The following is a 56895-nucleotide window of genomic DNA, read 5'->3' as shown; positions in this document are numbered from 1 at the left end:
AAATAAATCGCATGCTCCATGCTTGACTTATCCAACACTGTACGCACGGTCCAGGGGGCGGCGATTGTAGGATTGAAATGAACTCCAAAGTATATCTCAAAGAATGACGGGTAGTATAATGATTGGATTTAAAATTAACAGCAGGGAGTTCACAAACGATGAAAGCCATTTTGATCCTATCTTTATTCGCATTAATGGTGTGTTCCAACTGCACTCAATATAAAACGAATCAAGTACCGCCTAAAGGGATAACGAACAATACCCTGAAGACTTCTCGCACGACGGACCTGCACGATGGCCCAGAAGGGGCTGTGCGCAATCCCCATCCGCTGTCGTTAGCGGATTTGCGGGCTAAATACAAAAGCACGTTTTTACTGAGCGGTCCTTCTTCGAAGCGTGAAGTTGCCTTAACCTTCGACGACGCCCCTGACGACCGCTTTACACCTCAAATACTTGATGTCTTAAAACAGGAGGGTGTACGAGCAACGTTTTTCGTAGTCGGCAACCGGGTCGAAGCGCATCCCGAAATTGTACAAAGAATGATTAATGAAGGTCATGTCTTAGGAAACCATTCCTACAGCCACGCGAATTTGCCCAAATTAAGCGATGCGGATTTTCAGAATGAGGTCGTGAAAACAGATCAATTGATTCAATCTATTTCGGGGTATAAGCCAACTTTTATCAGACCTCCGTATGGAAATATTAGCGAACGCCAAATTCAATGGCTGGCTAGCCATCACAAGGTCATCGTCAATTGGAATGTCGACTCCTTGGATTGGAAAGGCCTAAGCGCGGAACAGATCAGAACGAATGTTCTGGCGCAAGTACGTCCCGGGTCTATTATCCTTCAGCATGCTGCGGGGGGAGTTGGGGAGGATTTGACCGGGACGGTTCAAGCATTACCGGAAATCATTAATCAGCTGCGAAACGACAATGTCAAGCTGGTTACGGTTCCCGAGTTGCTAAGCCTTCCGAAGTAGTGAAACAATTGGTTATTGTAAAAGTCCAAGATATGGAATTCGCAGTTACGAAGGTCATGAAATTCCGCTTCAATTTCTACCAATGGCTTAATTAGATTATCCTGATGGCGCATAAGAATTCGAGCTATTTGACCATCGACAAAATGATTGACTCACCAATCATTTTGTTCATGATTCCTAGAATAAATGTATGGACAACTTTGGGATGAAGAGACCCGTATGCACAACGATCCAGTTCTTTAAGTACTTGATATAACGGTGTCGGTTTCTTATACACACGCTCAGAAATCATAGTATGAAAGACGTCTGCAACAGCTACGATTTTACTATAAGAGGTGATATCGTTTCCGGTAATCCCAAAAGGATATCCACTCCCATCCTCTCTTTCATGATGCTGCAACGCAACTAAAGCATGCTCTTCTGTCATACCTGAAATTGAATGAATAATCTCATACCCAAAGTGGGTATGAAGTTTCATTTCTGCATACTCTTCTGAGGTTAGAGAGCTAGTCTTATTTAAGATATCATCAGAAATCTTTATTTTTCCAATATCATGAAGTAAGAGAGCAAACGAGATAAGTCTACCCTTTTGAGTCAAGTACAGCAATGGATAGCCACTTTACCCAACCACATCAAGGGCTTGTTGGTTAATTTAAGCTGCGAAAGTTGAGATATTTATTTTTAATTTGCTCCCAATGAAGCAGCTGTTATCAATCGGAATCACCCTCTTTTAACGCAACTTGACTGATTCCATTACGATCAAAAATCCTATTTTCAACGGGTTCAAAAATATCGACACTATATCCATCAACAATCACTCTACCTTCAAACATCTTTTTCACGATAACTTTTTTTGTTGCTTTCAAACTTGTACCAACCCCAGTGATTCCTCCTACATTCATGGCAGATATCGTATCACCTGCCTCTAATTTAGAACCTCTACATACTGAATCATCTAAAAAGAAAATAATATTTCCTGCCGAATAAAGATCACACTGAATTACCCCTTCTTTTCGTATTAAAATATCCCCATTTGATTTAAGCGTGGAATTCTGAGCTTGATTGATATTAATTTGAACATTGGATTCCTGACTTAAAGCAACTCTCATATAGGCTTCTTTCAATGCACGCATAAAATCCTCCATTTTAGGAGCCGTCATTCCTTCAACAATCTTAGTGGGTTGCAGAAATAACTCTAAATAATCTTTTAGTTGCTGCAAATCATTTTTATTGTAATTTTGGACAGAACCGATAACGCCGAGTAATTCCTTAATGATATCCCAAACTTGTCGATACTTATTTTCTATTACGAGTAACAAGATCTGCCCATAGCGAATTTGAATTTTCTTCTTATTGATTTCACTTAATAATAATTTTGTACTTTCCATCATTTTTTCAAAGTACTCCAATAATTGCTTGGCACTGTTATACAGTCTGTTATATAACATCCCGAAATACCCTGAATACAGATTGCTCCCAATGATATTTCCTATTATTGCGATACTGCCGGTTGCAGTCAAAGTGGAGTTAAAAACACTGCCGGTTACATAAATATTACCAAGAGACTCAATTATCATATTATCCAATACATCACCGTAAACGATTACGTCTCCAGAAAAAACAATGTTACCAGTATGTATATCCACATTCCCTGGTACGATAAAGGCTGTATTAATTTCAAAGTACTTAATTTGATTACCAGTTATTCGAGGTCGTCCCTCTTTTTGAGCAACAACTGAAAAGTCAGAAGTAATTTCAACATTATCTTTCCCTATAATGCGAATATCTCTTACTGGATCGGGAGGCACAACATTGCCGAATACATCATATCCGGCTTGCCCTTCTTGGGGTGGCGTTTTCTTGGCAATGATATCTCCTCTTCTAGCAGATGGAATGTTAAGATGATTTTTAAAGTCGACTTTCCCCCGTACCTCTAAAAAGAAATGTTCAATATGTTGAGAAAAATACAAGTCCAATTTGGCATCTTGTCCCTGTTCAGGTGCCTTACCTCTTGCAATGACAACAGGTTTATATGTTGGTTGAAGGATTTCACGTTGAATAGCAACAACATCAAGATTCATCTTTATATTCATACTATCGATCGTCGATAGAATATCCTGTAGATTTAAGGTTTCGATTATAATCGATTTATCCTCCTTAGCAGTAATAATCTGGTTTACAGAAGGAGGTTTATCGTTTAATTGCCACGGATGTCTCACTTTTGCGTAGATTGTAAGATAGGATTCCAGTTTATCTTCCGAAACAGTTATTTCATACAACGGTTTTTCATCAATCGACCAATCTATTATACTCTCAGTAGTTACTTGTATCGGCTTCTCAATTTCTTTACCATCAACATGTATTTTTACTGGATACTCGGCTATGATTGTGGGGAAAGCTCCACCGTTTGTGGGGTTTACAACGAAGATTTTCCCCTGCTCAACTTTTATAAAACCATCCTCAGTCTTTTCATTAATCTCGGTTTCTAGAAAAAGGCTATTATTTTCTCGTTTCTGTAGTCCTTGATCAAGTTTTTTCAATAGTTTTATTATTTCTTGTTCACTGATATGATCTGACACAGGAACCACCCCACAATGAAATGTAACATTTGTAAGAATACAATTAGCATATATAGAATCGAATTTGTTACTTCAATTGATCGGACCTCCAATATCTTAAGAATTGACCAACTCTCCTTAATCTTCTCGATTAACCCATTAATGCAAACAACATCGATGTAACAAATTTATCGTTATCAAAGGGCTTTGTAACAACAGGGATGTTTTTGTTAATCCTCGATCGAATTTCTTTCTGATCAATAGCAGCTGAACACACCATAACCTTGACACCAGAATCGATTTTCAAAACTTCTTCTATTAAAGAAATCCCATCCATACAGGGCATTTGATAATCAACAATCATCAAATCAGGCTTCGTGACAAAATAGGAATGTAACGCCTCTAATCCATTGCCCACTTCGGATACAACCTCGTGTCCGGAATTTGTCACAAGTTCTGAAATCAACATACGAACAGTAGGATGGTCTTCAGCAATTAATACTCTTGCCATCGAATTCCTCCCGTGGTTTGATTCGGGACTTAGCGCCAAAAGCACTACATCATTAAAGATTTACATCCCTACTTTTTCAATAGGTTTTCCTGTGAAATGGGAATATCGAGAATACATTTGCAGATCTTTCCTAACTATAAAAGATAAATTTCTTATCGTCAATGATAAAAAAATTATCTTTTAAATTTAAGATGTACTATCGTATAATGTAAAAGTGTGGAAGGAGTGTTACGAGTGTTAGGTGAACGTTTAGTTAAATTAAGAGGAAATAGAACTCAAAAGCAAATTGCGGAGCAACTTGGTATTTCCCGTGCTCGATACTCTCATTATGAAAACAATCATGTTCAGCCAAGCAATGAACTTTTAAAAAAAATGTCTGATTTATATGGTGTTTCAATTGACTATTTACTTGGTCGTAGCGATTCAGAATTAAATTTTCTGGAAAAAGAGTTTTTGAAAGACGTGGCTTCGATTCCTTTAGATGAAGTAATTCAAAAATACCCTTTAAAATTCATGGGCGAACAACTCAATTTAACATCTGACGATAAAAAAGCCATTTTGGCGTTTATCAAGACATTACACGAATTGAAAAAGAAGTAGTTAACAGATATTAATAACACCTATTCGAAAAATTAATCATCGCTGCTACTTCACCATCAATAATGTACGGTGTGCAAATACTTTTCATGGTTAGCCAATGTCCCAATTTATGGTTGATACGATAGATCACTACTTTTGGTTGTTTAGAATTTAGCATTTCAATTAAAAATTCATTCATTCTGTTCACATCCTCTGGATGAATGATTTCAAAGCCATTCATCCCACATAATTCCTCTGGGTAAAATCCCATTACATTAATATGATTTGGACAAATGTAAATAAAACGTCCATTAGTATCCAAACAACATAGAAGTTCATACTTATCGGAAAATCTTTCTTTGAAGAGTATATCCACGTAATTTGTTAACATCTTTCTTACAATCTTGTTTAAATCAATTGCCGAATCACTTGTTTCTATATTCATTCGTTTCAAAAATTCATTCGTAACTTTTGACCCTTTCAATATTTCCCCTCTCTCTATCTTAAAAAAGTCCTCGAAGAGCGATGTGATACAGCATGTCTATTGTTTTCACCACTTATTTCCGTTGCCCTTCATTTTTGAGACATGAAATGTATTATGTATAATTCGACAGACTTATGTAAAAAATTGTAGATCCCTGTTGTTTCAATAATATCACAGAAAGTACTTGGAAATAAATAAAAATGTAGAGTATACTCCGTTGAATATCCCCCTACTCTGGTAGGATACTAGAATTTCAAGGGGGGAAATCATGTCAATAGAACTGTCTTTTGCCAAAGTTCTGAAAGCCGTAAGAGTTGAAAAGAAAATTAGTCAATTAGAACTTGCAACAGAAAGTGAACTAGATCGAACATATATCTCCATGTTAGAACGAGGAATTCACCATCCAACCCTGCCCACCTTATTTGCCTTGTCTAAAGCGCTGCAAATCAAACCATCAGAACTAGTTAGAAGAGTGGAAGTAGAAATTGAAAAGGAAGAGAAAGAATACACAAACCCCCATAAAGATTAAATATACCTTCCCGAAATACCCGTAAGGAGCGTTTGGTTCAGCCTTCCGCTAAAACTATCCATGTGCTCTTTTTTAGGGTCTGCCAAAGATTTTTGTGTGTTTTTCGCAAGTTAAAAATACAGAGAATCGCTGCGGATTTGTACATAGACACGGCCAATGCTGAAGATTATGATGCTTTCTACTCCGGATAGCGCATTTCGTAGCATGTAGCACTCGCCAGTGAAAGCCAGGACGTATGCGTGGTGGACGAGCCGGTCCACGAGTGCTGCTGTCAGACTGGCATCTCCAAACACCGTGTTCCACTGGCCAAACTCAAGAATCACGTTCTCTTTCCGCTCGAGAAATGCCAGGTCCGTTAGAAGCTCACGGCTGCAATGTGCTGGGAATGTAACCGTTCCGAAATCATAATCCTCTAATGTCTTCATTTGTGGAACCCGGGCTTTTTTCAGGAGCCTGCGAATCCTGGATATTTCTCGGCCCCTAGTTCCGCTTGGAGGACTCCAAGCAGGTATTGCGAGCGGTCATGGAACGCAATCGTCTCGTAGGCTTCCATCACATGCTCCAGGTGTCGGTACTCTCTGTCGCCCGACAAAACCTCGATCTCGTCCCATTTCACCTTGAGCAGCACGGTATCTGGCGCAGCTGTACCAAAATCAACCTGTGCCTCGCCGCCGGGGTGTTCGAGTCGGCTTTCCGCACGTTCCAGCTTGCGTTCTTTTCGGCGTTTGACTACATATTCTTCAGGAGAAGGGAAAGGTCGAGAACGGCATATCGCATAAATAAGAAAAAATTTCTGGCCACGTATCAGAACATTCACCGGCCTAAATGAGCTAAATCAGCAGGTTCGTCACTGGCTTGATAACGGTTGCAAATGTTCGAATTCATGGTACAACACATGAAGTGCCTATACTTCGTCTTCAAAAAGAAGCCTTGAAAAGGGGGAATTCTACTCCCTATGAATATCTCGAAAAGCATATTCGAAAGGTTTCGAATGATCACTGGTTTCATCGCCAAAAATGATCGATATATACGGACTCGAATAATTTGGGAAAACTTATTTAGCTGTCGCCTTGGCAATGGAAGCTATTTCGAAACGATACTCTGTTTACTTTATTACAGCTCATGACCTGGTACAAGTTTACAAGAAGCACGCCGAACGATACGCCGTGAACTAGGTCTCTTTACAAAGCCAGATCTCTTGATTATTGATGAAATTGGGTACCGTAAAATGGATGAAACCGCTACAGCATTTCTTTTTTCAAATTGTCGTAGAAAGATACGAGAAAGCGCAATTATTCTAACGTCAAACAAATCCTTCGGCATGTGGGGCGAAATATTTGGAGATTCTGTATCGGCTACAGCAATTTTTAGACCGACTTTTGCACAACGCAAGTACAGTAAATATAAAGGGAGAAAGTTACCGAATCAAAGAAAAGAAAAAAGATGGATTCTTCAGAGCAGAAATTCCTGACGAAAAAGGGCAGCCTCCAAATTAGGGACTTGTTGGTCCCTGGAAATGGGGAAATTCCAATTGATGATTTTGAAGATTTTTAGATTGATGTTGACATTAAATCACGCAATAACTGAATCCCATCTTTGCAACCTGCAAAATATAACCACTCTTTTTCTATAGTAGTTCGAGTATTATTAAGTTCTTCCCATTCTAGAACGAGCTTATACTGCTCTTCAGATAATTCCGCTTTCAACCTCTGATCAAGTTCCCTAAGCCTAGCTTGAAGCGGCTCAACTTCAAGAAGATCACTTGACTGTCTCGCCATGTCAATAAAACGTTGATCAAACGCCGGTTTCATCCATTTGGGTCCAATCTTAAACACCTTTAAGCCACCCCTTAGTTGAAATTGTTGTAGATATTATAATTAATACCATAACGTTGACAAGTCCTTTGTATTCTAAGAATTTCCTATCCAAATAACTGCTATTCGTTACCCCTCTGTGTTTGCAAAATAAAAGTACACACATTGGAAAACGAAAAGTGCAGACCTTTTCCGAAAATGAAAAAAGCCTTGCCAGCTAACTAAATAACCCTCTAACTCTTCTATTTGGCCAAACAGATAGGAGAGGATAAAAGGAATGCTGGCAATGGCCCAACAACACTATATCAAATACTTACGAGATGTGAAAGATTAATCCATTCCCGATTGCAGAGCAAATTGGTATTAACTGAAGAACCGCAAAGAAGTATGCGAATCGCTCGGATTGGAACAAAGCAGTGCGTCTCTTTCTAGAAAATACCCGAATCATAAAAACAGTCAACGCCGACTTTATTTTGAACCACCGACGCCGGTTTAGAATTGACCCACCCGGAAATTTTTAATTTTATGGCAGAAAACGAGCCGTAGGCCCCAGTCCTCATCTTTTCACAAGATGGTAACTATTCCCTCTAATGTTGACAATGTGAGAATGGTGCAAGAGTCTATCCAAATCCAAAATAGCTGTCGCAAGGATCTGAACGCCCATCAGTTCTCCACATTCTCCTCTGGTTACTTTAACAAGATGATCCCCCTCTAATATTTTGCACCATTTGTTCGTCTATGCTGGATTGGAAAGAAAAGTCGAATTCCTTCAGCGTTTTTCGATAAGGGAAGTGGGCGAGTTTGGTGTGGACCCCATATTCGTTTTTGACGGTCAGCTATCACTGCATCCAGCAGCATATTCCTGGCTCAAACAAGTGGCCCGCAATGCCCCCTTCGATATCATCAGGAAAAACAAAAAGTATCGTCAGGTTTCCGATCTTGACTCCGTTATGATTTATGAAGAAAACGAACAGCCACGCGACTTTCCTGATTCAACAGATGAAATCGTAGAAAACATGCTGCGAAACGAATCACGGGTCGAAACGCTATACGAGCTAAAAGTCGAATACCGGATCGTTTTGGTCCTCCGCTACTTGGAAGAAATGTCCTACAAAGAGATCAGGAAACGGTTGCGGGGTCAAACTCCGTTGATCCGGGTGGGATACATTCCCGAAGGATTTTCTGAATTTCAGGTGAAACTCTACCGGGATGCGGATGGGAAGATCGCAAACTGAGAATTGAATATAAGAATAACGAGGAAGACCTATTTGTTGTGACCAACGAAGTCTAGCTGAAAATAGTACTGGTTGGCGAACCACGATCAACGAGGCATCGGGAATCATCAAGGATGTCGATATTAACGGGGCAAACGGAGTCTCGGTTCTATATACGGAAGGCGGAGCCCGGCTCGAATGGCTGTCTGACAACGTTATGCTCGACATCTATGGAAAATTAACTGAAGAGCAGATTCCAGCTATCGCCAGATTACTTCAGTAGAGAAGGGAATCGCTTCACGATCCCTCCTCTATTCTTATTTTTACTTAATCAAGCTGCTTGATGTGAAACGTTCCCCTTGTTCGCGAATCCCATTTTGAACTGCCCAATGAACAGAATGAACATTCCTTCCCTCCCCTATTGAATCGGCAGCCAGCACACTTTCCAAACGCCGTTTGGTGTCTTTTTCAACTGAAAGCCAAGCGGTTTTCGCTTATTATCAAACCGGATCCACACTACCGCCCTGTTCTCATCGTGCCGATTGATCGAGTACTGCTTCCCGTGCTCCCGCAGCTCTTTGATAAACGCACGGCTGTTTTCTGCCCCAACCGTATCTGTCTTCAGATCCTGCAAAAATTCCTGCCGAGACGGGATTTCAGTTTCGTGATCCTGGTAGTAGAGCGCGTACTGCGTCTCGTAATCGGCCATCTCCTTGGCGTAATAGTACATTTTGATGATATCGAGCGGCGCAAGGCCGTCAAGCGCCTTATCCTGTTTCGTTTTGGCGAACTCTTCGTATCTTTGTTTCTGCCCATCCTGCAAATCCAGGGTGAAGGGGCCGCGCTCTACTGTCTCCTCCGGGCTGGCGTGTGTGAGATTCTCCTCTTTTACAGTGCCGTCCGGATTGACCGAATAAAGCATCACATCTTTTCCTTTGGCATAGGAGAGAGAAAACTGGTGAAGCTTCTGTTCTTTCCAGGTCCAGGAAAGGAACAGGTTGGCGCCCACCTTTCTCGTGCGAAGACCCTCCTCGTCTACTGTGAAACCTGACTGGGCCGGTTCATATCCCGTTTGTTTAAAATAGCTGTAGTTCCAGAATTCGTTTGCTTTTTCGATATCGCCGCTTTCACGCTGGACCACATAGTCAGGAGGGCCGAGCAGTTCTTTTACCTGTTCCTGTGTCATCCCGATCTGCATCTGCTGCTTTAACTCGTCTACCTTTTCCGCGATTTCCTGATCGCTTGGAGGGGCCCATCCGCCGCCATGGATTGCTCCGGGAACAGCCGGGCGGCCAGGATCAGTCGGGCTCTCCACGATAGACCCCGGCAGCCAGAGGAAACAGATCAGAGCTGCGGCTGCCGCTATGCCGGCAGGCCAGGCCTTCCCCAATCTGCTTTTTTTCTGCTCCCGCAGCTTGCTGCGAATTCGCTTCTCCAGTGCCGTCGTGTCACGGATGTCTCGAAAAATCGTTTCATCCGCCGTCTGTTTGAACTGTTGCAGCATTCTTTCTAAATCCATTCTGCCCCCTCCTTTTCCAGCAGTTCTTTCAGCTTTTTGCGAGCTCTGTGCAGCTTGGTGTATACTCCTCCCGCCGTCGTCCCGAGCACCTCCGCGACTTCCTCTATCGACAGCTCCTCATAGTAATGAAGGATGATGACTTGACGGTACGTGCCCGGAAGCCTCATGACCAATCTTGCAAATTGGTGTCGCTGGTCGTTTTTCAAGATCGTCGCTTGCGCATCCTCCGCCACCCCGGCATCTACCTCGGCACGGAAGAAGAGATGGCGGAACGACCAGGATCTGACGTGCTTCTTCGCCTCGTTTGCGGCAATTCGGTAGATCCACGTCTTCAGCGAGCTCTCCCCGCGAAAGGACGGCATGCTTCGAAACGCTTTTAAAAAGACTTCCTGCGTGATATCTTCTGCCAGGTTGCGGTCTTTCACGATGGAATAAACAAGGCGCAGCACTTTCTGCAGATAGTCCTTCAGCAGTTCTTCAAACTGGGCCTCTGTTGTTTTGGCCAAACTGATCTCTGCACTCTCCAACCTTCTCCCCCCTTCCTTCATTAGATCGCGCAGCGAGGTTTTTCTTACATCTTACAACGATAGGACAAGCCCGACATCGCCCATGCGTCAAAAAGCAAAAAGCCGACGCTTCCTGCGTAAAGGAAGCCATCGGCTCATTTCCTCAGTCTTTTTCCGTTTTAAATTGCGAGACGAGATTCTCCAGTTCCTCGGAGACCAGCTTCATATGATCGGACAGGGCCGTCATCCTATCCATTGTTCCTGCCTGCTCCTGTGCGGCGGCAGCCGTTTCATTGGTCTGGTCCGCCACCTGCTTGGAGACAGCGGCGATCTCTTCGAGCGAAGCGTTGATTTCTTCGATACCGGCTGACATCTCTTCTGATGCAGCAGACACTTCTTGCATTTGGAAGGTAATATCGTTGATCCCTTTCACGATCTGTTCGAACGCCACTCCCGCTTCGCGCACGGCTTCCATGCCGTGACTCGACTCTGCTTGTCCTCTCTCCATCGCCTGTACGGCCGCGCTGGTATCTTCCTGGATTTGGCGAAGCAATTCGTTGATTTCGTTTGCGGATTCCCGCGATTGCTCGGCCAGTTTCCGCACCTCGTCGGCGACGACGGCAAAGCCTCGACCGTGCTCGCCGGCCCGCGCAGACTCGATTGCCGCGTTGAGCGCCAGCAAATTGGTTTGATCGGCGATGTTGGTAATCGTCTCCAGAGCCTGATCAATCTCTTGCGTCCGCATGACCAGGCGGTTCACGACCTCTACGGTTTCGTTCGTCACTTCATGAATCGTGTTCATCTGCATCACGGACTTTTCGATGCGCTTCGCACCCTCAGCGGCCTGTTCGGACGTAGAGACGGCCAGTTCCGCCACGGAAGACGCCGATTCGGCCACGCGCTGAACGGCATTGGACATTTCCTCCATCGCGATGGAGCCTTCCTGGATGTTGGTGACTTGTCCTCTCGTCCCTGCCGCGACTTCCGACATCGTCACCGCAATCTGATTGGAGGCGAGCGAGGCATCGGCCGAGCTGGTCATGACGCTCTCAGCCGATAGTTTTACTTCTGACGAGGTCTCCTTGACCCGGTTGACAATCTCACGCAAGCTTTCAGTCATCTCGTTAAAGTGCTTGGTCAAGGTGCCGAGCTCGTCCTTGGAACGATAGGAGATCGTCTCCGTAATGTCGCCGGCGGCTACCTTTTGCGCATGGCTGGTGATAAGCCTGATCGGCTTGGAAAAACGATTCGCGTACACGTATGCGATCACAACAGCCGCCGCGATAATGATCAAGCTTGCGATAATGATCAGGTTTCGCAAGGAGTCGAGCTGGGAAAGCAGTTCTTTGGACTCCACCAACCCGATATAGCGCCAGCCTGTCACCGGTGAAGTCAGGATGTTGACCAGGTGCTTTTGACCGTTGTAATTCATCTCGTACGAACCGTCGGCCAAGCTGGACAGGTCGTTCAGTTCGGGAATGCCCAGCTTGGAGATTGGCTCGAAGCTCAGTTCCGGACGCTGGGGATCTGTGAGAATCGTGCCATCCGGCAAGGCCAGCAGCAGACTTCCCGTCTTTTGCGTGTTGATGCTTTCCATCAAGCTCGAGAATTTGTCTAGTTCCATGGCTACCGCCGCGACCCCGATCACCTTGCCCGATTCATCTGTTATCGTCCTGGCCGCAGTCACCTCAATCGTGTTGTGAATCGACAGATACGGCTCGATCAACACGGCAGTGCCCGACTTCTCCTTGGCTGCCTTGTACCAGCCGCGCTCACGGGGATCGTAACCCTTATCCACTCCGCTGCCGTCGTTCTTGTATTCCTGAAACCCGCCGTATTCCGTTCCCAGCCACGCCGACGAGTAGTCTGGATGTGATTTGATGAATCTGTCGAATTCCCTTTCGATGATCTTCTCCATCTCTTGCGCCGGCCCTGGATTTCCATCTTTGTAGACCCGAATCGTCGAATCCATATGTTTCAATTCCGATTGTTCTGCCAGATATGTAACGCTGTTTTTCAGCTCGATCAGGTGGGCACTCAACGTGCCGTCAAACTGACCCATGTTTTGCAAAATACTTTTGTTAAAGTCTTCGGCTATTTTGCTGCTCATCGAGGAATAAAAAATAAAGCTGATAATGAAAATAGGTAAAATGACCATCAAGATAAAAGTGAATATAAGTTTTTTGCGTATGGTATTCAGCAAAAACAAGGTTCTCCCCTCCTAACAAGTACAACTAATGTTCAATTCCCGCTAAATTCTATACTTAAACATAATAGAAATTGAAGAAATATTAAAACTTTAAAAAACAAAATCAAATCCTCGCCAAACATGCGAGGATTGTTAAGCGGTACACGCTGCCGCCTAAAATATACTCAAATCCCACTGAGCCGCAACTTGCCTGAGCAGGACGCCTCCTGCCGCGCTGTTCCCGCTGTCGTCTACAGCGGGACCGAAGATGCCGATGCCGCAGCCGCCGAGAAAAGGAAGCCGTTCGTCTCTTACCCGGGGAGGAACAGCTGCCATGATCCCGCCTGATACCCCGCTTTTGGCCGGGACACCGACATAGGCGGCATACTTGCCTGAAGCGTTGTACATGCCGCAGGTAAGCATCAGCGCTTTGCTGACCCTTGCCACCTCTTTCGGAATGATCGCTTCCTCACGAAGCGGATGCATTCCGTCGCAGGCGATCGTCAGCCCGATCTCTGCCAGATGGGACGTGTTCACCTCTATCGAGCAGAGCTTAAAGTACACCTCCAGCGCCTCATCTACTGTCGACTCCAGATATCCCAGCTCTTTGAGGTAGTGGGCCAGAGCGCGGTTGCGGTGCGCCGATTCCCATTCCGAGCGGTACACTTGTTCATTGATCGCTGGCCGCTTCCCGACGATTCTCTCCAGCAGATGCAGCACGCACTCCAGCTTTTCTGCCGGCGTGGCACCGGGAAGCAGCGAGGCCACCGTAATCGCCCCGGCATTGATCAGCGGGTTAAACGGTTTGCCAGGGCGATTTTCCAGGCGAACGATCGAATTGAAGGGGTCCCCCGTAGGTTCGACATCTACCGATTCGGTTACCCGGGAAATACCGCGGTCCATGCAAGCGGCGATAAAGCTGATCACTTTTGAAATGCTCTGCATGGTAAAAGGCACGTCCCACTGCCCTGCTTGAAGGGTAGTGCCGTCAGCAGCGCAGAGGCAAATTCCCAGATCTGCTGGATTTGCCTTCGCCAAAGCGGGGATATAATCCGCACACCGCCCTTCGACGTGGTGCGAACGGGCGGATTCGACCCATTCATGCAGAAGTGCTGACCATTGCTCTGTATGTGCCTGTTTCACGTAGGATCATTTCCTTTGGATGCTTAGTTGGTCTCTTTTTCCTTGTCGTCCTTCATTTGAAACAGAAAGTGGCACGCGCCGTCATTTTTCAACAGGTACTTGTCGTGAACGACCTCGAAGTTCGGATTAAAGCCGCGGGCGATCGCAGGATCGATCATTTTGCAGTAGAGGATTCCATATTCTTCCATTCCATCCTTCCTCCACTGATCCGCGAACGCGCATTTGGTGAAATTCTGCTCAATGACGTTCGGATGCATCTCAGTCGTATACTCAAAGAGAGTGGAGCGGCCCATGTCGTAATTGGGCAGGTAATTTTCAATCCCGTTGGGCTCGCCAACCATCGCCGCTCTTTTGGCAATCTCCCGGCCGCGCTCTTCTCCAAACACCCTGACGCCTTCCATAACCGCTTCCTTGCCCGCTTCGCCGAAACGGTCGACTACCTCTTTGGCTACACAGGCAAACAGCTTCGCCATGATCGAATACATCGAGACGGGTTCCAAGCGCTCTTTTTCCTCTTGTTGTTTGGTGTCTTTTTCCTCCGTCATAGGTTTCACCTTCCACTCTTATTTTATCTCAATTAATGTATGCCCAGATAAATTTTGCGGATTTTGTCGTTGTTTTGCAGCTCTGTTACCGTGCCTTGCTCCACGATTTCCCCTGTTTCCAGGACGTATCCGCGATGGGCGACCGAAAGCGCCATGTTGGCGTTTTGTTCGACCAGCAGCACTGTCGTCCCCTCTTCGTTGATCCGCTTGACGATCTTGAAGATCTCTTTCACGATGATCGGCGCCAGTCCCATGGACGGTTCATCGAGCAGCAGCAGTTTGGGCTTGGACATAAGCGCCCTGCCCATGGCCAGCATCTGCTGCTCTCCGCCGCTGAGCGTTCCGGCTACCTGTTCCTTTCTTTCCTCCAGGCGGGGGAAGAGGTGAAATACCTCCTCCACATCCCGTTGGATTTGCTTTTTGTCCCGGCGCAGGTAAGCGCCCATGTACAGGTTTTCAATCACCTTCAAATCCGGGAAGACACCGCGTCCTTCCGGCACCTGGGAGATGCCCATCGCGACGATTTGGTGGGCCTCCATTTTGGTAATGTCCTTTCCCTGAAAGAGGATTTTGCCTTCCTTGGCTCTCGTAATACCGGAAATGCCGCGCAGAGTCGTCGTTTTGCCGGAACCATTGGCCCCGATCAAGGTGACCACTTCTCCTTGCTTTACTTCGATATTCAGTTTCTTCACCGCCGGTATGACGCCATAGTGGATAGAGAGCCCCTCAATTTGCAACATGTTCCTTTACTCCTCTGTCGGATTTGGAGTTCTTGTGGATATTGCCCGCCAGCGCGTACAGAACGAGAGTGGAGGCAAAATGCGCCGAAAACTTGTTGGGATCCTGCTGCGGATACACCTCTACGAAGTCCATGCCGCGGATGCCCATCTTGCAGAATTCATAGACGAGCGTCAGCAGCTCAAAAGAAGTCAAACCGTTGCCGTCAGCCGGACCGCCGGGATTAAACGCATAGTCCATGACGTCACTGCAGATGCTCAGATAGACCACTTCCGTATCCTTGCTGGCGATCTCGTACGCTTTTCTCGCCAATTCCTTCAGATCGCGGCTGGCGCGAATATCCATCAGCGTAATCGTCGTCGCTCCTACCTGCTTGGCCAGTCTGCCGTTGTCGGCGGCGTTTCTCGGACCGTGAATCCCCATGTGAACGATGCTTTCGTTGCGCACGCCCTCGGTTTCATACAGGCGGGCAAACGGCGAGCAGCGGGCAAACGGATCGCCGGCATAGTGCGGCTTATTGTCGTAGTGCGTATCCAGGTGGATAATGCCGACCTTGCCTTTCACTCGTTGGCTCAGGGCTTTGACGATCGGGTACGTAATGCCGTGGTCGCCGCCAAGCGCGATCGGAAACTTGCCGGTGGCCCATACTTTATCCGCAAAGTTCTCAATCCGGCTGACGCTTTCCGCTACGTCGGCAGGAACGACATCGACATCGCCCAAATCGCCAATTTTCACGTGCTCAAATACGTCAATGTGGTCCAATTCCGGCAGATAACCGGTGTAGCGGGCCGAGCACAAGCGCATTACCTTTGGTCCCAATTCGCAGCCTGTGTAGTCGCCCCAAGTGACTGCTCCTTCCCACGGAACGCCGTAAACCACGACATCGACGTCATCTGTATTGCCGTCCGCCGAGATGTTTTTTCCTCCCAGGAAGCATGGTGTGTTGCCGTAGATGTTTTGTTCACTCATTTTCATCGATCTCCTCTCCCAAATAGGCCTTAATGACTTTCGGGTTATTTTGAACTTCTGCTCCGACGCCTTCGGCAATTTTCTCTCCGTGGTCGAGAACGACGACACGATCTGCAATGCTCATTACCATGCGGATATCGTGTTCAATCAGCAAGATTTCCATCTCGTACTTCTTCGACAGCAAGCGAATCAAATCGACCAGGGACTGCTTCTCTTGCGAGTTCATCCCGGCCGCCGGTTCGTCGAGCAAAAGCAGTTGGCACTTGGTGACCATCGCCCGGGCGATTTCCAGCAGCCGCTGCTCGCCGTACGGCAGGTTGTTGGCCAGTTCATTCACCTTTGCGTGGAGCCCCACTGTGCGCAGGACATCCATGCATTCCTCGACAATCCTCTTTCGTTTTTCCTTCACAGCCCGCGTCAGGAAAATCGACTGGAACAGCCCCTCCGAATGACACTCCGGGTGAGCGACCAGGACGTTTTCCAGCACGGTCAAGCTTTTGATCAACCGGATGTTTTGAAAGGTACGGGCAATCCCCATCTCCACCCGTTTATAGGGTTTGAAGGCATTGATCTCCTTCTGCTTGAACGTGATCCTGCCCGACGTAGGGGTGTAAATGCCGGTCAACAGGTTGAACAGGGTTGTTTTCCCCGCCCCGTTCGGACCGATCAAGGCGAGGATTTCTCCCTTGTTCATCGTCAGATCCACATTGTTGACGGCGACCAGACCGCCGAATTTCACGGTAACGCCTTCCAGCTTCAATACTTCCATCTCGTTGTCTCACCTCCTGGCTTGCCGCAATCTAGGTTGCGCTGTTGGAATCAGATACGGCAGCCGCGCTTTTTTGCGGTTTGTCAGCCAACTCTTTGCCGTAGAAATTGCGCTTTCGCCGCGATTCACCCCAGAAGCCCTGCGGCTTGAAGACCATCATCAACACAATCGCCAAGCCGACCAGCATCATTCTGTAGTCGCTGGCAAAGCGAAGCAGCTCCGGCGTGACGACCAGGACGATCGCACCCAGGATCGATCCCGTGACGCTTGCCATCCCGCCGAGCACCACCATGGCGAGGATCATCACGGAGTCTGTGTACAGGAAGGAGTCCGGGCTGATGAAGGAGATGTAGGTAGCGTAAAAAGCGCCGGCGACACCTGCAAACAGCGCGCCCATCGTAAAGGCGATCAGCTTGTATTTGGTCGGGCGAATTCCGATCGATTCGGCGACAACCTCGTCTTCCCTCACGGTCAGCAGGCTGAGCCCCATTCCGGAGTGAACAACCCGGTAGATGACCAATACCGTTATCGCCACCAAGACCAGCACCAGGTAATAGAAGTCGGCTGAACTGGTAAAGGTGTATCCGAACAGCTCTGGAGAGCGAATGCCGGGCAGCCCCATCGGACCGCGAGTCACATCCACCCAGTTGACAAAAATCAGGCGGATGATTTCCCCGAAGCCCAATGTAACAATCCCGAGGTAATCCCCCCGCAGCCTGATGACGGGACTTCCCAGGATGAACCCGAACAAGCCTGTCACCAGTCCGGCAATCGGCAGCACCAGCCAGAACGAGAGGTCGGTATTGAGCAAAAGCAAGGCCGTTACATAAGAGCCGATTCCGTAAAACGCGGCGTGTCCCAGCGCAAACTGGCCGGCATACCCGACAATCGTATTCAGGCTGAGTGCGAGCATGATGTAAATGCCGATGGAAATGGCAATGTGCAGCATGTACTCATTTCTCAACCAGAGCGGCAAGGCCAAAATGAGCAGCGCAGCGACAATCTTGAGCAACCTCGTTGATTTCAAATGGTCCCACCTACACTTTGTTTATTTCTTTTTTGCCAAAGATACCTGTCGGCTTTACCATCAGGACCACGATCAGGATGATGAAAGCAATGGCGTCCCGATACTGCGACGAGATGTAAGCAGCACCCAGGTTCTCGGTGATCCCCAGGAGCAGGCCGCCTGCCATGGCTCCCGGAATATTGCCGATTCCGCCCAATACGGCCGCAGTAAATGCTTTCAAGCCTGCGGTGTATCCCATCGTCGGGTAAACGGCGTCATAGTAGATTCCCACCAGGATTCCCGCAGCGGCAGCCAAAGCCGAACCGACGGCAAACGTAATCGCAATGATGAAATTGGTGTTGATTCCCATCAATTTGGCGTTCGTGATGCTCATCGAGGTCGCCCGCATCGCTGTTCCGATGCGTGTCTTCGTCACGAACAGATGAAGTCCGATCATCAGGATGACCGACAAGACCAGGATTAAAATCTGAATGCTGGAGATTGTCATACCGTTAAACGTATACGTCTTGATAGGAAACACTTTGGGAAATGGGTGTGTTTCCGTTCCCCAGACCAACTGGGCCAGATTCACGAGGAAGATGGAGACACCCATAGCGCTGATCAAAGGAACAATCCTGTCGGTAAATCTCAACGGGCGATAGGCCAACCTCTCCACTACCATGCCGAGCAAAGCGGTAAACAACGCGGACAGAATAAATGCGAGAAAAAACGGGGCGTTAAAATACTTGAGAATGAACAGACCGAAGAATGTACCCATCATGAAGATATCGCCATGAGCAAAGTTGACAATTTTCAAGATTCCATAGACCATCGTATACCCGAGGGCAATTAGCGCGTATATCGCTCCGATCGTGATCCCGTTAATTATTTGTTGAGACAGCAATTCGATCGCTCCTTTGAGGGAATCTCGGGTGAAAGGATCGATCCTTTCACCCGGGAACATGTCATTTCGTGTATGATTGGAATTTACCGTCCTTCACAATCAGCTTCTCAGGTTCTTTCATGACATCGCCGTTTTCGTCAAAGTCATGTACGCCGGTTACGCCTTCATAGCCTTTCAGCGTCGTGAGATAATCGGCAATCGACTGGCGGTCTGCTCCTTTTTCCTTCATCGCCTTTATGAGGATTTGCGTTGCATCAAACGCGTAAGCAGCATAGGTGCTCGGAGATTCTTTGTACGCCTCTTCATAACTCTTCACGAAAGCCTTGACGTTTTCTTTCTCGCTGGAAGAATTGAAGAAGCCGGGCAGCATGAATCCTTCTACGGCGTCTCCGCCCAGATCGATCAAGGCATTGGAATAGAGCGCGTCCACTCCCATAAACGGAACGTTTAGCCCGAGTGTCTTGGATTGCTTGGCGATCAGAGCTGCCTCATTGTACAGACCGCCGACAAACAGAAGATCCGGATTCTGCTGCTTGATCTTGGTCAAGATTGGCGAGAAGTCCTTGGTTTGGCCCAGAATGTAGGATTCCATGGCAACTACTTGTCCGCCGTTTGCTTCTACTGCCTTCTTGTACACATCTGCCAAGCCCAAACCGTAATCCGTGTTCTCGTAGATCACCGCAACTTTTTTAAAGCCTTCTTCGGCAGTCCATTTCGCCACGTATTCACCTTGATAGGCATCCGTCGTGATGACGCGGAACGTGTAAGGGCCCGCATCGGTAACAGCAGGAGAGCTGGATCCCGGAGAAATCTCCACAACTTTGTTTTTGTTGTAAATCGGCGCTCCGGCCAGCGTAGCGGAACTGTTAAAGTGTCCGACTACCGCTAGTATGGAAGAGTCAGTCGCCAGCTTGTTGGCGACAATCGCCGCTTCTTTCGGATCGGTCTTGTCGTCCTCTGCGACCAGCTCAATCTTTTTCCCGTTTACCCCACCGGCGTCATTCGCCAGTTTTACAGCCAGCTCGGCACCCTTTTTAATGGCTTGTCCGTCCTGTGCGGAAGCCCCGGAAAGCGGTGCTGCCAGACCGATTTTCAGCGTGTCTCCGCCAGAGCCGCCCGAACTGTTGCCGCAACCGGTAAGGACTCCCGCGATAAGTGAAAAAGCTGCTAATAAAGTCATCATTTTTTTCACGATAAAAATCCCCCTTTTTCGACTTTTAAAACTCTTTGCAAATCACTTTTACCGCATCGAAACATTTCTCTTTCAAGCGGCAGAACACCGGTCACAAATATCGGCAAATTCCCCCTTCGAATAATCCTGTACCACTATAATAGCAAAAATAGCAAGTTTCATGCCAACAAAAGAAAGCGGAAAGTTGTCGAATTTTGCAGGTTCAACCGAGTATATTTTGCAAAAACGCAACAAACTCAAAATTGTCTCCATCTTGCATATTGCAAAATAACAAATGTTTTTGCGAAATCGCAAAAAACTGTCGATATTTGCCTATCGGGATGGAATCGCTATCTGATATTTTTTGCATTTGCGCGAGAGGGTCGAGACGTCAATCCCCAACTGCTTGCTTGCCTTGTTCAACGACTCTTGATTTTGCAAGGCCGTTTTGATGATCTGGCACTCGTACTCACTCATCAATTCCTTCAGGGTCTTTCCGGTAAAACGGGGCTTCTGCTCCCCCTTGACCAGTATCTCCTCGGGAATGTCGTCGTAGACGATGACATCGGAAGTAGCAGTGACGATCAAACGCTCAATCATGTTCTCCAATTCCCGAATGTTCCCCGGCCAATCATACTCGCACAGCAAACGGCAGGCCGATTCGGTGATTGTCATGCACTTCTTGTACTTTTTTTGGAACTTCTGCAAAAAGAACTGAATCAGCTGGGGAATATCCTCTTTTCTGTCCCGCAAGCTGGGCACGATGATGGGAACGACGTTCAGCCGGTAGTACAAATCCTCCCGGAACTTCCCGCTGTCTACCATACTGCGCAGGTTTTTGTTGGTCGCAGCGATAAACCTGACGTCTGCCATCACCGGTCTCACTCCGCCAATCGGATAGAAATGCCTCTCCTGAATGACCCGCAGCAGCTTGACCTGAATCGCCGGCGACAATTCCCCGATTTCGTCCAGGAACAGAGTCCCTTTATTGGCGAGGGAAATCAATCCCAGCTTGCCCTGATTGGTCGCACCGGTAAAAGCCCCCTTTTCATACCCGAACATCTCCGATTCCATCAGATTATCGGGAATCGCTCCGCAGTTGATCCGGACAAGCGGCCCTTTGGCGCGAGGGCTTGAATCGTGAATCCGCTTGACCAGCACTTCTTTGCCCACACCTGATTCACCGAGGATCAGCACGGTCGAATCGTACTTCGCCACGTTATCGATCGATTTGTAAACGGACTTCATCGCATCCGAATTCATGACCAGATAACTTTGATCAAAAAAACCGCATTGGTCGTACTGCATTTGCCTTCTTGGTTCGCCTCCTTTCTTGCAGCATGGTCTCTCTCGTCATAAGATGCGTTCCATTCCTCCCTCTTATCCAATGTTCTTACTCGGATATTACCGCAAAATCCATCAGACGAAACGGGGTACGCAGATGTATTTTGCTTTTCAATGATTATAAACAAGTTTAAATTAAATGAAAACAGGAAATGAAGTGACCCCAAAAAGTTAGACTGGTTCTTTGATGAAACAGCATGTAAGATTTGCCTTGATTCGTTTGTGATTATAATAATCGATATATTTTTCCAATTCCTGCTTTAAATGTTCCATGCTTTCAAACTCCTGGGATGCGTTATCCTAACCGTTCCCTTTTCGCGACATACTCTCATGCGTGTTGGTATGTACTCATTTGATGATGCCAGCCTTGATCCGAAGCGTAAAGACTGTTTGCGCTTTATCTTGCTTTGTAATTTTTCCTTGCTTTGAACTAAGGCGTTCAACTTTTTTAGAAAAGCATTCTCCATAAGTAAACGCTCTATTTCTTCTTACAGTGCTTCGACTGATCCTTCAACGGGTGTTCCTTTCTTGTTTTCCTTCTTCATGGTTGGACGCCCCTTTTTCTTTGATTGCACGTCTATTCCTTGTGAATGGAACTGTATTCTCCATTTTCGAGTTTAAACTGCGCCGAAAAACTTGTATAGGATTTTCTACATGCTCCTGCACCGCTGCGCTCGTATTGCATCCAGCAATCGACTCATAACTCCTTACGCCATCTAAATAGCGTTGAACCGCTGACAATTTCTCGTCTGCAGTAAATGTAACCATAGAAAAACTGCACCTCCAATTGTTATGTGTCTAACAATTTGGGTGCAGTTCAGCCCCGGAAAATTTCTCACTCAGGCAAGGGCGACACCCCTATTGAACTGTTTCATCGCCGGCTTCTTCTTCCATCTCGTAATCAAAAGGGTCATCGTCTGCTTCGGCGAAAATGGCTTCTTCAGCCGGAAGATCGTGTATCGGCATGGCTGTGCTTGGATTTTCAGTGATTGGATTTTCCGTGCCTGGCTTTGCTGTGCCTGGTTCTCCCGTGACTTGTATGGGCTCGGCGGCATGGTACACCGTTCCGGCGACGGCTTCCGTCGCTGGCGGTTCGCTGATCACTACAGCTTTGCCGGCGTCACCGACGGGTCGTTTGGCCGAAGAGATATCCTCACGCTTTTTGGTCCGCTTTTTCTTTTTGCAGATCTTGGATTCCTCCATCCATAGCTTCACAATCTTGTGCAGGTTTCGTTGGCGATTCAGCAGGAATGTGACGACGATCTCCTTTTTCTCACGGGATAGAAGAGAGGAAGGCACATCTTCCACAATCTTTTTGATCTTATCGGATGGAATCTCCTGTATCTGCCGGACAAACGGGGAGAGCTGCTCATAGCTGTGAATGGAAGCACGCAAGCCGCGAACATAGTGATGGTTGTATTTGGCCACGTGCTCCCAATAGGAAGAATCCCATTCGGTTTTCCTGTATTTCGCTGCACCCAGTAAAGCCAATCCGTGGTCGATCAGATAAAAGTCGTACAGCTTTTTCCCCTTGCGGTACGTAATCAGATTTCCCCCGTGTCTGTCCACGTTACAGATCCAGATATCAAACACAAATGTCTGCAGCAGTTGTTCCGGCTTCTTCAGATGCTTCAGGATCTCTCCCTGCAATTTCCTGTACAGACCGTTCCATGATGAAAGGCTCCGCGCCCGGCGAACGATTGAAACGACTCCTCGCTTACCTTCAATCTCCACCGGCTCTATTTTTGCCGCTTTCAGCTTGATTAACCGGGCCAGACGGTAACAGATTAATTCGTTGGCCAAAATCGATCCCCAGTTCACGTACTTAAAATACGCTCTCCGTTTTTCTTCCGATTTGACATACCAGACAGGACCGCATTTCCGCGAGTATTTTCGGACAAGCCTCCATTTCTTTGCTGTACCCATCGAGTATTCCTTCTTTCGTTTCCTCATACTTCTACATTATTTGCATTGTCTCCATGGGTCACGGCACATTGAAAACTTGATGTGCTTGCCTATAGCTGCAAACAAAACAAGACCACCCCGTCACTTCCCTTCAGGGGTGGTCAAATCAGGTCCTACCAAGCGGCTACCTGCCCGTCTGTCCGATGCTCAGTGCCTCCGACGAGGACCCCGTTATCCTGCCGCCAGATGATCTGCCCGCGTCCAAAATCCCCGGAGCCCAAGGCCCAGTTCACGTCATGCCCGAGTCTCGCCAGCATTTCTGCCAAATGAGGAGGAGTCGAATGCTCGAGCTCGATCGACTTCCCTTCAATCCACCGCCACCTCGGCGCATCCAGCGCCGCTTGCGGATTCAGATGAAAATCGACGGTGTTCATGACGACCTGCACATGGCCCTGCGGCTGCATGAACGCCCCCATTACGCCGAACGGCCCGATCGGCTTGCCGTCTTTGGTCATGAACCCCGGAATGATCGTATGATAAGGCCGTTTGCCGCCAAACAGGCAATTGTCGTGTCCCTGTTCCAGGGTAAAGTTATGCCCGCGATTGTGCAGGGCGATCCCTGTACCCGGCACCACCAGGCCTGACCCAAAGCCCATGTAGTTGCTCTGGATGAAGGAGACCATGTTGCCTTCTCCATCGGCCGTACACAAGTAGACCGTTCCGCCTTGTGGCGGCCTGCCCGGCTCCGGCTGTATGGCTTCCTTTCCAATCAGTCGCCGCCTCTCTTCTGCGTAGGCATCAGACAAGAGATCGGCCACCCGGACGGACATGCTGCACGGGTCGGCAATGTACTTCTTCCCGTCGGCAAAGGCCAGCTTTATCGCTTCGATCTGCTTGTGGTACGTACCCGGGGTATCCCGCTCGCCAAAGTCAAATCCTTTCAGAATGTTCAGAGCTATCAGGGCGACCAGACCATGACCGTTCGGCGGGATTTCCCACACATCGTAGCCGCGGTAGTTGACAGATATCGGTTCCACCCACTCCGGCTTGTAGCTTTCAAGGTCCTCCAACCGCAGATAGCCGCCATGCTTGCGGGAAAATCGGTCGATTTTTTCGGCCAGCTCCCCCCGGTAAAACGACTCCGCATTCGTCTCCGCGATTTCCTGCAGAGTCCTGGCGTGATCGGGAGAGCTCCAGATTTCGCCGATCTCGGGTGCTCTGCCTTGAGGCGCAAACGTGTCGAACCAGCCTTGAAACTCTTCCCCGCGCAGGTGCTCTTTATACACTTTGTACGCTTTGGCCCAGTATGTTCCCAGGACCGGCGTCAGCGGATATCCGTTTTCCGCATAGGTAATCGCCGGTTCCAGCACCTCGGCAAACGGCAGCTTGCCAAACCTGCGCGACAGCTCTGCCCAACCGGCAGGAGCTCCTGGGACTGTCAGCGGAAGAAACCCGTACTTGGGTATTTCTTTGTACCCTGCCCTCTCCAGAGCTTCACAGGATATGCTCCGCGGAGCCGGACCGCTCGCATTGAGGCCATGCAGTCCGCCCTGTGTCCAGACCAGGGCAAAGGCGTCTCCCCCGATGCCATTGGAGGTTGGCTCTAAAACCGTTAATGCAGCCGCCGTCGCGATCGCCGCATCGATCGCATTGCCTCCTTTTTGCAGGATTCGCAGCCCCGCCTGGGCAGCCAGCGGCTGCGAGGTAGCAACCATCCCGTTTCTTGCATAGACGGCCGTCTCTCGCGATGCATACGGATAGTACATGGAATCAAATTTCATAACCTTTCTTCCCCCTCTCAAACTGCCATATGAGACAGCACCAGCCCGCCGTAGACGAAGGCGGCCACTATCACCAGTGCCGGATGAATCCGCCCTTTGGTCAGGGCCCAGAGCGCAACCAAGGCGATCCCCAATGATTGCCATATCCCGATTGACTGAACGGAAACCTCCCCCATTTCCCAGGTCAGTACCGCCATCATCACCGCAATGACCGGTTGAACCAACAGGGTCATGCCCTTGACGACAGGGGAATGGCGATAGCGGTTCAGCGTTTTGAGCAGCACGATCAAGGCAGCCGCTGACGGCACCACAGCCGCTGCTGTCGCAATGACAAACCCCATCCAGCCCGCCACCTGATAGCCCACGAAGGCAGCGATCTTGGTAGCTACCGGCCCTGGCAGAGCATTCGCCACCGCCAGTACATCGACAAATTGTCCATTCGTCATCCAACCGTAGTGATTGACGATTTCCGACTGCATCAACGGAATCGAAGACGGCCCGCCTCCGTACCCCAGCAGATTGGCAACAAAGATTCCCCAAAAAACGTCCCACCAGCTCGTCATAGCGAAATTCCTTTCCCTTTCTGCTTGTGTTTGAGCCGATTCATCAAGCCAAGGTGAAAGGCGCCATAGGCGAGGAAGATCAGTACGACGATTCCAGGGTGCACATTCAAGACCTGAAGCAGCAGAAACGCGAGGAGGCAAAATCCGATTGCGAGTGCTTTGCCCAGTCCCTTCCATGCTTTCGCGGCAAAGTCGTACGTCATCATCCCCAGCATGACGATGATGACCGGACCTACCGCAGCGATCATCCCGGCGACAACCTTGGAATGCTTCAGCGCGTAGAGCACACCCAACAGGGCAACCATCGCGAAGCTCGTCGGCAAAATATGGGCTAAAACAGCGACGGCAGCACCGGCGCTCCCCTTCAACTTGTATCCCAAATACGCGGCCATCTTCGTCGCAATCGGTCCCGGCAGTGTATTCGCCAGGGCGAGAATTTCTCCAAACTCGTCATCATCCAGCCAACGGTACTTTGACACTGCCTCGTAACGAAACAGTGGAATGACGGAAGGCCCGCCGCCGTAGCCAAAGATACCAACCCGGAACATCCCGAGCACCAACTCTTTGTATGGCCCCAAGCTCACTCGCAATCCCACCTTTGTTTTTTACAGCTTCATACCCATGCGGCTCTTGTACCTCTTCAACAGCATTTGCGTTTCCACACGGACAATTCCCGGCATGGTGTAAAGCGTCTTCATCAAAAATTTTTCCATTTCCTGGGTATTAGCAAAAATTCCGTGCATGTGCAGGGTGCTGGGCCCTGTCATGTGGTAGAGACTGGTAACAGCCGGCACTTCCACCAATTTTTTCGCCACCTCTTCCAGGTATCTCGGTTCGATGTCAATATTGAAAAATGCCGATACCTGAATCCCCACCTTCGCCGGATTGATCACCACAGTAAATCTCTCAATAATCCCCGCTTCGCTGAGCGCACTGATCCGGGCCTGGACGGCCACGCGCGACAAGCCGATTCTCTTTCCCAGCTCTGTATACGAGATCCGCCCGTTTTCATGCAAAGCTTCAAGGATCTGTCTGTCAAGATCATCCAGTTCCATTGGAGGCATTTCACTCGCTTCCGAATACTCGTAGACCATTATCTCCCTCCTTTCGCTGCCAAATGCGTCTTGTCATTTTCATAACGAATGAAAATTTAGGAATTCACTTTCGTTATTTACTAATATAAGTAAAACAACTTACCATATCAACCGAAAATTCGTTATTAATCAAACGTTTTGTTTTCAAAACAGGTATCCTCGCCCTCTTTTAGATACAAAAGGACCTTTGCATAACGCCTCTCTATGGGGCTGTTATACGAAGGTCGTATGGGTCTACTGTCAGTCTTTATGGGGTTGGTAGGTGTCCCAGGCTGTTTTAAGCGATTCGACCATCTGCTCGGCTACCGTCTCGGGGTCGAGATTGCTGGTGACAAATTGGGAATGGTTTATCGAATAGACTTCTCTGCGCTTGAAAAACAGTTCTTCTATCTCCGGCAAGCTCTTGTTCTGAAGAATGGGACGGCTGTCGATAATCAGCGGCAGCCGGTCTTTCCAGGAATCCCAGGACAAGTCCAGGAAGAAGACGATGCAATGGGTCAGACAGACATTGCGCACTTCTTCTTGCAAATAAGCCCCGCCGCCCAGGGAGAGGATCTTCAAGCGGGTATTGGTGCAGTAGTGGGTGATCAGCTCCCGCTCCATCTTGCGAAACTGTTCTTCCCCCAACTTCTGAAAGATTTCTGTAATAGGCATGCCAAATTTTTTGACGATCTCTTCGTCAATATCGATGAAATCCCGGTACAGTTTTTTGGCAACCAGTCGCCCGACGCTGGACTTTCCCGCTCCCATAAAGCCAATCAGGGCAATATTGCTTTCTCGGATCGAAAATTCTCTTCGTTCATGCATGTCAATGTTCACTCTCTCGCCTGTAGCTGTCTTCTAGAAAATTCGTCGGGTCAGTCCATTTGAAAGTACTTGTCCTTCAATTTGCTGACTTCAGCCTGCATGGTAAGCACCTTCCCGGATCATTTGTCGGCGACAAATTCATGTGTGTCCAATTTGTCTTCAACCCGTTTAAAATGGCTTCTCATCTCTGTCAAGCCGTCTTTTTGCCTCTGCTCCAGCCGTCCAAATCCCTGCTCCAGCTGCTCCTGCCTCTGCTCCAGCCGTCCAAATCCCTGCTCCAAGCTGTTCAATCTCTTGACGACCGGCTGCAGTTCTTCCTTCATCATCCCGCGCATCAGGCCAACTAACTGTTCGATCTCCTCCCGTTTCAACTCCCGCACCGCCCTTCTGGTGATGATTCTATCTTATCATATCTAAGCGCATCCCCTGAAGAGATTTGGACGCCCTGGCACCAGCCCGCCTTCTAGCATTTTCATCAATTTCTCTATATTCACTTTTTATGGTACACTATGTTTTATATAGAGATTTAATGTTCCGATATTTGCAACATTTCCTGCGGCAGACGATAAGGAGCGATCTCGTTTATGGACAAGAGCAGCAATGACTATTTGCTTTCGTCAGTCAAAAATGCCCTGCGCATTCTCAACAGTTTTTCCCTGGATGAACCAGAGAAAAAAGTGACGGACCTGGCGAAATCCTTAGGCCTGGGAAAAAGCACGGTAAGCCGCCTGTTGGCTACATTGGCCAGCGAAGGTTTTGTCACCAAAGACCAGGAGACGCAAAAATACAGGCTGGGGCTGTCGATTCTAAACTTGAATACGATTCTTACCTCCAATCTGGAAATCGAGAGAGAATCCTTGGGCGTTCTGCAAAAATTGGTAAATGACATTCAGGAGACATCTCACATCGCCGTCTTGGACGGAACGGATGTCATCTACATCAACAAAGTGGAATGCAAGCATCCTGTTCAAATTCTCACGCATGTCGGCAGAAGAAACCCGGCCTACTGCACAAGCTCAGGCAGAATCCTGCTCGCCCATCAAAGCGAACAGGTCATCGAACAAGCTCTTAGCGCAGACCTGCAGGCGTATACGGAAAAAACCAATACCGATCCGGAATCAATTCGCAGGATATTAAAGACGGTGAAAGAGCAGGGGTACTGTGTTTGCGTCGAAGAACTTCGCGTTGGGGTTGCCTCTATCTCCGCCCCGATTCGCGATTACACGGGCCAGGTAGTCAATACCGTCACCGTGATTGGCCCTATCCAACGATTGAACGCTTCCACACTGACTCCCTATGTGAACAAGATTATTGGAGCGGCGAACGAAATCTCCGCCAGACTTGGCTACAGAAAGCCGTATTGAGCCGAAGCCGCAAAAAGCCTCGATGAGACAGACTCGCCTTGGCTTTTTGTGTTTTGCTTTTTTGCGTATCCGAGATTCCGATGGTTCATCCCGCACTTTTCAAGCTTATGTACCGAATTCCTATACCCTTTCTCGATTGGGCTGGACAAATTGAAGCAACTCGCGGTCCGGACCGTGGAAGAAAATCGTCTTTGCCCCGTCGATCGCGGTATTTGGCTTCTCGCTGTTGAACTGAACCCCTTTTTGGCGATAGTATTCCATCGCCTCTTCGATATTTTCCACCGTAAAAGCCAGGTGATTGACGATTCCACTGTCAGAGTACTCTCCCAGCGGCTTGAGGTCGCGAATCAGCTCAATCTCAAATCCCGGCTGGTCATCATGGTACAGGAAAGCCATATCTCTGGTGGCGCTTTGTCCTCTTGTCCGCAGCTTATAGCCAAACATGCTGCTGTAGTACTGGATCGATCTTTCCATATCGGTCACAATCAAGGCTACATGCTCTGCTTTTTTGATCACCGATTCTCACTCCTCTTTCTGCTTGAGGTCCTTTACCGGATTTACCAATTTTTCAAATCCATCGATCTGGCACTCCACGACATCCCCGTCCCGAATGACGACTGCCCCCGGGGTTCCGGTGGAGATGATATCTCCCGGCAAAAGCTTCATGACTTTGGAATGGAAGGATACGAGGTACCACGGACGGAACGTCATATTGGAAACGACGTTTTTCCGGTGAATCCTCCCGTTGATGACCGTTGACACATTCAAATCGAGAACCTCATCCACTTCATCCGGAGTGACCAGGTGCGGACCGAAGCTGAAAAAGGTGTCAAAGCTCTTGGAACGGGTGAGATAACGCGGGTTTTTCTGCAGGATGTCTTCGGCAGTCATGTCGATAATGGCGGTAAAACCGGCGATCACGCCCGGCGCATCCGCTTCGGATACATTCTTGCATTCTTTTCCGATAATGATCCCCAGTTCGGCCTCCGCCGTCGTCCGGTCAGATTGGAACGGGATTTCAATCGTATCGCCAGGACCAATGATGGTGGTGTCCGGCTTCATGAAGCTGGCAGGTTCCGTATTTGGCGCCTTCTCATGAAGGTCTGCGGCGTGTTCCACATAGTTCAGGCCAATCCCCCAGATTTTTCGCGGATGGCGATAGAGCGGACCGTATTCCACACGGTCGGCGGGAATCAGCTCGCCTTTGAGCGTCTCCAGCTCCTGGCGGCCGCCGTTTTGATACCACTCATTTATCTCGGCCAATTTCCCGGATTGAATGATCTCAAACAAACTGCTCGGCCAATTTTTGTTCAGCTTTTGATTTGCCAGATCTACCGTTAGTACTCCGTGCTCGGCAACAATGGCAGCTGTTTCGATTCCCTCTTTCTTTACGGTTGCAAGACGCATATCATATCCCTCCCAAGAAAGAAAATTACAAATAAACAATCTCTTCTTTACTATACCGTTCCAGCCGGTTTATAGCCAATGTTATCTGATACCGCAGGAGAATATGTTTTGCAGCCTGCATCCCGAAAAAATGTTGTAGTCTCCGCTACAGGTGGAAGCATCTATGCCCTCCCGCTCCTTCCTAAACACCCAGATACTTATGCTGAATCTCCTCATTTGCCAGCAGTTCGTCCGGTCTGCCCTGCCACACGATCTGCCCTTTGTTCATGACGAGTACAATATCAGCCACAGCGCAGGCCAGGTAAAAATTTTGTTCGACTAACAACATCGAAAGTCCGGTCCCTTTTAATGTGCCGATAATCTCTCCTACCTGTTCGATAATGACCGGCGCCAGCCCCTCCGAAGGCTCATCCATCAAGAGGAATTGCGGATTGGTCAAGAGCGCCCTGCCGATGGCAAGCATTTGCTGCTGCCCCCCTGAGAGCTGCGTCCCCTTGTTATTCTCCCTTTCCTTCAGAATCGGGAAGAGTTCGTAAATATCCGCCGGCAGCGCGGAAGCAGCCGAAGAGATGGGCACCCTTCTCTACTCATTCACCGTCGAATGAGAGGCCGGCTCAGGCGGCACATTCAGCCTCTGGTTGAGATACACCAGGATCAATATGGCCAATCCGAGCAGGTCGGTATAGATTCCCGGCTTGATCAGCGCCAGTGCGCCGACGAGCAGCAGGATCCTCTCCCACGCCTTCAGTCTGCGCATCCACCACCCTTCGACGACGGAGGCCAGAATAAAGATGCCGACCGAGGCGGTTATCAGTGTCAGCACGATCTCTGCCATGCTTCCTTGCAGCAGCAGAGACGGGGCATAGACGAACATGAACGGCACGATAAACCCTGCAATCCCCAGCTTCATCGCGGCCAGTCCGGTTCTCATCGGTTCTGTGCCCGCGATGCTGGCCCCGGCAAACGCCGCCAGCGGGGATACCCCCATTTAAAAGAATCTGAAGATCATTGACGGCCGCCCGCCTTGCTGGGGATAGCCGTGTTGGTCGTGATGTGGATTTACAAAAGATGGTTCTGAAAACAGAGCGAGGCGGCGCTCCGGTTGGCCTGTTGCCCGGCCTCCCGGGGTCAGCCTCGCGTCGTACTCCGCCAAATACGTGACCGAAGGATCTACTTCATGCAGCAGGACCCACTCTAGTTCCCGCGGTGCCGCGCACAGCACCTCTCCCGCCGGGGAGAGCAACTTGCTCTTCCCGCAGCTTCCCTCGCCCACGGTATTCACGCCCAGGATGTAGACCGTGTTGTCCAGCGCCCGGGCCGGGAATGCAACTGCAGAGCTGCCGCCTTGTACAATCTGCCGCCTCCTTTGCCCATTTTCGGGATCAATTGACCTGCAGCCTTTTTTCTGCCTAGTGAGCTCTCCCACGCCGATCACCGTCAGCAAGGAAGTATCCTTCAGGCTGATAATAAATTGGTTGCCAAGCGGTGGGATCATTCTGCGAAACGCTTGCGGCCAGACGACGTTGTAAAAGGTTTGCGCGGAAGTAAGGCCAAGCGAACGGCCCGCTTCTACCTGGCCGGGATCGATGGACTGAATGGAGCCTCTGACGATTTCTGCGATGTACGCGCCGGCATTGATCGCGATTGACATGATGCCGGCGATGATCGGGTCGATTTTGATGCCCAGCATGAGCGGCAGTGCAAAGTAGATGTAGAGCGCCTGGACCATGATCGGGGTGCCGCGGATCACTTCGACGTATATGGTGGCTGCCCCGTACAGCAGCGGATTCTTGACAGACCGCCCCAACCCGACGATGGCTCCGATCAAAAAGCCGATGAACAATCCGCGATGAAGATGGTATACTGAATTCCTTTGAGCAGAACAGGAAGCGCACTGATGGCAAAACTCCAATCCAGTTCAAGCCCTTTGTTCATTTTCACACCCCTTTATGACGAATTCCGCAGCTTGGCAGCGACAGCGGTTTCGGCACTATTTCTTCGGCTTCTCTCCGAACCATTTTTCGTACAGCTGATCGTAGGTTCCGTTCTCCATGAGCTTATCCAACGCGGCGTCCACCTTCGCGCGCAGTTCGCTGCCCTTGGGAAAGGCGATCCTGCTGGCCTTCCAGCAAATCGCCGACGACCTTTACCTTTCCGCTCCCTTTCGTATTGCTGTAGTAGAGCACATTGGGCGAATCAAATATGACGGCATCGGCTGAACCTTTTTCCAGTTCCATATAGGCCTGGTCGATATTGGGGAACGGTACCACTTCCTTGACCCCGTCCATTTTGGCGGCATAATCGTAGCTGGACGTGCCTTGCTTCGTCGCGACTACTTTTCCTTTTAAATCCTCTGCGCCCTTGATGCTGTCATTGTCGGCCCGCACGAGAATCAACGTCCCGGCATCGTAATAAGGCCGGCTGAAGTCAATAACCTGCTGACGCTCCGGCTTGATCGTAACTCCGGCGATGACCATGTCGAGGTTATGGGTTTGCAGCGCCGGAATCAATCCGCTAAAGTCCATCGGTTTCAATTCATATGCGAAGCCCGCCTCTTTTGAGACTGCTTCCAGCAAATCCATATCAAACCCGTCGTACTTCCCCGTCTCCTGGTTTAAAAACTCAAACGGCAGGTAACTGGTGTCGGTTCCCACGATCACTTTGGAAGCTGGGGCGGCTCCCGTTCCGTCTTCCTGCCTGTTTGCTGCCCCTTCCCCGCCGGTACTTGCCTGGTTTGCGCCGCAAGCGGCCACACTTGCACCCAGAACGACCGCAAGCAGCAACACCCCGATCTGCAGCCATTTTTTCATCATGATGAATCCCCCCTGCTCTGTTTTTAAAATACTTATTTCACCTTTCATTTTTATATGTAATTTTCATTTCATTATGGCTCAAAAAAAGCCGCCAACTGCCGGACTGCCGGACATGCAAAATCCCGTCACCACCTGTTTCGGGCGACGGGATCGCGGATCAGCACATGCCAATTAGGTTGTCAGGACGGCCATACTACCGGGATGCCCCCCCAGCATGAACCGGGCGCAGAGCGATCTTCCATTTTAAAAGGATGCTTCCGGCCATCAGCAGCACGCCGGCAAAACCAAAGACGTATGAGACGGAGAAATGACCGGAGATGAACCCGCCGAGCAGCGGCCCTGCCAGGTTGCCCAGGAATTGACAGCTCGAGTTGACGCCAAAGGCCCGCCCGTACACCTGGTCCGTCGACCGTTTCTTGATCAGTGTCTGGATCGCCGGAATCATTCCGCCCAACACCAATCCCTGCAAAAATCTCCAAATGTACAGTTCGTAAATCGTATGCGTCCATAATTGGGGCAGGTACAGGCAGCCTGTAAGGAACATGGCAGTCGGCAAAATCCTGCTTTGCCCAATGCGGTCCCCCAATCTCCCCAACAGCGGTGAGCCGATGATATTGGCAAACCCCGTAATCGAAGTCACCAACCCGGCCAGGAAAGTGAGATTGGCCGCGTCGCCGACGATGTACTTCACGAAAATAGACATCATCGAATTGGTGGAAAGCAGCGCCATCTGCACAATAAAGGTCGCAAAAAACAGGATTTGCAGGTTCTTGTTTCCCAAAACATCGCGAAACGATCCGTGTTCCTCTCTTTCCGTCCGGGATGGCGCGTCAGGCTTGAGGAATACTTTTACCAGCAAAATCGTGCTGAATATAAGCATCCCCGTAACGGCAAAGACGGCGTGATAGCCAAACCAATCCGCCAATGCCCCTCCGATGAGCGGACCGATAATTCCGCCGGATACGCCCCCTGTTTGCAGAAATCCAAGCGCTTTTCCGATGTGCTCGCGTGGCGTCGTCTTGGACAGATAGGAAAACGACACCGAGACAAATCCGGAAAAAAAGCCGTAGACGAAGCGCAAAATGAGCAGCATCAGCGGTGTGTTGGCAAAGGACATCAAAATATTAATGACTCCCATGCCGATCCCCGCCCTGATCAAATTGGTCCGCTGACCGTACTTATCGGCGAAGGATCCCCAGATGGGAGCCATGATGGCTGCAGACAAAAAAGTGGATGACATGATCATCCCCGTCCACATGCTCAGTTCTTTGTGATTGTGTACCCCAAGTTCGCCTAAAAACAGAGGCAAAAAGGGTATGATCATGTTCATTGAACCCATCACGATAAAATTGCAAATCCAAAGTACCCATGCGTTCTTCTTCCAACCCATTGTTTGGTTCATCCCCTACAAATTGCTCCGCAGGCTCCTGACCGTATCAATCAGGCAGCGAGCAAGACTTCCGTTCCATTTGGTTACTTGAATCATAACACTTCCTGACAGATCCGTAAAATTGTAAATATTTGGATATCCCGTGCAATCTGCGCAAAAAAAGATCACCGAAAGCCGGTGATCCGAGCCGCTTTGCCTTATTTATTTTGCTCGATTTCCTTGACCAGGTTGCCGATCAGCTGCTCGATAAATTGTTTGGTCATTTCATCCGTCACTTGACCATCCGAATTGATCTTCTCCTGTACCTGCCCGACCAGGACCAGCGGCCGCCTGACGAGCGACATGTTCAATGCATACAGCAGCTCGCGCAAATGCACTTGAGCCTGTGCGGTTCCGAACATCCCTTGTGTCGCCCCCATAACGGCAACCGGTTTTAACGCCAGCGGAGTGTCAACGTTCTTTCTCGACAGCCAGTCTAATGCATTTTTCAGCACGCCCGGCACTGAAAAGTTGTATTCCGGCGTACTGATCAGGAATGCGTCAGCGGACTTGGCCAATTCCGCCAGATCGCGGACGGACTGCGGCAAATCGCGCTCCAGGTCTTCATTATAGAGAGGAAGACCGGAGATGTCGGCCAGCGTAAAGCGGTAATTCCCGGGGAGCTGTGCAGCGGCATGCAAGAGCAAGGACCGGTTGAACGATCCCTTTCGCAAACTTCCGCAAAAACCTACGACATGCGGTTGATTTGAACCCATTATCCAAAGTTCCTCCTTCTATGTAGCAGATTCACTTCCTAAAAGTAGGAGCCGTACCTACATTATACCACCCGAGAAACTAAAGTAAAGTATTTAAAATGTTTGTTTTGTATCACAGTAAGAGTTGGTCACCGACTCTACAATCGTGTTGTGTTGACAAGGTTACGTGAGGGCAGGATATGGGGCTGGTCGATGTTCACCACTATTTTCTTTATATTCTGAATAACAAATCATTAAAAAGGTTTCAAGAGCTTTTGATGGCCGCCGAAAAAGAGAGCGGGAAAGTCCTTCGACCAGGACAATTCCCGCTATTTTCCAACCTGCAGCATTACTTGGCAATAAGGTGACACGCGACATGATGGTCCTGCTCTGTCTCTTGCAGCCGCGGGGCTTCTGTGCGGCAGTTTTCCACGGCAAAGGGGCAGCGGGTATGAAACCGGCAGCCTGATGGCGGATTTTTGGGACTTGGCACATCCCCTTGCAGGATCACTCGCTCGCGTCTGTTGTCGAGAGACGGGACAGGAACTGCCGACAGAAGCGCCTTGGTATACGGATGCTGGGGGTTCTGAAAGAGTTCATCAGATGCTGCCAGCTCCACAATTTCACCCAGGTACATCACGGCGATGCGGTTGCTGACGTGCTTGACGACGCTCAAATCGTGGGAAATGAACAAGTACGTCAAGTGGTACTCTTCCTGCAGGTCCTGCATCAGGTTGATCACCTGGGCCTGAACGGAAACGTCAAGAGCCGATACCGGTTCGTCACATACGATGTAAGTGGGATTCAGCGCCAGCGCCCTGGCAATTCCCACCCGCTGCCTCCTGCCGCCGTCCAGTTCATGGGGATAGCGATGGTACCAGCGGGGGTCAAGACCTACTTTTTCCATCAGGTGGGTGACCCGTTCGAAACGCTCCCTGCGGTTATTGCCCACCCCGTGAACGACCATCGGACGCATGATGATCTCCCCGATCGATTTGCGCGGGTCCAACGAGGAGTAGGGGTCCTGAAAAATGATCTGCATATCCCGGCGGATTTTTTTCATTTGCCCGGAGGAAAAACCGAGCACGTCTTCCCCTCGGTACCGGATGCTGCCCGCCGTGGGTTCCAGCAGACGCAGGGTCAATCGTCCCGTAGTCGACTTCCCACAGCCGCTTTCTCCGACCAAGCCCAGCGTCTCTCCCCGGTAAATGTCAAAAGTGAGGCCGTCTACCGCCTTGACCGCCTGGGAGCCGGATGTGAAGTGTTTGACGAGATTGTTAACTTCCAGCAATTTTTCCTTCATAACTTGGCTTCATCCCTCATCTCGCTAGGCGCGTTCCTGTTTTCATGCAAAAAACACGTGACCGTATAACCGGGGCTGATCTCTACAGTTGGCGGCTTTTTGTTTGCACAGATGTCCATCGCGTACTGGCATCGCGGATGGAACGGACATCCTGTCGGCAGTTCAGTCGGGTCCGGAGCCAATCCGCCTATCGGGGTGAGACGCCGCTGTCTTACATCCATCTGCGGAATGGATTGGAACAAGCCCTCCGTGTAGGGGTGGCGGTGTCTGGAGCGAAACACGTCCTCCAGCGGTCCGGCTTCGACGATCTCCCCGGCGTACATGATCGCCACCTTGTCGCATACCTCGGCCACGATCCCGAGATCGTGCGTAATCATGATGAGCGACGTCCCCAGTTCCCGTTTCAGCTTCTTCATCAACTCCAGCACCTGGGCCTGAATGGTCACATCCAGCGCTGTGGTCGGCTCATCGGCCAACAACAGAGCCGGGTCGCAGGCCAACGCCATCGCTATCACAATCCGCTGCCGCATCCCGCCGGAAAATTCATGCGGGTACTCGCTCGACCGCTCGGCCGGTATTCCGACCATCTCCATGATCGCGCCGGCTTTGCTTCGCGCTTCTTCCCTGGTCACTTTTTCGTGTGACCAGATCACTTCGGCAATCTGATCGCCGACCGTGTACACCGGATTGAGCGACGTCATCGGGTCCTGAAAGATCATCGAGATCCGATTGCCGCGAATTTGCCTGATTTCCGCATCCTCCATGTTCAGCAAATCCTGGCCGTCAAAGCGAATTTCTCCAGCGACGTACCGGCCTTGCGGTGGCTGTACCAGCCGCATGATCGCCAGAGCGGTCGTCGTTTTTCCTGCTCCCGTCTCTCCGACCAGGCCCAGCGACTCGCCCTTGTTTAACGACAGGTTGACGCCGTTGACAGCCTTGACAACCTTGCCTTCCGAAGAGTAGTGGACGTGAAGGTCGCGGATCGAAAGTAATGGTTCACTCATGTTAACTCCTCCTTATCGCTTCAGACGAGGGTCCATGGCATCCCGCAAACCGTCACCAAAGATGTTCAGGGCCAAGACCACGATGGCGATCGCCGCCCCTGGAAAGGTCGACACCCAATAGGCCTCGTAGATGTATTCCCGCCCTTCGCTCAGCATTGCCCCCCACTCCGGCGTCGGCGGCTGCAGACCAAGCCCCAGGAAGCTGAGTCCCGCGGCGGAGAGGATCGCGCCTGCTACCCCTAAGGTAGCCTGGACGATGATCGGTGCCATGCAGTTGGGGAGTATCGTTCGAAAGATGATGGAGAGGTCGGACTCTCCGATCGATTTGGCCGCCTCTACGTACTCCAGATCACGGATCGTCAGCACACTGGCCCGGACAATCCGTGCATAGGTGGGAATCTGCGAGATGCCGACGGCTATCATCACGTTGACCAACCCCGGGCCAAGCACGCTGACAATCGCGATCGCCAGCAAAATCCCCGGTATCGCCAGCAAGATATCCATCAACCGCATTAGCGTATTGTCAAGGCGTCCGCCGTAATAACCGGACACCGCTCCGATGAGGCCGCCCAAAGTGATGGAGAAGCAGACGGCAACAAATCCCACCTCGAGCGAAATCCGCGAGCCGTGGATAATCCGGCTTAAAATGTCGCGGCCGTATCCGTCTGTACCCAGCCAGTGCTCGTGGCTGGGAGGCTCAAGCATCTGGTCCAGATTTTGTTGTTCATAGGGAAAAGGCGAAATCACGTCGGCACACAAGGCCGTCAATACCAGGAGCAGCAGGATGGAAAGCGATACCATCGCCATTTTATTTCGTTTCAACCGATTCCAGATATCCGCATACGGGCCTCTGCCGCGTACCCGTCCAGACACGGCAGGCGCTGCTGCAGCTCCCGATGCAGGTAAGTTTGAGCTCATGCGCATGGCCCTCCTATTTCAACTGTGATTTGATCCGCGGATCAATGTAGGCATACATAATGTCGACCAACAGGTTGACGACGACGATCACAAAGGTGACGAAGATGACGCTGCCCTGTACGGTGGGGAAATCCTTGGCGCGGATGGCATCAATCATGAAGCGGCCGATGCCGGGCCAGGAAAAAATCGATTCAGTCAAAATCGCCCCCTCCAGCAGCGTCCCGACCTGCAGACCGACCACCGTTACAACAGGAATCAGCGCATTGCGAAAAGCGTGGCGGAAGATGACCGTCCGCTCTGCCAATCCCTTTGCTCTTGCGGAACGGATGTAATCCTGCCGCATGACCTCAAGCATGCTGGAGCGGGTCATGCGCGTCACCACTGCAGCCGTCTGCGTCCCCAGCGTGATCGCGGGCAGGACCAGGTACTCTCCTCCGCCATATCCGGAGACCGGCAGCCATCCCAGTTGTACGGCAAAAACGAGAATCAGCATGATGCCCAGCCAAAAATTCGGAATGGAAAAGCCGACGAGGGAGGCCAAGGTCGCCGTGTTGTCAAAAAAGGAATACTGCCTGGTAGAAGAGACAATGCCTGCCGGAATGCCGATTAACAAGGCGACAAACATCGCCGCGATCGTCAGCTCCACGGTCGGCGGAAAGTGGTTCATAATGCTGGCAAACACGCTTTGTCCGTCCTTGATGGAGGTTCCCATGTCAAATGTCAAAATTCCGGCCAAAAAGCGAAAGTACTGAATGTACAGCGGATCGTTAAGACCGAGCTGCTCGCGCATATTGGCCACGTCCTGTTCCGACGCCTGCGGCCCCAACATGATTTGGGCGGGATCCCCCGGGGTAAGCTGCATCAGGACAAAAACGATCACCGATACCCCGATCAACACCGGAACAAGCATAACAATTCGTTTCAATATGAGTTTCAGCATGAGATTCCCCTTTTCTTTTTCGCGGCAAAAAGAATAAAAAGAGAATTACTGTGGGGGAAGAGCCCCCACAGTAATGGTGTTACTCGACGCTAACCGGGTAGAATTTGTAGTTTTGCGTCGGCATATTGACAAATCCATGCACGCGTTTGTTCCGTGCAACAATGCTTTGACCGGTCGTCAAGAATGCCCAGACGGCATCGTTATAAATGATTTCCTGCGCCTTTTGATAAGCTTGCACCCGTGTCGCCGGATCGCTCTCGGTCCTTCCCGTATCCAGCAGCTTGTCCACTTCCTCGTTCGCATAGAAGGTGCGGTTGCCTGCCTGACCCTGGTTTTTGGAATGGAACAGGGCGTACATGCCGTTGTCGGCATCCCCTGTCACCGTCGTCCAGCTAAGCAGGTACATCGGCAGCCCCTTGGCCGTTTCCGCCAGGAAGGCGCCCCATTCGATCACCTGCAGATTTACGTTGATGCCAACTTCTTTCAGTTGGGACTGAATGATCGTGCCAAGCTTGCTGTCGATCTCTTTGTCGCTCAAGTACAACGTGGTTTTGAAGCCATTGGGGTAGCCTGCTTCTTTCAGCAGTTCCTTGGCCTTTTCCGGGTTGTATTCGTACCCCTTCAGGTTTTCGTTGAAGCCGTTGATGCCGGGAGCCAACGGACCGGTGGAGACATTGGCGATTCCCTGGTAAGCGCCTTTGACAAGCGCTTCCTTGTCAATCGCGTAGTTGACCGCCTGGCGCACTTTGACATTGTCAAACGGTTTCTGCCGCTGGTCAAAGCCAAGGTATTTCAAGGCGAAACTGGGCGCTTTGTCGACCGTCACCTTATCGCTGTTGTCAAATTGTTTTACCTGCTGCGGCGGAAGGTCCAGGACGACATCCACGCCCCCGGTGCGCAGTTCAGCGACGGAAGTGGCGGCCTCCGGGATGATCCGGAACGTAATCGCATCCAGCTTGGCCGGGCCTTCAAAATAATCTTTGTTCTGTTCGAGGACGATTTGCGATGACTTGTCCCATTTGACAAACTTGAACGGCCCCGTTCCAACCGGATTGACGCCGTAATTGTCTCCTGTCTCTTTCACCGCTTTTTCATTGAGAATGGCGGTGCCGATGTGCGTCAGATTGTACAAAATCGGCGCGAACTTTTCCTTGGTGACGAGCTGCACCGTGTAGTCGTCGACCACTTTCACCTCTTTCACCGATGCGAGGAGGAAGGCCGGCGTGGCAGACGTTTTCGGATCGAGCAGACGATCATAGGTAAATTTCACATCGGATGCTTTCAATTCTTCCCCATTGTGAAACTTTACGCCCTTGCGCAGTTTGAACTCCCAGGTGTAATCGTCTACCTGCTTCCACTCTTCGGCCAGCGCAGGCTTAAGCTGCATATCCGGCGTCAGGTCGATCAGCGTATTGTAGATTTGTTGCATCGGATTGGCCGACGCCGTGTCGTTTGTCTTTTGCGGGTCAAGCGTCACCGCGTCAGCGGCTTGGGCGACAGTGAGCGTTTTCGCTCCGCCCTTCGCAGCGGAATCTCCTGCCTGCTGTCCGGTGCCGGCGGTGCCAGCCCCGCCTCCGCAAGCGGTCAGCATCAAGGCTGCCGCCAGTGCGAGTGATGTCAAGCTGAATAGTCTCTTCTTCATCGTCTTTCCTCCGCTAAGTCGTTCTAGGTCGTTGTACCCTTTGCAAAAAAGCAAATTCATCAGCATTGCGCATGTCGAGAATAAAGGCCTTAAGCAATTCCGCCGTATGCTCCAAATCCCTCAGATCGATCACTTCAACCGAGGAATGCGCGTAGCGGGACGGGATGGACAGCACGCCCGTCGGGATTCCCCCCTGTGAAGTATGCAGCGAACCCGCGTCCGTGCCGATTCCGGGGAACACCTCCGGCTGACAGGGAATGCTGTGCCGCTTGGCCAGCGTCATCAGTTTCTTTCTCACCGCTTTGCTGGCAATCAGGCTGAAGTCCATGATTTTGACGCCCGGTCCCTGGCCGAGGACAAGCGTCTGATCCATCATCTCTTCCGGCGTATCGCTGGCCGGCGTCGTATCGATCGCCAGGGCCACATCTGCCCCGTACTGCTGGCCCGCGACCTTGGCCCCGCGCAGTCCCACTTCTTCCTGAACAGAAAACACGCCGCATACCTCACCGTACACCTGTGTGAAGTCCGTCTCTTCCAGGGCTTTCAGCAGCACAGCGCATCCTGCCCTGTCGTCGAATGCCTTGCCCACCAGCCGGTTACTGCCCAAGCGCTCCACTTCCGTGGCCCAACTGATCGGGTCGCCGACGCGGATTCCCAGCGTTTCGGCCGCTTCCTTGCTCTCAGCGCCTACATCTATGTACATCTCTGAATGCTTTCGCACCTTCTGGACATTGTCATACTTGGCCATGTGAGCAGAAATGGTGCCGATTACCCCCAAAAGCGGCCCCTCTTCCGTCAAGATGCGGACCTTTTGCGACAGCAAAATCCGATCGTCATGCCCGCCAAGTTTTTCAAACCGAATCAATCCGTTTGGCTCAATTTTCTTGACAATAAATCCGATTTCGTCCATATGTGCCGACACGATCAGGCGCGGACCCGGGTTTTTCCCCCTTTTGACCACAAAGACATTTCCCAGGCCATCCACCCGTACTTCGTCCGCCCACCCCTCCGCTCTTGACACGATATAGCGGGCGACTTCATGCTCGAAGCCGCACGGCCCGGTGAGTGAACACAACTCCCTCAAGATTTTCTCCATGATTACTCTTCTTTCTTGATTGTGATAAGATATAGTATTTAATAATTTATTCCAACAAATCTTACTTGTCAAGTAGGATTTATTATCTGAAAATAAGATTATTTTCACTTATACTAAAATTCTGTAGCATGGGGGGTTCTGCGTTTTTTGTCGTTTTTGTCATCATCGGATTTATCATACGTGGAACGCAGCGAGAGCTGATGAATGCGATGCAGTTCTTCCACAAGCAAAAAAGCTTTGCTATTCAAAAGCAAAGCTTTCAACGGTGAAGCTCAGGGAATTAACAGCACCTTGCCTGTTGTCTGACGCCCCTCCAGAAGTTCGTGAGCCCTTCTCGCTTCTGTCAGCGGCACCCTTTCCCCGATGATCAATTGCAATGTCCCCTCACCCACATAGCGCAGCAACTCCAGTATGCTCTCCCTGTACAAGGCCGGACGCTGCATGATCCGCGTCAACCAGAAGCCGACGACACTGGTGTTGCGCTGCATCAGGACAGAAGGATCAAACTGGGTTGTTTCGGCACCCGCTCGACCGTAGATGACGAGGCGCCCGAACGTCGCCAGGCAACCAATGCTTTTCTTGAAAACCTCTCCCCCAACCATTTCCAGAACGATATCGACGCCTTTCCCATTTGTGTGTTCCATCACCTGGTCGTTCCAATCCGGCTCTGAATAATTGATCCCGACATCCGCTCCGAGAGAGAGGGCCAGCTCCAGCTTCTGCGAACTGCTTGCCGCAGCGATCACCTGCCCTGCTCCCCACAGTTTTGCCAACTGAACAGCCAGTGTTCCCACTCCTCCCGCTGCGGCATGAACCAATACGGACTCACCTGGAGCGAGCTGTCCCGACGTCCGCAATACATGGTAAGCGGTAAGCCCTTGAAGCAGCAAGGCGGCTGCCTGGTCAAAATCTACTTGTTCCGGAATGGGAAAAATGGCATTTACGGGGAGAGCCACGGACTCCGTATAGCACCCGCTGCCGGTTAAGGCAACGACCCGGTCCCCCACCCGGTAATCGGTGATCCCAGGTGAAACCTCCGCAATCACACCTGCTACCTCCGAACCGGGAATGTAAGGAAGCGGGGTTTTCGCCAAATATCGATTCCGACGGCGCATGGTGTCCGCAAAGTTTACCCCGACTGCTTTGACCTGTACCAGCACTTCACCCGGTTTTGCGGTTGGCACGGGGACATCGACCACTTGCAGCACATCAGGTGTTCCATACTCCCGAAATTGGATCGCCTTCATTCACGATCATCCCCCATCTGTTGTGTTACGTGATTAACCAACCTCCGCCCTCAAGCACATCCGAACCCGTCATAAACGAAGCTTCAGTCCTTCCCTCCCCATCGGAGATCCTTCCTACATCGACTCTCCCAGTTTTACATGCCCTTTCAGCAAATTTCGGGAAATGATCAGTCTCTGTATTTCATCCGTCCCGTCGTAGATGCGCCACAACCTTGCTTCCCGGTACCAGCGCTCGATCGGCAGCTCCTTGGTATAGCCCATCCCGCCGTGGATTTGCAGAACGCGGTCGACGACCCTATTCCCCATGTTGGCGCCAAACAGCTTTGCCATGGAAGCGTAATGGCGATTGTCCATGCCCTGATCCAGCATCCAGGCGGCGTGAAAGACCAACCATCTGGCCGCTTCGATCTCAACCGCCGAATCGGCAATCATCCACTGGATGGCCTGCCGCTCTGCGATGGGCTGCCCAAATGTCACCCGCTGCTTGGCGTAATCAATCGCCATTTGAAGCAGACGTTCCGCTGCGCCAACCGCTCTTGCTCCGACAATCCAGCGGGCAAATCCAATCCACTCCAAGCCGAGTTGATACCCGCCGTGCAATTCTCCCAGGATATTTTCTTCCGGTACCCGTACGTTCTCAAAGATCAGGGAAGCCGGCCCCCACTCTCCCATTGTATGGATGTACTCCGATTTCCATCCCATGTCACGGTCGACGAGGAAACAGGTTACGCCGCCTCCCTGTCCCTGCTGCTGTTTGTCTGTGACCGCAAATACCATCGCAAAATCGGCTTCATTTCCGTTTGTGATAAAGACTTTTTCTCCGTTTAATACCCACTCGTTCCCGTCTTTTTCCGCCCGCATGCCGATACGCCTGGTATCTGAACCCGCTCCCGGCTCGGTAAAGGCGAAGCATGAAATCCTGTCGCCATTGATGGTAGGAATCAGATACTTCTTTTTTTGTTGTTCGTTGCCGTAATAGAGGATGTTGTCGGCATAACCGCCAAAGTTGAAAGGCACGAAAGTTCGGGCCAATTCCATCGCAACGATCGCCTGCATCATCTGCCCCAGGTTTGCCCCGCCGTATTCCGCAGGCGTGTTGATGCCCCAAAATCCGAGATGCTTTGCTTTTGATTGGAGTTCTTTTTTTTGTTCAGGCGTAATGCCCGGTTTGCCCTCTCTTTCCTTTCGCAGTACGTCCGGTTCGAGGGGCATCAGCTCTTTTTCAACGAATTTTCTGACCGTTTTTTGGATCATCTTCTGTTCTTCGTTTAACCGCAAATACATGGTATCGTCTCCTTTTATCTGATCGCTCAGCCCGGCGCCTGCCATCACTGTTTGACAGGAAGTGGAATTTGAACGTATTTGCCCTCTTTCATGGTTGTTGCCCGCGGTACGACGATCAAGGCTCCGTCTTCCGTGATACCTTTGGCCAGCGACGGTATGTCGTCATCGGAGAGCTGTTTGCAAGCCTCAGCGATCTTCGCGCGAATGGCGGCGGCATCATCCGTCGTTCCGGCCAGTTCCATCGCTTTGGCAAATACGTGCATGGCCATGTAGTGGTACGCCACTTCAGAGGTAGGGACTTTGTCCGCACCAAACTTCTTTTTGTAGCGTTCCACGAATTTTTTCGTCCCCTCCGTCGGATACAGGGAAGCAGGATTGACCCCGATAAAGCCTTCCAGCAATTTCGGATCTTTCAAAATCGGTTCCATCTCTTCCAATTTGGCTTGGTCCATGACGATGAATCCGCCGCTAAAGCCTTGATCCCGCGCAGCTTTGATCACTAGGGCCGTTGGTTGGGAAGCGCCGCCGACGAACAGCACATCGGGCTTTGCGGCAAGCGCTTTCGTAACAGCAGGCGCGAAATCGCTCTCTTTGTTGTAGTCCACCGGATTTTCCGCTACGATTTCACCGCCCAGCCCGGTCCATGTCTGTTTAAACAGCGCGCTCCAATCTTTGGCGTACTGGTGGGTGCCAGGAACGAGTGCTGCCTTTTTGCCGAAGCGGTTCATCATTTCTTCCGAGAAAGTTTTCGGATAGTTGTCATAACTGGGAGGAATCCGGACGGTTAAAGGGTTATTGGCTTCCGTCACTTTTGGTTCGCTGGTGTAAGCTGCGATCAGGAATTTTTCTTGTACGTTGAAGGTTTGCAGGGCAAATACACCGCCCGAATGTGGAGTAAAGATAATCGTGGCTTTGTTTTCAGATCTCAGCCGGCGGGCATTTGTCGCCGTTTCGTTTGGAAGATACTTGTCATCCAGCGCTTCCAGCTTCAGTTTCACCGTATCTGACCCTACCTTGATTCCGCCGGCGGCATTCATGTCATCGATTGCCATTTGCAAGCCATTTAATGTGTTTTTTCCATAAAGGGCCTGGCCGCCGCTCTGAGGTCCGGACCACCCGATGGCAACTTCTCTCGCCTGCCCGCTCCCGCTGCTGCCTGCGCTGTCGCCGCCTGAAGCAGCCTGGTTGCCGCACGCTGTCAGAAAGAGCAGTGAAGCGGCGGCAGACAAGGCAAGCAGAACATTCCGTTTTCCTTTCATTTGACCCTCTCCCTTCTGTTCCAATTGATTCTTCCACCTGTCAGGCACCCAGGTATGCCCGTCTGACCTCTTCATTGTTTCGCAATCTGCCGCTGGACCCTTCCAAAACAAGCCGCCCGTTCTCGATGATATAGCCGCGGTGGGCAATCTGCAGGGCAGCATATGCATTTTGCTCCGCGAGCAGGACGCTCGTTCCGCTGCGATTGATTTCGGCTATGGTCTGAAACATTTGTTCCACGACTAATGGAGCCAGTCCGATTGAAGGCTCGTCGAGCAGCAGCAATTTCGGCTTCGCCATTAAAGCGCGGGCAATGGCAACCATTTGCTGCTGGCCTCCGCTCAAAGAGCCTGCAGCTTGGTCTTTTTTCTCATACAAAATCGGAAACAATTCAAACATGTGCTGCAATGACCGCGCTATCTCCGCTTTATCCTTGCGGTGTACAAAGCCGCCCAAGATCAGATTTTTTACGACGGACATCTCCAGAAAAAGCTTCCTGCCTTCCGGGCATTGGGCGATTCCGGCTTTGACGATCCTGTCCGGCGACCATCCCCCGATCTCCTTCCCGTTAAAATGAAGTTCGCCCGAAGCCGGCTTTACCAGACCGCTGATTGTCCGAAAGATGGTGCTTTTTCCCGCGCCGTTCGCGCCAAGCAGGACGACGAGTTCTCCTTCGTTTATCTCCAGGTTGATGGAATGAAGCGCTTTGAAGCTGCCGTACCTGACAGAAACGTCAACGAGCTTGAGCATGGTGCGCACCTCCCAGGTAAGCCTCAATCACCGATTCATTTCGACTGATTTCTTCCGGTGCGCCTTCCGCAATCTTCGTCCCCTGGTTCAGCACCATGATTCTGTCGGCAAGGTTCATGATCATCTGCATCTTGTGCTCGATGATGCAAACGGTCAGACCCGCTTGTTTCATTTTTTTGATCAGATCGGCGAGGCCGTTTGTTTCATCCGCATTAATGCCGGCTGCCGGTTCGTCCAGAAGCACGAGTTTCGGGTCTGTAGACAATGCCAAGGCGATCGCGACTCTCTTCTGGGCTTCCTGCGGGATGCTTGCCACCGGTCGGTTCGCCAAATCAGAGGCTCCGACAAATTCGAGCACTTGCAGCGCTTTCTCCCTGCATTTCTCTTCTTCTGTCCGGTAGCGCCTGGTACGAATCACGGCATCCCAAAACCCGCTTCTGGTCCGCAGCCGATGACCGATCATCAGGTTGTCGATGACGGCTGCCTCCGCAAACAGTTTCGTGGTTTGAAATGTGCGGGCCACCCCGATTTTCGCCATGTGATAGGGCGGCTTTTTCGTTACGTCCTTGCCTTCAAGCAGCAAGCGGCCGGAGGTGGGTCTGTGGAACCCGCTGATTAAATGGAAGAATGTCGTCTTTCCCGCCCCGTTCGGCCCGATGATCGCGGTAATTTCTCCCTGGTTGATCGTAAAATCAACCGCATTGACAGCCGTATTGCCGCCAAAACGCTTCGTCAATCTCTCCGCTTTAAGCATCAAGTTCCCCTCCCGCAAGCCGCTGGTCCCGCATTCCCGGCCGTTCGATGGAATTCTCCTGCATTTCCTGTTCCCATTGCCGTTTCATTTTTCGCCGGACAAAGGCTCCGATAATGCCGTACGGCAGAAACATCACGAGAATGACGAGAATGGGGCCGAAAATGATCATGCGGTACTCCTGCCAGGATTGCAGCCATTGCATCAAGACGGTCACCAGCGCGGTTCCAACCAGCGGCCCCCAAAGCGTGCTGATTCCGCCGACCAACAGGTACAGCAGCATGTCAAACGTATGCTCCACATTGGCAATATCGGGTCCCAGGAAACGGATATAGCCCGCATACAAAGCTCCGGCCAAACCGGCCAATACGGTCGAGTAGACAAAGGCGAGGATTTTGCTCTGCATGACGTTAATGCCAAGCGCCTCCGCCAGTTCTTCGCTGTTCCGGATGGATAGGAACGTTCGCCCGACCAGGGAATGAATCACCCGGCGGTTCACCAGCAGCGTCAGTATGAGGAAAAACAGAATCAAGTAGTACTGGGCTGAAATGGTCGCAAATTCAAGCGATCCGATCTTCGGAATCGGAATGCCGAGCAGTCCGCGAACCCCTTCTGTCAGCGATTCCCATTTCTCAATGATCAGCAGGATGATGACACCGACACAGAGAGAAAAAATCGCAAAATAATGTCCTTTTAAGCGAAGCGAGATGACTCCCACGACACTGCCTACAAGCCCGGTCAGCACTACGGCGATCGCAAGTGAAGGGAGAAACGGCATCTCCGCCTTTGTCATCAATAGACCCAATGCATACGCCCCGATTCCAAAAAAACCGGCGTGTGCCAATGACAGCTGTCCGGTGTATCCGGCGATGATGTTCATGCCGCTGACAGCGATTGTCCAGATAAACACCTTGATAAAAATATCCAGGTAATAGGTATTGGAAGTGAGCAGGGGGATTGCGGCAGCAATCAGGGTCAGCACGGGGACCGCAAGTTTTGAAACCCGGTTATGAACCGGATTTTTTTTCATATTATCGGGCCTCCTTTGCGAACAATCCGGTCGGTTTCAGGGTTAAGATCAGCACCAGGATGACAAACGCTGCCAGGTCTTTATACTCACTGTTGATGTACGTCCCTGATATGCTTTCCGCCAGTCCGAGGATATACCCGCCGAGTACCGCACCAGGTATACTCCCCATCCCTCCCAGGACAATAATGACAAACGCTTTGAGATTCACCATGGCCCCCATCGAGGGGTAAACAAGGTTGATCGGGGCAGCCAGAGATGCGGCGGCAGCTGCAAGCCCGGACGCAATCCCAAACGTCAGCAGCGATACCTTGTTGGCGTTAATCCCGACGAGGAAGGCCCCTTCCCGGTTTTGCGCCATCGCTTCGATCGTCGAGCCGATAACCGTTCGTTTCAGGAACAGGTTAAGCCCGATCATCAGCACGATCGCGGCGATGATGATGATAAGCCGCTGCTGGGTGATCGTGAGTCCGAATAGGGATATGGCATCTTCGTACGGCGAATCGAGGCGGTGGTAATCCGATCCCCACATTTTGCGGGCGAGCGCTTCGATAAACAGCATGACGCCTACCGCCGCAATCATCGAGTTGATATGGGGGGCGTTATGAAGCGGTCGAAACACCAGTCTCTCCAGCAGCATCCCGATCAGGACAAGCACGGCTACCGAGACGAGAATGGCCGGCCAGTAATGAAATCCGTACATCGTCATCATGAACAAGGTCAGGTAAGCCCCGAGCATGTACAGGTGACCGTGGGCAAAGTTTGGCAGCTGCATGATCCCGTAGATCAATGTGATGCCGAGGGCAACCAGACTGTATACACTGCCGAGCACCAGGCCATTGACGATCTGTTGAAAGAACAGTTCCACTTCCATCACCCCTGTTTCTTGGCTTCTTCCGCCAGTACCCGGCGCAGAATTTTTCCGACCGCCGTTTTCGGGAGCGACTCGCGGAATTCGATCAGGCGCGGCACTTTAAAAGCGGCGAGGTGCTGCCGGCAGAAGCCTTCGATTTCCTCAGGCGTGGCGCTTTGGCCGGGTTTCAGGACGATAAATGCCTTGACCGTCTCTCCCCGATACTCGTCGGGCACGCCGGCAGCTACCGCTTCCAGGACAGCGGGGTGCATGTAGAGCACCTCCTCGATTTCTCGCGGGTACACATTGTATCCGCTTGCGATAATCATGTCTTTTTTGCGGTCGACGATGTAAAAGAACCCATCTTCGTCCATTCTGGCCATGTCACCGGTATAGAGCCAGCCGTCGCGAAGGGCGTTTGCGGTTTCCGCCGGCATGTTCCAATACCCCTTCATCACCTGCGGCCCCCGAATCACCAATTCCCCCACCTCGCCGATCGGCAGCGTTCGCGTACCCGTCGTGTGATCGACAATCCGCGCTTCCGTGCCGGGCAGCGGAAGGCCGATGCTACCCGGTTTTTTCGATGAGTTGCGGGGATTGGAGTGCGTGGTGGGCGAAGCCTCTGAAAGCCCGTAGCCTTCATACATGTTGGCTCCCGTCTTCTGTTCAAATGAATGCATCAGCTCTACCGGAAGCGGGGCCGAACCGCTATTGCAAATCCGAATGGCGTCGATTCCGTACTGATCCGCGTCCGGATACGAATTCAACGCGACGTACATGGTCGGGACACCGGGGAAATAGGTCGGCCTATGCTCTTTTATCGTCTCCAACACTTCACGTACGTCGAACCGGGGAAGCAGGATGACGTTGGTTGCGGTCAGGATTCCCAGATTCATCGCACAAGTCATTCCATAGACGTGAAACAGGGGAATGACGGTCAAAATTTTGTCTCCCTCGGTCAACGGTTGTTCGCTCCCCAGTTCTTTGCCTTGCTGGGCATTGGCAACCAAATTGCGATGAGTCAGCATCGCACCCTTGGAACGGCCCGTGGTCCCTCCCGTATATTGCAGGACGGCCACATCTTCCTCCGGATCGACCGATTCATCCGGTACAGGCTGTGCCGAATCGAGAAAGCTTTCCCATCCGGTCGCATTTTGTTCAAGCGCAAGGCTGGCGGGAGCAAAAGAGGCGACAATTACTTTTTTCAGATTTGCATACCCTGCCATCCTGCGCAGTTTGGCGTACAGATCGGCGAATACAAACAGCACCTCGGCACCGGAATCCTCCAGGACATGCTCAATCTCCCGTTCCGCATACAAGGGGTTTACCTGCACGACGACTGCTCCCCGCCGCAGGACACCGTAGAAAGCCGCTACATACTGCGGGCAATTGGGCAGCATGATGCCTACCCTGTCGCCTTTTCCGACACCGGATTGATACAAGGCAGCGGCCACTTTTCGCGTGATTTCCTGCAATTGGCCGTATGTCAACCGCTGTTGGTAGAAAGTGACAGCAGTCCGATCGGCGTATTGATCCGCTGTCCGATCAAGCATTTGCGGAAGTGAAATCCTGTCGTATGCGAACGCTTTTCCCTTCCCGTAGCTTAATCCGTCAAAAACAGTCACATGGGCCATGATGAATTCCCCCTTCCCCGCTTTTCAAGAATCCTGAAGGCACATACGCTCATCGTAAAAACCTCCGTCATCCATAGCTTTGCGTCTTGATCATCAGCAGGAAAATTAACTGACCAGTTGGTATTTGGAAAGGATACCGATGCCAAGGTCCGTTATGTCGCCGTCACCCCTCCGTCAACGGCAAGCACTTGCCCAGTTATGTAACGGGCCGCATCGGATGCGAAGAACAAGGCGGCTCCTTTCAGGTCGTTTGCTCCACCAAATCGGCGCATTGGCGTCCGTTCCAGAATCTGATCCCCAAATTTTTGCAGGAGTCCGGCAGACATTTTACTGGGGAAGAATCCGGGTGCTAAAGCGTTGACGGTAACCCCCTGACTGGCCCATTTAACGGCTAAATCGCGCGTCAATGCGATCACTGCTCCTTTGCTTGCGTTATAGCCAATCGCATTCATATAGCGAGGATCGCTGCCGACCAAACCGGCCACGGAAGCGATGTTTACGATCCGGCCGTATTGCTGCGCCACCATTTCGCGTCCGACCGCTTGCGACATTAAAAACAAACCGGTTACGTTGACCTGCAAAATCTGATTGAATTTTTCCAGCGGGTAGCTGTCGACAGGGGCGCCCCACGTAATCCCCGAGTTATTGATCAGGATGTCAATCTTGCCAAATGCCCTTTTTGTTTCCTCCACCACGCGCCGGATCTCTTCCGGATTGGTTACGTCGCACGCCATCGACAAGCTTTCTCTGCCTAATTGCTTGACCGCTTCAGCCACTCTGTCACAAGCTTCTTTTTTCCGGGAGCAGACCACAACATCAGCGCCGGCTTCCGCCAGTCCAATCGCAATCTGTTCACCAAGGCCGCGCCCTCCGCCCGTTACAATGGCAATTTTTCCGCCAAGATGAAACAGCTCCTGAATATGCATGGGATCATCCCTTCTTCCTTTTTTGAACATACCTACCGGTCGGTATTATTTAGAAAATTCGATATTTTAATGATATATTGTATGCCTTTTCCGCATGCGAACAACAGTTATTTTTCGCGATTTTTTGACAAGACATGGACTTCGCTTCCCGCTTACAATGGCTAGTTGGAATCGGCCCTCGGCGTGCCAACCGACTCGTCACTCACGATTCTAATGCAAGTTCCGGTCCAAGCCCATTTCACCTAAATACTGCCGTTCATTGATTCAAGAATGAATTCATATCGTCTGCACATCAGCGAATGGTCTGTTTGAAATGAGCTGCTCCGCCCGGTTCAAGTGGTTAAGTCATTTTTGCATCGATCATTCACTTATGTATCCAGCGTTTTCCCCAGAGCATTGTCCCTCCGGTCAAAAAAAAGAAGACGGCCTGGATAAAAGCCTCTTCTCCTTACTGACGGCTTGATGTTTGCAGCCTGTACTTTTTCAGCTTGCGGACAATCGTCGGCTGGCTGGTGCCTAATTCTTTCGCGATCTGATATGTGGTGTCGAATTTTTGCACGGCCATGGCCAGAAGCTCACGCTCGGTCAACTCGATGACATCCTTGAGCGACCTGATTCTGCTTTCGGGATGGGAGGTTTTTTCCCGATACTCGTCCGGCAGATCTTCCAGGGTGATGACATCCGAAGCGACGATCAAGATCAACCTCTCCACCAGGTTGGACAATTCCCGAACATTGCCCGGCCAGTGGTAATCGTAAAAAAAGTCCTTCACTTCGCGACTGAATTCTTTTGTGATGCGATACTTCTCCTGGAAGTGCTGCAGAAAAAATTGAACCAGCGGCAAAATGTCCTCTTTGCGCTCTCGCAGCGGAGGAACGCAAATCGGGATGACGTGCAAGCGGTAATACAGATCTTCGCGAAAAGTCCCTTGTTCCACCATGTCTTTCAAATCCCGGTTCGTCGCTGCGATCAGCCGCACATCGACGCTCTTGGGTTTCGTTCCGCCGACTTTGCGGATTTGCTTTTCCTGCAAAACCCGAAGCAGTTTCACCTGAAGCGGGAGCGGCAGTTCGCCTACCTCGTCCAAAAAGAGCACTCCTTTATCGGCGAGTTCAAACAACCCCGGCTTCCCGAATCGGCTGGCACCCGTAAACGCTCCGGCTTCATATCCAAACAGCTCCGATTCCAGCAGGTCGTGCGGGATCGCCCCACAGTTTACCTTGATAAATTCCCCCTTTTCAGACCGGCTGCTCGAGCAGTACAGATGGCGGGCCAATACATCCTTGCCGACACCCGTCTCCCCGAGGATCAGCACCGTAGCGTCAAAATCGGCAATCCGATCTGCCATCTCATAAATATCCAGCATACGCTTGCTTTCCACAATGACATCGGGATCAAGGCGGGCTTTTGGCTTGATCTTTTCCAGTTCCTTCCGGTATTGATCGTTCAGCTCCAACGCTTTTTTTAATTCATCGTGAAGCTGGTTCAATTCGGAAAGATCACGGATATTGGTGACTACTTTCTCGACCTCTCCCGCTTCGTTAAAAACAGGCGTTCCGGTGATTAACGTCTCTTTGCCGGCAAAGTTTTTTTGCAAAACGGTCACCGGCCGCCTCTGCTTCAATACTTTAAAGGTCACGGAATCCTTCAAAATTCCCCTCTGCATGAGAGCCCTGGTATTTTTGCCAAGGTAGTATTCCTTGGGGATCCCGGTGATCCGCTCGATCGCGGAGTTTGTTTTGACCGTCGTCCCCTGCTTGTCTGTGATATAGATGGCATCGTAGGAGTTTTCGATAATGGCGTCCAGTTCCCGGTTCAGCTTGTCCAGCTCGGCAACCTTTTGCTGCAAGAGTTTGAGCGGAGAACCGTTGGCAGCCATGTACAAGATCATTTTTTGGCCTTCATGGACGATGGGATGACGATGCAGCAGATACGGGTCTCCATGAAATTCGACCGAGAACAGATGCTCCCCCAGCTCCTCCCATTGCTGAAAGACATCCCTGATATTCTCCATGCCTCGCGGATCGTCAAACGCAGCGGCAAAAAGCTGATTGTGACATGTAACGATTCCGCCGGCTTCTGTCACCACCAGGGGGAACGGGACAGCTTCCATCCATTCGCTAAGCGGGAGCATTGTTAAGAGACCTCCTTTGCCTCGATCGACTTCAATATCCCGTACAGCGTCTGCAAGGCCGGGACCTCCATGCGAAGCGCTGCGGATTTCCTGACAAAAAAGCCGCAAAGCGATTCGATCTCCATTTTTTTCCCGCTTTCCCTGTCTTGCAGCATGGACGTTTTGTGATGCCTCACCTGTTCGGCTCCCGGAAAGATCCGGTCGATCACCTGCTGGCTGATTTCCACGCCGCATGCCCTGCCGATCTGCACGGCTTCCTGCAGCACTCGTTCCGCTGTCGAACGGAGGTCTTGGCAATCGAGGATCTCTCCAACCGTCGCCTTCGCTGCCGCAGATAACGGGTTAAACGTGACATTCCATAATAATTTGTTCCATTTTCGCGCCAGGATGGATTTGGACAGACGGCACTCGATGCCCGACGCCTGGAACATCTCCTGCACCGCTGCCGCCCGCTCCCCGGCAGATGGCGCGAGCGCCCCCATGATAATGGAGTACGGCCCCTGCTGCCGGATCACCCCCGGCTGCTCGATATGGGAGGAAAGGTAGGCTGCCCCTGACAGGACACGCTCTCTTCCGAATACTTCCGCGAGCACTTCCTCATTGTCCACCCCATTTTGCAGGGTGAGCACAAATGAATCCGCTTTCAAAAGCGGGGAAAGGGCGGCCGCCGTCTCCCTGGTATCGGTAGATTTGACGGTAAACAGGAGCAGCTCCGCCATGCTTACGCTCTTGAGACTGTCGGTAAACGTTCCGTTCACTTGGAAGGAAGCGAAGTCGGCGATGACGCGCAGCCCATTTTCTCTCATGGCTTGCAGATGTCTGCCCCTTGCCAAAAAAATGACCTCATGTCCTGCTTTTCTCAACATGGCTCCATAAAAGCCGCCAACAGCACCTGAACCGATCACACCAATCTTCATTCGCTTCACGCTCCCCGACAAAAGTAAGCTTGCGCCCTGCCGAAAGTTTATTTATAAAGTTAAAATATTCAAAATATTATTCTCTATCTTATCCAATTCATTATTGAATCGTCAAGCTGGACCAGATGGATATTGCCGTGCCCCCTCAAAATCAAATAGTACGCACACAGAGATGGGCCCCATACATTACCCCAGAGGGAATCCCACTAGAGAAGCCAGTCATACAAAAGGGAATTGTACAAAAAGATCCGTACAATTCCCTTTGGTTAACGTCGCTACAACCAGACTGGCGACACAGGCAATCGCCAGTGCCGAAAATTTATACGATCCCTTTTTAACTACAAGAACCGTCGCTGCACCTTCTTGCCGTCGTAGGTAAACATGACGGGCTTCTCCTCGATCACCGTCTCCAAGTGGGTGGTGCGGCCCCAGAGCTGATGGACGTAAGGCATCGTTTTTTCCACGTACTTCACGTCCAGCTCCAATCCGTCATAATGATGCTTCAGATACAGTTCTCCGGCGCGCAGGTAGTCTCCGTCTTCGACAGTCAAATAAGGAAACCCGGCATTGACGCGGACGTTGGCCAGCGCATCCCGCACCTGTTCCCAGTCTTGTTCGGTAACGACCCAATCGTTCCCCTGTTTGCCGAACAGGTACAGATCGAGATCGCGGACCAGTTCCTTGGTCAGGTAGTTGCGGATAAAGCTGATGTCCGAATCCAGCTCCCGCACTTCAAAAATCTTGGCCCGGCCGCTCCCAGGCCTTCGTCCAAAGCGTTCCTGTTCTTCCTTCGTCGGATTGTCGTAGCGTTTTTCGATGTCCTCAAAAATCTTCAGCCCCAAATGGTACGGATTGATGCTGGTCGATGCCGGCTGGATGACCGAGGCGTGCAGCCGGGCAAAATCGATCGTCTCGTCTTCCGCCAGGTCCAGTTCTCTGAGGATGCGGGAGTGCCAGTAGGAGGCCCAGCCTTCGTTCATGATCTTCGTCTCGATCTGCGGCCAGAAGTAGAGCATCTCATCGCGGATAATCGTCATGATATCGCGCTGCCATTCCTCCAGGATGGTGCTGTACTCCTGAATGAACAGCATCAAGTCCTTTTCCGGCTGCGGCGGGAATCGGCGGGGTTGTTTTACCGGTTCCGGTTCGTTTCCGCGGTCCTCCAGGCCCCACAAGTCATCGTACGGCGTCGGCGTCCTGCTCGTTTTGGCAGGCTGCAAACTGTCGTCGCTCTCCCGCTTCCAGCGCAGTTTTGGCCTGAGCAGGCTGGGATCGATGTGTTCCTGGATCGCCAGGCAGGCGTCGAGAAAATTTTCCACCGTCTCTTTGCCGTGGATGATCTCGTATTGGCGAATGCGCTCCGCACTGGCCGCCATGCTCTCGACCATATCCCTGTTGGTGTTGGAGAAGCGGGCGTTGTTTTTAAAGAAATCGCAGTGGCCGAGGACATGGGCCACGATCAGTTTGTTTTGGATCAGACTGTTGCCGTCTAGCAGAAAGGCGTAGCAGGGGTTGGAATTGATCACCAATTCGTAAATTTTGCTGAGATTCAAATCGTACTGCAATTTCATCCTGTGGAACGACTTTCCAAAGCTCCAGTGGGAGAACCGCGTCGGCATTCCGTAGGCGCCAAATGTATAGATGATGTCGGCAGGGCAGACTTCGTAGCGCATGGGGTAAAAATCAAGACCGAAGCCTTTGGCAATCTCCGTAATCTCATCAATGGCCCGCTCCAGTTCTCTTCGTTCGTCGTGTTCCATCTCTTCATCCCCCTAGCAGGCTGTTGTATTGCTACTTTATGTATATGGGGGGAAGGCGAAAAAATAAACCCCATCAGGCGGGATTGGGAAATTTACTCAGATTAGACTCCTATCTTTTTTACA

Annotated in this window: 62 protein-coding genes and 4 pseudogenes (1 of these 66 running past the window's edge); 9 read left to right on the top strand and 57 right to left on the bottom strand. The window is 50.7% G+C overall.

Features of this window, described 5'->3' with window-relative positions; translation table 11 throughout:
- On the bottom strand, window positions 1–20 hold the 5' end (the start) of the coding sequence (locus tag HGBM_RS31100; RefSeq protein ID WP_019121857.1) for a hypothetical protein. Its footprint begins 130 nt before the window's first position; the window shows 20 of its 150 coding nt (coding positions 1–20); its start codon is at window positions 18–20; the stop codon falls past the left edge of the window.
- A gap of 138 nt (window positions 21–158) precedes the next feature.
- Here HGBM_RS31100 and HGBM_RS14745 point away from each other — a divergent pair, with 138 nt between their 5' ends.
- A complete protein-coding gene (locus HGBM_RS14745; protein ID WP_019121856.1) occupies window positions 159–980 on the top strand; it encodes a polysaccharide deacetylase family protein in 822 nt (273 codons plus the stop codon).
- A gap of 124 nt (window positions 981–1104) precedes the next feature.
- Here the strand turns inward: HGBM_RS14745 and HGBM_RS27560 are convergent, their stop codons facing one another.
- From HGBM_RS27560 to HGBM_RS27555, 3 genes are all read right to left on the bottom strand, one after another.
- Window positions 1105–1587, bottom strand: coding sequence for an HD-GYP domain-containing protein (locus tag HGBM_RS27560; RefSeq protein WP_019121855.1), 483 nt, complete (start codon window positions 1585–1587; stop codon window positions 1105–1107).
- Between the two features lie 103 nt (window positions 1588–1690).
- Window positions 1691–3559 (bottom strand): flagellar assembly protein A, encoded by a 1869-nt coding sequence (locus HGBM_RS14735; RefSeq protein WP_019121854.1) that lies wholly within the window; start codon window positions 3557–3559, stop codon window positions 1691–1693.
- Window positions 3560–3689: 130 nt separating this feature from the next.
- On the bottom strand, window positions 3690–4049 hold the full coding sequence (locus HGBM_RS27555) for a response regulator (protein ID WP_019121853.1): 360 nt from the start codon (window positions 4047–4049) through the stop codon (window positions 3690–3692).
- 234 nt (window positions 4050–4283) lie between these two features.
- Between HGBM_RS27555 and HGBM_RS14725 the strand changes: the two genes are divergently transcribed.
- On the top strand, window positions 4284–4649 hold the full coding sequence (locus HGBM_RS14725; RefSeq protein ID WP_019121852.1) for a helix-turn-helix domain-containing protein: 366 nt from the start codon (window positions 4284–4286) through the stop codon (window positions 4647–4649).
- Window positions 4650–4659: 10 nt separating this feature from the next.
- Here HGBM_RS14725 and HGBM_RS14720 read toward each other — a convergent pair whose 3' ends face one another.
- The gene (locus HGBM_RS14720; protein ID WP_019121851.1) at window positions 4660–5112 is read right to left on the bottom strand and encodes a PAS domain-containing protein; all 453 of its coding nucleotides are present in this window, start codon (window positions 5110–5112) and stop codon (window positions 4660–4662) included.
- 268 nt (window positions 5113–5380) lie between these two features.
- Between HGBM_RS14720 and HGBM_RS14715 the strand changes: the two genes are divergently transcribed.
- The gene (locus HGBM_RS14715) at window positions 5381–5641 is read left to right on the top strand and encodes a helix-turn-helix domain-containing protein (RefSeq protein WP_019121850.1); all 261 of its coding nucleotides are present in this window, start codon (window positions 5381–5383) and stop codon (window positions 5639–5641) included.
- Between the two features lie 110 nt (window positions 5642–5751).
- On the opposite strand, the gene HGBM_RS31760 is transcribed toward HGBM_RS14715, so the two are convergent.
- Both HGBM_RS31760 and HGBM_RS31750 read right to left on the bottom strand, forming a co-directional pair.
- Entirely contained in the window at window positions 5752–5964 is a 213-nt protein-coding gene (locus tag HGBM_RS31760; protein ID WP_245552995.1) for an ATP-binding protein, read from the bottom strand.
- 122 nt (window positions 5965–6086) lie between these two features.
- On the bottom strand, window positions 6087–6458 hold the full coding sequence (locus HGBM_RS31750) for a hypothetical protein (protein WP_081590198.1): 372 nt from the start codon (window positions 6456–6458) through the stop codon (window positions 6087–6089).
- A gap of 241 nt (window positions 6459–6699) precedes the next feature.
- Between HGBM_RS31750 and HGBM_RS32545 the strand changes: the two are divergent.
- From HGBM_RS32545 to HGBM_RS31740, 3 genes and pseudogenes are all read left to right on the top strand, one after another.
- Window positions 6700–6816: pseudogene (locus HGBM_RS32545) on the top strand (hypothetical protein); the annotation flags it as partial.
- Between the two features lie 23 nt (window positions 6817–6839).
- Window positions 6840–6950 (top strand): annotated as a pseudogene (locus tag HGBM_RS32105) (AAA family ATPase); the annotation flags it as partial.
- Window positions 6951–6978: 28 nt separating this feature from the next.
- Entirely contained in the window at window positions 6979–7137 is a 159-nt protein-coding gene (locus HGBM_RS31740) for an ATP-binding protein (RefSeq protein WP_315969958.1), read from the top strand.
- A 54-nt stretch (window positions 7138–7191) separates the two neighbouring features.
- Here the strand turns inward: HGBM_RS31740 and HGBM_RS14695 are convergent, their stop codons facing one another.
- Entirely contained in the window at window positions 7192–7476 is a 285-nt protein-coding gene (locus HGBM_RS14695; protein ID WP_019121846.1) for a hypothetical protein, read from the bottom strand.
- Window positions 7477–8011: 535 nt separating this feature from the next.
- Complete coding sequence (locus HGBM_RS31735) at window positions 8012–8119, bottom strand: ATP-binding protein (RefSeq protein ID WP_222705647.1); 108 nt, start codon at window positions 8117–8119, stop codon at window positions 8012–8014.
- A gap of 82 nt (window positions 8120–8201) precedes the next feature.
- On the opposite strand from HGBM_RS31735, the gene HGBM_RS30820 reads away from it, so the two are divergent.
- Both HGBM_RS30820 and HGBM_RS32540 read left to right on the top strand, forming a co-directional pair.
- Entirely contained in the window at window positions 8202–8690 is a 489-nt protein-coding gene (locus HGBM_RS30820; protein WP_161605058.1) for a sigma-70 family RNA polymerase sigma factor, read from the top strand.
- Window positions 8691–8721: 31 nt separating this feature from the next.
- Window positions 8722–8952, top strand: a complete 231-nt coding sequence (locus HGBM_RS32540; protein WP_147512897.1) for a DUF4367 domain-containing protein — start codon at window positions 8722–8724, stop codon at window positions 8950–8952.
- A 135-nt stretch (window positions 8953–9087) separates the two neighbouring features.
- Here HGBM_RS32540 and HGBM_RS14685 read toward each other — a convergent pair whose 3' ends face one another.
- The 21 genes and pseudogenes from HGBM_RS14685 to HGBM_RS27530 all read right to left on the bottom strand — a co-directional run bounded on the left by HGBM_RS14685 (window position 9088) and on the right by HGBM_RS27530 (window position 27992).
- Window positions 9088–10188 (bottom strand): hypothetical protein, encoded by a 1101-nt coding sequence (locus tag HGBM_RS14685; RefSeq protein ID WP_019121844.1) that lies wholly within the window; start codon window positions 10186–10188, stop codon window positions 9088–9090.
- A complete protein-coding gene (locus HGBM_RS14680) occupies window positions 10179–10736 on the bottom strand; it encodes a sigma-70 family RNA polymerase sigma factor (protein WP_035287155.1) in 558 nt (185 codons plus the stop codon). Before HGBM_RS14680 ends, HGBM_RS14685 begins: the two co-directional genes overlap by 10 nt.
- 121 nt (window positions 10737–10857) lie before the next feature.
- On the bottom strand, window positions 10858–12903 hold the full coding sequence (locus HGBM_RS14675; protein ID WP_019121842.1) for a methyl-accepting chemotaxis protein: 2046 nt from the start codon (window positions 12901–12903) through the stop codon (window positions 10858–10860).
- Between the two features lie 153 nt (window positions 12904–13056).
- Window positions 13057–14025: a glutaminase gene (locus HGBM_RS14670; protein ID WP_019121841.1), complete on the bottom strand. Its 969-nt coding sequence runs from the start codon at window positions 14023–14025 to the stop codon at window positions 13057–13059.
- 23 nt (window positions 14026–14048) lie between these two features.
- Window positions 14049–14570, bottom strand: a complete 522-nt coding sequence (locus HGBM_RS14665) for an L-2-amino-thiazoline-4-carboxylic acid hydrolase (RefSeq protein WP_019121840.1) — start codon at window positions 14568–14570, stop codon at window positions 14049–14051.
- 32 nt (window positions 14571–14602) lie between these two features.
- The gene (locus HGBM_RS14660; RefSeq protein ID WP_019121839.1) at window positions 14603–15310 is read right to left on the bottom strand and encodes an ABC transporter ATP-binding protein; all 708 of its coding nucleotides are present in this window, start codon (window positions 15308–15310) and stop codon (window positions 14603–14605) included.
- Entirely contained in the window at window positions 15297–16277 is a 981-nt protein-coding gene (locus HGBM_RS14655; protein ID WP_019121838.1) for an agmatinase family protein, read from the bottom strand. Before HGBM_RS14655 ends, HGBM_RS14660 begins: the two co-directional genes overlap by 14 nt.
- Window positions 16270–17046 (bottom strand): ABC transporter ATP-binding protein, encoded by a 777-nt coding sequence (locus tag HGBM_RS14650; RefSeq protein WP_019121837.1) that lies wholly within the window; start codon window positions 17044–17046, stop codon window positions 16270–16272. Before HGBM_RS14650 ends, HGBM_RS14655 begins: the two co-directional genes overlap by 8 nt.
- A 31-nt stretch (window positions 17047–17077) precedes the next feature.
- Window positions 17078–18073, bottom strand: a complete 996-nt coding sequence (locus HGBM_RS14645; protein ID WP_019121836.1) for a branched-chain amino acid ABC transporter permease — start codon at window positions 18071–18073, stop codon at window positions 17078–17080.
- A gap of 10 nt (window positions 18074–18083) precedes the next feature.
- Entirely contained in the window at window positions 18084–19016 is a 933-nt protein-coding gene (locus tag HGBM_RS14640) for a branched-chain amino acid ABC transporter permease (RefSeq protein ID WP_019121835.1), read from the bottom strand.
- Window position 19017: 1 nt separating this feature from the next.
- Entirely contained in the window at window positions 19018–20139 is a 1122-nt protein-coding gene (locus HGBM_RS14635) for an ABC transporter substrate-binding protein (RefSeq protein WP_035287192.1), read from the bottom strand.
- 321 nt (window positions 20140–20460) lie between these two features.
- Complete coding sequence (locus HGBM_RS27540) at window positions 20461–21435, bottom strand: sigma-54 interaction domain-containing protein (RefSeq protein WP_019121833.1); 975 nt, start codon at window positions 21433–21435, stop codon at window positions 20461–20463.
- A 207-nt stretch (window positions 21436–21642) separates the two neighbouring features.
- A pseudogene (locus tag HGBM_RS31725) lies at window positions 21643–21847 on the bottom strand (IS3 family transposase); the annotation flags it as partial.
- Window positions 21844–22239, bottom strand: a pseudogene (locus HGBM_RS14620) (IS3 family transposase); the annotation flags it as partial. The pseudogenes HGBM_RS31725 and HGBM_RS14620, both read right to left, overlap by 4 nt.
- A 90-nt stretch (window positions 22240–22329) precedes the next feature.
- Window positions 22330–23397, bottom strand: coding sequence for a HipA family kinase (locus tag HGBM_RS27535; RefSeq protein ID WP_019121830.1), 1068 nt, complete (start codon window positions 23395–23397; stop codon window positions 22330–22332).
- Between the two features lie 152 nt (window positions 23398–23549).
- Window positions 23550–25157: a gamma-glutamyltransferase family protein gene (locus HGBM_RS14610; RefSeq protein WP_019121829.1), complete on the bottom strand. Its 1608-nt coding sequence runs from the start codon at window positions 25155–25157 to the stop codon at window positions 23550–23552.
- 17 nt (window positions 25158–25174) lie between these two features.
- The gene (gene chrA / locus HGBM_RS14605; RefSeq protein ID WP_019121828.1) at window positions 25175–25720 is read right to left on the bottom strand and encodes a chromate efflux transporter ChrA; all 546 of its coding nucleotides are present in this window, start codon (window positions 25718–25720) and stop codon (window positions 25175–25177) included.
- Complete coding sequence (chrB, locus tag HGBM_RS14600; RefSeq protein ID WP_019121827.1) at window positions 25717–26304, bottom strand: chromate efflux transporter ChrB; 588 nt, start codon at window positions 26302–26304, stop codon at window positions 25717–25719. Before chrB ends, chrA begins: the two co-directional genes overlap by 4 nt.
- A 21-nt stretch (window positions 26305–26325) precedes the next feature.
- Window positions 26326–26814 carry a chromate efflux transcriptional regulator ChrS gene (gene chrS / locus HGBM_RS14595; RefSeq protein ID WP_019121826.1) on the bottom strand — a complete coding sequence of 163 codons (489 nt, stop codon included), beginning with the start codon at window positions 26812–26814 and terminating at the stop codon, window positions 26326–26328.
- A gap of 240 nt (window positions 26815–27054) precedes the next feature.
- Window positions 27055–27621, bottom strand: a complete 567-nt coding sequence (locus HGBM_RS14590) for a shikimate kinase (RefSeq protein WP_019121825.1) — start codon at window positions 27619–27621, stop codon at window positions 27055–27057.
- A gap of 119 nt (window positions 27622–27740) precedes the next feature.
- Complete coding sequence (locus HGBM_RS27530) at window positions 27741–27992, bottom strand: hypothetical protein (protein ID WP_019121824.1); 252 nt, start codon at window positions 27990–27992, stop codon at window positions 27741–27743.
- Window positions 27993–28205: 213 nt separating this feature from the next.
- Between HGBM_RS27530 and HGBM_RS14580 the strand changes: the two genes are divergently transcribed.
- Window positions 28206–28985, top strand: coding sequence for an IclR family transcriptional regulator (locus tag HGBM_RS14580; RefSeq protein WP_019121823.1), 780 nt, complete (start codon window positions 28206–28208; stop codon window positions 28983–28985).
- Window positions 28986–29105: 120 nt separating this feature from the next.
- Here HGBM_RS14580 and HGBM_RS14575 read toward each other — a convergent pair whose 3' ends face one another.
- The 27 genes from HGBM_RS14575 to HGBM_RS14445 form a co-directional block, all read right to left on the bottom strand.
- Window positions 29106–29501, bottom strand: coding sequence for a VOC family protein (locus HGBM_RS14575; RefSeq protein ID WP_019121822.1), 396 nt, complete (start codon window positions 29499–29501; stop codon window positions 29106–29108).
- A 6-nt stretch (window positions 29502–29507) separates the two neighbouring features.
- Entirely contained in the window at window positions 29508–30392 is an 885-nt protein-coding gene (locus tag HGBM_RS14570; protein ID WP_019121821.1) for a fumarylacetoacetate hydrolase family protein, read from the bottom strand.
- 181 nt (window positions 30393–30573) lie between these two features.
- Window positions 30574–30969 (bottom strand): ABC transporter ATP-binding protein, encoded by a 396-nt coding sequence (locus tag HGBM_RS27525; protein ID WP_019121820.1) that lies wholly within the window; start codon window positions 30967–30969, stop codon window positions 30574–30576.
- Between the two features lie 6 nt (window positions 30970–30975).
- Window positions 30976–31380 carry a DUF3394 domain-containing protein gene (locus HGBM_RS14560; protein WP_019121819.1) on the bottom strand — a complete coding sequence of 135 codons (405 nt, stop codon included), beginning with the start codon at window positions 31378–31380 and terminating at the stop codon, window positions 30976–30978.
- Window positions 31381–32199: an ABC transporter permease subunit gene (locus HGBM_RS32280; RefSeq protein WP_342626545.1), complete on the bottom strand. Its 819-nt coding sequence runs from the start codon at window positions 32197–32199 to the stop codon at window positions 31381–31383.
- A gap of 183 nt (window positions 32200–32382) precedes the next feature.
- Window positions 32383–32469, bottom strand: a complete 87-nt coding sequence (locus tag HGBM_RS32535; protein ID WP_390620983.1) for a hypothetical protein — start codon at window positions 32467–32469, stop codon at window positions 32383–32385.
- Window positions 32450–33205, bottom strand: a complete 756-nt coding sequence (locus HGBM_RS27515) for a transporter substrate-binding domain-containing protein (protein ID WP_218916998.1) — start codon at window positions 33203–33205, stop codon at window positions 32450–32452. The genes HGBM_RS32535 and HGBM_RS27515 overlap by 20 nt, the downstream gene beginning before the upstream one ends.
- A gap of 193 nt (window positions 33206–33398) precedes the next feature.
- The gene (locus HGBM_RS14545; protein ID WP_019121816.1) at window positions 33399–34595 is read right to left on the bottom strand and encodes an MFS transporter; all 1197 of its coding nucleotides are present in this window, start codon (window positions 34593–34595) and stop codon (window positions 33399–33401) included.
- 197 nt (window positions 34596–34792) lie between these two features.
- Window positions 34793–35350, bottom strand: a complete 558-nt coding sequence (locus tag HGBM_RS14540; RefSeq protein ID WP_019121815.1) for an NADPH-dependent FMN reductase — start codon at window positions 35348–35350, stop codon at window positions 34793–34795.
- A gap of 328 nt (window positions 35351–35678) precedes the next feature.
- A complete protein-coding gene (locus HGBM_RS14535; protein WP_019121814.1) occupies window positions 35679–36632 on the bottom strand; it encodes an ABC transporter ATP-binding protein in 954 nt (317 codons plus the stop codon).
- Window positions 36629–37636 carry an ABC transporter ATP-binding protein gene (locus tag HGBM_RS14530; RefSeq protein WP_019121813.1) on the bottom strand — a complete coding sequence of 336 codons (1008 nt, stop codon included), beginning with the start codon at window positions 37634–37636 and terminating at the stop codon, window positions 36629–36631. The genes HGBM_RS14535 and HGBM_RS14530 overlap by 4 nt, the downstream gene beginning before the upstream one ends.
- A 12-nt stretch (window positions 37637–37648) precedes the next feature.
- Complete coding sequence (gene nikC, locus HGBM_RS14525) at window positions 37649–38554, bottom strand: nickel transporter permease (protein ID WP_019121812.1); 906 nt, start codon at window positions 38552–38554, stop codon at window positions 37649–37651.
- Window positions 38555–38567: 13 nt separating this feature from the next.
- On the bottom strand, window positions 38568–39494 hold the full coding sequence (gene nikB / locus HGBM_RS14520) for a nickel ABC transporter permease (RefSeq protein ID WP_019121811.1): 927 nt from the start codon (window positions 39492–39494) through the stop codon (window positions 38568–38570).
- A 79-nt stretch (window positions 39495–39573) separates the two neighbouring features.
- Window positions 39574–41136 (bottom strand): glutathione ABC transporter substrate-binding protein, encoded by a 1563-nt coding sequence (locus tag HGBM_RS27510; protein WP_019121810.1) that lies wholly within the window; start codon window positions 41134–41136, stop codon window positions 39574–39576.
- A 13-nt stretch (window positions 41137–41149) separates the two neighbouring features.
- On the bottom strand, window positions 41150–42232 hold the full coding sequence (locus HGBM_RS14510; RefSeq protein WP_019121809.1) for a M42 family metallopeptidase: 1083 nt from the start codon (window positions 42230–42232) through the stop codon (window positions 41150–41152).
- A 272-nt stretch (window positions 42233–42504) separates the two neighbouring features.
- Window positions 42505–43479, bottom strand: a complete 975-nt coding sequence (locus tag HGBM_RS14500) for a quinone oxidoreductase family protein (protein WP_019121807.1) — start codon at window positions 43477–43479, stop codon at window positions 42505–42507.
- A gap of 114 nt (window positions 43480–43593) precedes the next feature.
- A complete protein-coding gene (locus HGBM_RS14495; protein WP_026074429.1) occupies window positions 43594–44763 on the bottom strand; it encodes an acyl-CoA dehydrogenase family protein in 1170 nt (389 codons plus the stop codon).
- Window positions 44764–44807: 44 nt separating this feature from the next.
- Entirely contained in the window at window positions 44808–46022 is a 1215-nt protein-coding gene (locus HGBM_RS14490; RefSeq protein WP_019121805.1) for an ABC transporter substrate-binding protein, read from the bottom strand.
- 40 nt (window positions 46023–46062) lie between these two features.
- Entirely contained in the window at window positions 46063–46770 is a 708-nt protein-coding gene (locus HGBM_RS14485; RefSeq protein ID WP_019121804.1) for an ABC transporter ATP-binding protein, read from the bottom strand.
- On the bottom strand, window positions 46754–47524 hold the full coding sequence (locus HGBM_RS14480; RefSeq protein WP_019121803.1) for an ABC transporter ATP-binding protein: 771 nt from the start codon (window positions 47522–47524) through the stop codon (window positions 46754–46756). Before HGBM_RS14480 ends, HGBM_RS14485 begins: the two co-directional genes overlap by 17 nt.
- Window positions 47517–48551 carry a branched-chain amino acid ABC transporter permease gene (locus HGBM_RS14475; RefSeq protein WP_019121802.1) on the bottom strand — a complete coding sequence of 345 codons (1035 nt, stop codon included), beginning with the start codon at window positions 48549–48551 and terminating at the stop codon, window positions 47517–47519. Before HGBM_RS14475 ends, HGBM_RS14480 begins: the two co-directional genes overlap by 8 nt.
- 1 nt (window position 48552) lies before the next feature.
- Window positions 48553–49416 (bottom strand): branched-chain amino acid ABC transporter permease, encoded by an 864-nt coding sequence (locus tag HGBM_RS14470; protein WP_026074427.1) that lies wholly within the window; start codon window positions 49414–49416, stop codon window positions 48553–48555.
- Between the two features lie 5 nt (window positions 49417–49421).
- The gene (locus HGBM_RS14465; protein WP_019121800.1) at window positions 49422–51035 is read right to left on the bottom strand and encodes a long-chain-fatty-acid--CoA ligase; all 1614 of its coding nucleotides are present in this window, start codon (window positions 51033–51035) and stop codon (window positions 49422–49424) included.
- 152 nt (window positions 51036–51187) lie between these two features.
- The gene (locus tag HGBM_RS14460; RefSeq protein ID WP_019121799.1) at window positions 51188–51961 is read right to left on the bottom strand and encodes an SDR family oxidoreductase; all 774 of its coding nucleotides are present in this window, start codon (window positions 51959–51961) and stop codon (window positions 51188–51190) included.
- 448 nt (window positions 51962–52409) lie between these two features.
- Window positions 52410–54095 carry a sigma-54 interaction domain-containing protein gene (locus HGBM_RS14455; RefSeq protein WP_019121798.1) on the bottom strand — a complete coding sequence of 562 codons (1686 nt, stop codon included), beginning with the start codon at window positions 54093–54095 and terminating at the stop codon, window positions 52410–52412.
- 2 nt (window positions 54096–54097) lie between these two features.
- On the bottom strand, window positions 54098–55012 hold the full coding sequence (locus HGBM_RS14450) for a ketopantoate reductase family protein (protein ID WP_019121797.1): 915 nt from the start codon (window positions 55010–55012) through the stop codon (window positions 54098–54100).
- A 338-nt stretch (window positions 55013–55350) separates the two neighbouring features.
- Complete coding sequence (locus tag HGBM_RS14445; RefSeq protein WP_019121796.1) at window positions 55351–56772, bottom strand: SpoVR family protein; 1422 nt, start codon at window positions 56770–56772, stop codon at window positions 55351–55353.
- Between the last annotated feature and the right edge of the window lie 123 nt (window positions 56773–56895).

The sequence above is a fragment of the Brevibacillus massiliensis genome (assembly GCF_000311785.1).
In the GTDB taxonomy this organism is placed as follows: Bacteria; Bacillota; Bacilli; order Brevibacillales; family Brevibacillaceae; genus Brevibacillus_C; species Brevibacillus_C massiliensis.
The sequence above is the reverse complement of the archived record's forward strand: the minus strand, read 5'-3'. Positions and strand labels throughout refer to the sequence as shown.

Excerpts from the sequence above, each read along its gene's own strand:
- HGBM_RS14745 (WP_019121856.1), top strand. The coding sequence starts at position 159 with ATGAAAGCCATTTTGATCCTATCTTTATTCGCATTAATGGTGTGTTCC.
- HGBM_RS14465 (WP_019121800.1), bottom strand. The coding sequence starts at position 51,035 with ATGGCCCATGTGACTGTTTTTGACGGATTAAGCTACGGGAAGGGAAAA.
- HGBM_RS14475 (WP_019121802.1), bottom strand. The coding sequence starts at position 48,551 with ATGAAAAAAAATCCGGTTCATAACCGGGTTTCAAAACTTGCGGTCCCC.
- HGBM_RS14560 (WP_019121819.1), bottom strand. The coding sequence starts at position 31,380 with ATGGGGGTATCCCCGCTGGCGGCGTTTGCCGGGGCCAGCATCGCGGGC.
- HGBM_RS14510 (WP_019121809.1), bottom strand. The coding sequence starts at position 42,232 with ATGGAGAAAATCTTGAGGGAGTTGTGTTCACTCACCGGGCCGTGCGGC.
- HGBM_RS14590 (WP_019121825.1), bottom strand. The coding sequence starts at position 27,621 with ATGCATGAACGAAGAGAATTTTCGATCCGAGAAAGCAATATTGCCCTG.
- HGBM_RS14610 (WP_019121829.1), bottom strand. The coding sequence starts at position 25,157 with ATGAAATTTGATTCCATGTACTATCCGTATGCATCGCGAGAGACGGCC.
- HGBM_RS14480 (WP_019121803.1), bottom strand. The coding sequence starts at position 47,524 with ATGCTTAAAGCGGAGAGATTGACGAAGCGTTTTGGCGGCAATACGGCT.
- HGBM_RS14490 (WP_019121805.1), bottom strand. The coding sequence starts at position 46,022 with ATGAAAGGAAAACGGAATGTTCTGCTTGCCTTGTCTGCCGCCGCTTCA.
- HGBM_RS14650 (WP_019121837.1), bottom strand. The coding sequence starts at position 17,046 with ATGGAAGTATTGAAGCTGGAAGGCGTTACCGTGAAATTCGGCGGTCTG.
- HGBM_RS14535 (WP_019121814.1), bottom strand. The coding sequence starts at position 36,632 with ATGAAGGAAAAATTGCTGGAAGTTAACAATCTCGTCAAACACTTCACA.
- HGBM_RS14450 (WP_019121797.1), bottom strand. The coding sequence starts at position 55,012 with ATGAAGATTGGTGTGATCGGTTCAGGTGCTGTTGGCGGCTTTTATGGA.
- HGBM_RS14655 (WP_019121838.1), bottom strand. The coding sequence starts at position 16,277 with ATGAGTGAACAAAACATCTACGGCAACACACCATGCTTCCTGGGAGGA.
- HGBM_RS27555 (WP_019121853.1), bottom strand. The coding sequence starts at position 4,049 with ATGGCAAGAGTATTAATTGCTGAAGACCATCCTACTGTTCGTATGTTG.
- HGBM_RS14445 (WP_019121796.1), bottom strand. The coding sequence starts at position 56,772 with ATGGAACACGACGAACGAAGAGAACTGGAGCGGGCCATTGATGAGATT.
- HGBM_RS14530 (WP_019121813.1), bottom strand. The coding sequence starts at position 37,636 with ATGAGTGAACCATTACTTTCGATCCGCGACCTTCACGTCCACTACTCT.
- HGBM_RS14460 (WP_019121799.1), bottom strand. The coding sequence starts at position 51,961 with ATGCATATTCAGGAGCTGTTTCATCTTGGCGGAAAAATTGCCATTGTA.
- chrS (WP_019121826.1), bottom strand. The coding sequence starts at position 26,814 with ATGGTCTACGAGTATTCGGAAGCGAGTGAAATGCCTCCAATGGAACTG.
- HGBM_RS27515 (WP_218916998.1), bottom strand. The coding sequence starts at position 33,205 with ATGATGAAAAAATGGCTGCAGATCGGGGTGTTGCTGCTTGCGGTCGTT.
- HGBM_RS27540 (WP_019121833.1), bottom strand. The coding sequence starts at position 21,435 with ATGCAGTACGACCAATGCGGTTTTTTTGATCAAAGTTATCTGGTCATG.
- HGBM_RS14580 (WP_019121823.1), top strand. The coding sequence starts at position 28,206 with ATGGACAAGAGCAGCAATGACTATTTGCTTTCGTCAGTCAAAAATGCC.
- HGBM_RS14680 (WP_035287155.1), bottom strand. The coding sequence starts at position 10,736 with ATGAAGGAAGGGGGGAGAAGGTTGGAGAGTGCAGAGATCAGTTTGGCC.
- HGBM_RS14545 (WP_019121816.1), bottom strand. The coding sequence starts at position 34,595 with ATGGGTTGGAAGAAGAACGCATGGGTACTTTGGATTTGCAATTTTATC.
- HGBM_RS31735 (WP_222705647.1), bottom strand. The coding sequence starts at position 8,119 with ATGGGCGTTCAGATCCTTGCGACAGCTATTTTGGATTTGGATAGACTC.
- HGBM_RS14635 (WP_035287192.1), bottom strand. The coding sequence starts at position 20,139 with ATGATGACTTTATTAGCAGCTTTTTCACTTATCGCGGGAGTCCTTACC.
- HGBM_RS14640 (WP_019121835.1), bottom strand. The coding sequence starts at position 19,016 with ATGTTCCCGGGTGAAAGGATCGATCCTTTCACCCGAGATTCCCTCAAA.
- HGBM_RS14455 (WP_019121798.1), bottom strand. The coding sequence starts at position 54,095 with ATGCTCCCGCTTAGCGAATGGATGGAAGCTGTCCCGTTCCCCCTGGTG.
- chrA (WP_019121828.1), bottom strand. The coding sequence starts at position 25,720 with ATGACGAGCTGGTGGGACGTTTTTTGGGGAATCTTTGTTGCCAATCTG.
- nikC (WP_019121812.1), bottom strand. The coding sequence starts at position 38,554 with ATGAGCTCAAACTTACCTGCATCGGGAGCTGCAGCAGCGCCTGCCGTG.
- HGBM_RS14665 (WP_019121840.1), bottom strand. The coding sequence starts at position 14,570 with ATGACGGAGGAAAAAGACACCAAACAACAAGAGGAAAAAGAGCGCTTG.
- HGBM_RS27535 (WP_019121830.1), bottom strand. The coding sequence starts at position 23,397 with ATGGGTACAGCAAAGAAATGGAGGCTTGTCCGAAAATACTCGCGGAAA.
- nikB (WP_019121811.1), bottom strand. The coding sequence starts at position 39,494 with ATGCTGAAACTCATATTGAAACGAATTGTTATGCTTGTTCCGGTGTTG.
- HGBM_RS14715 (WP_019121850.1), top strand. The coding sequence starts at position 5,381 with ATGTCAATAGAACTGTCTTTTGCCAAAGTTCTGAAAGCCGTAAGAGTT.
- HGBM_RS14540 (WP_019121815.1), bottom strand. The coding sequence starts at position 35,350 with ATGGGTTCAAATCAACCGCATGTCGTAGGTTTTTGCGGAAGTTTGCGA.
- HGBM_RS27510 (WP_019121810.1), bottom strand. The coding sequence starts at position 41,136 with ATGAAGAAGAGACTATTCAGCTTGACATCACTCGCACTGGCGGCAGCC.
- HGBM_RS14500 (WP_019121807.1), bottom strand. The coding sequence starts at position 43,479 with ATGAAGGCGATCCAATTTCGGGAGTATGGAACACCTGATGTGCTGCAA.
- HGBM_RS14495 (WP_026074429.1), bottom strand. The coding sequence starts at position 44,763 with ATGTATTTGCGGTTAAACGAAGAACAGAAGATGATCCAAAAAACGGTC.
- HGBM_RS14570 (WP_019121821.1), bottom strand. The coding sequence starts at position 30,392 with ATGCGTCTTGCAACCGTAAAGAAAGAGGGAATCGAAACAGCTGCCATT.
- HGBM_RS14660 (WP_019121839.1), bottom strand. The coding sequence starts at position 15,310 with ATGTTGCAAATTGAGGGGCTCTCTATCCACTATGGCGTCATACCGGCG.
- HGBM_RS14485 (WP_019121804.1), bottom strand. The coding sequence starts at position 46,770 with ATGCTCAAGCTCGTTGACGTTTCTGTCAGGTACGGCAGCTTCAAAGCG.
- HGBM_RS14685 (WP_019121844.1), bottom strand. The coding sequence starts at position 10,188 with ATGGATTTAGAAAGAATGCTGCAACAGTTCAAACAGACGGCGGATGAA.